Genomic DNA, 57,671 nt, shown 5'->3' with positions numbered 1-57,671 from the left:
CGCCGGTGTGCGCGTCCGGCTGACCGCGCTCGCGGTGCTGGTCGTGGGACTGGGCCTGGTCGCGGGCGGCGCGGCGGCGTTGACGCTGGTCCGCGACGAGCTCACCGGCAGGGCAGAGGAGGAGGCGAGCCGCCAGGCCGGGACGTTCGCCTCGATGATCGCCGACGACGTCCCCGCGGTGCTGCCCCCGCTGGTCCAGGTGGTCGGCAGCGACGGCACCGTGCTCGCCGCCGGCACCGACGTGGCGCACACCAGGCTGCTCGCGCTGTGGCCGGAAAACGGTGGGGTCACGGGAACTTCGCGGTTGCCGGACGGGGAGCACCACGCCGTCGCGGGTGTGCCGGCGACGTTGCGCGGGCAGCCCGTCGCGGTCTACGCGGCCGCGTCACTGGAACACGCCGACGAGGGAGTCGAGGCGGCCACGACGGCGTTGGCGATCATCGTGCCGGTCCTGCTGATCGCGGTCGGCGGCACGGCGTGGCTGGTGGTGGGACGCGCGTTGCGCCCGGTGGAGGCGATCCGGGAGCGGGTCACCGAGATCACCGCGAGCCAGCTCGACCGCCGGGTGCCGGAGCCGCCGTCCGACGACGAGGTCGGCAGGCTGGCCCGCACCATGAACGAGATGCTGTCCCGGCTGGAAGAGGTGCACGAACGACAGCGCCGGTTCGCCGCCGACGCCGCGCACGAGCTGCGCAGCCCGCTGGCGAGCCTGCGCACCCGGCTCGAGGTCGGGCTGGCGCACCCGTCGCGCACGGACTGGGTGCGCGTCGCGAGCGACCTGCACCGCGAGACGGTCCGGCTGGGCGACCTGACCGACGAGCTGATCGCGCTGGCACTGGCGGACGGCGCGACCGAGCCGGTGGAGTGGGTCGACCTGGACGAGGTGGTGCTGACCGAGGTCGACGTCGTCCGCGCCCGCGGTGCCGTTGACGTCGAGCTGTCCCCGTTCTCCGCGGCGCGGCTGCGCGGCCGGGCGGGCGAGCTGAGCCGCGTGGTGCGCAACCTGCTGGACAACGCCGAGCACCACGCCCGGCACCGCATCACGGTCGGCCTGTCGGCGCAGGACCGGTGCGCGGAGTTGGTCGTCGCCGACGACGGGCCCGGCATCCCGGACGCGGACCGCACCAAGGTGTTCGAGCGGTTCTTCCGCTCCCAGCGAGCCCGCGACCGCGACGCGGGCGGCGTCGGCCTGGGGCTCGCGATCGTGCGCGAGGTGACCGAGCGGCACGGCGGCGAGGTGTGGCTGGCCGACTCGGCCGAGGGCGCGTCCTTCCACGTCCGCCTTCCGCTGGCGGTGGACCCGGCTTGATCTTCACGATCCTCTAATCAGCCGGGCGCACCGTCGTGAGGTGAGGTTCTCCGCGTCGCCCGGTGCCAGGTTCGGACTGAGGTCCGTGCTGACGGTGGTGGCGCTGGCGATCGCGACCGTCCCGTTCGGACTGCTGTCGTTCCTGGTGCTGAGCCGATGGACACCGTTGCTGGCGATGGACATCGGCGCGCGTGACGACCTGCACCGCTACACCGTCACGCATCCGGCGTTCGCCACGGCGATGAAGACGATGAGCACGATCGGGTCCATACGCGTGTACCTGCCGGTGTTCGTGCTCGTCGTGCTGTGGCTGCTGCATCGGCACCGCCCGAGGACGGCGGTGTTCGTCGCGGTGACCGTGATGGGCAGCGCCGTGCTCAACGCGTTCGTGAAGGCGATCGTTCAGCGTGCGCGGCCGACCGTCGCCGCCCCCGTGGCCACGGCGACCGGCCTGAGCTTCCCCAGCGGCCACGCCCAGGCCGCCGTGGTCACGTACACGACGTTGCTGTTGCTGTTCTGGTCGGCGATGCGTCCGGTGTGGCGGCGGGTCGCGGTGACCGTCGCGGTGTTGGTCGTGCTGGGCATCGGTTTGTCTCGCGTGGCCCTTTCCGTGCACTACGTGTCCGACGTCCTCGCTGGGTACGTGCTGGGGGCGGCCTGGGTCGTGGCGACGACCGCGCTGTTCGACGCGTGGCGCCGGGAGCTCCGATCTCGATGACGGTCAGTGGCAGGAGGCGCTCCCGGAATCCGTGAAGGGAGTGCCCGGATCGGCGACGAACTCCCAGTTGTACCCGGTCGGGAGCAACGTCAGCTTCAGCGCACCGAAGACGTTCGTCCTGCGCACCAGACTGTTCGGCAGAGCGGTGGCGAACCCGGTGAAGAAGGAACCGCCGGTGCCGACGACGAACTCCTGGATGCCGGTGGCGGTGTCGGGCTCGCCCGACGGGGTCTGCGGCGCGAAGCGTTCGTAGCTGTGGGCGTGCCCGGCGAGCAGCAGGTCGACGCCGGCCGCGTACATCGTGTCGATGAGCGGTGCGGTGTCGGCGTAGCCGAAGCTGTTCGAGCTCCACCGGGGCCGGTGCACGAGCGCGGCGGTGCAGGAGGCCGGGTGCGCCGCGAGGTCCGCGGCGAGCCACTGCTGCTGCGGTGAGCCGACCGCGCACCCGGTGCCGCCGCTGACGCGCGCACACTCGGAGTTCAGCACGACGACGTGCCACGTGCCGATGTCGAAGCTGTACCAGCCTTCGCAGTTCGCCCGGCAGCCCGGTTGCCGTGGTGTGGCGGCGTCGCCGAAGTAGGTGAAGTACCCGCCCGCTCCGCTGGTGCCGTACTCGTGGTTGCCGATGACCGGCCGCGTGATGGACTTGAGCCTGCCCCACGTGGGGTCGTAGCTCGCCTGGAAGTTGGCGAGTTGGCCGCCGTTGTACTGGGCGTCGCCGAGCATGAACACCGCGGTGGGCGACGCGGCGAGGGCCAGGTCGGACACGACCTTCATGTGGCACTTGGTCGCGGTGCCGATGCCGCCGTTGTAGTTGGGGTCGTCGGGGGCGCAGGCGGCGTCACCGGCGGCGATCACGACCGGCGTGCCCGGCGGGACGGGCGGGGGCGCGTCCTCGAACACCAGCTCCGGAGGGTTCTCGCCCTCCCGGCTGTCGATGGTCCGCGAGGACGTGCTCGTCGTCGTGACGGCGAACGAGAACTTCCCGTTGCCGCGCACCGCTGTGGTGACGTCGAAGGACACCCACGTGTTCGCCGCGAGCGAGCCGGAGGACGCGAGCCAGTTGCCGGTCGGCGGCGCGTTGGCGTAGGTGATCGCGTTCTCGTACCAGTTGTTGTCGGGCACGAAGTACAGGTCGAGCCCGGTGGTGCCGGAGGTGCGGTTGAACACCCGCACCGTCGCCTTGAACGGTGGCTCGCTCAGGCCCGTCACGTCGAACCTCAGGTAGGAGCTGGTGACCGGTGACCCGTCGACCCGCAGGCTGGTCGCGGTGCCGAAGTTCGCGTTCGGCTGATCCGCCTGCACGTACGAGTCCGCCGGTCCCGGTGCGGGTGGCGGAGCGGTGTCCTCCACGACGAGCTGTGGGGCGTTGACGCCTTCCCTGCTGTCGATCATGCGGGAGGAAGGGCTCGTCGTGGTGAGTGCGAACGAGAACGAGCCGTTGCCGTTCACCCGCGTCGTCACGTCGTAGGACACCCAGGTGCCCGCGGTGAGCGCACCGGACGAGCCCAGCACGGCGCCGACCGCCGGCGCGTTCGCGTGCGTGATGCCGGTCTCCGTCCACTCACCGTCCACAGCGGACAGCGTGACGGGAGTGCTGCCGCTGGTGTTCACGAACACGCGCAGCTTCACGGTGAACGGTGGCGCGCTCAGGCCCGTGACGTCGAACCTGAGGTAGGCGGTGGACGTGGGCTTGTTGTCGACGCGCAACCCGGTCGCGGTGCCGTAGTTCGTGCCCGGCTGGTCGGCCTGCACGTGCGCGTCGGCGGCCGCGGTGATCGTCGTGGTCTCCGCGTGCGCCGGGGCGACGAGCAGGGAGAGTCCCAGCGCCGTCGTCGCGAGCAGGGGAAGTGGCCGTTTCATCATTCCTCCCCGTGCAGCAACTCGTCGATGTGGTGCTGTGCCTCGGCACGGGCGGTGGTGCCCTCGTCGATGAGACGCCGCATGGTGGCGTGGTCACCGGTGAGGCACGCCCGCCCCGCCCGCTGGAACTGGTCGATGCCCGCGTTCACCGGACCGTCGAGACTCGCCACCGGGATGCGCTCGTAGGTCTGCAGCTTCCGGGACACGACGGTCAGCCGGGTGCAGATCGCCGTCGCCTGCCGGGACGGTCCGGTGATGGCGCGGGCCGCCTGGAGCGCGTTGTTGAGCTCGATCTGCATGGCCTCCCGGTTCAGGAACCACCGCTGCACCGCGGGGTCCTCACCGGCCGTGATGGTCTGCGCGGCCGCGGGGGTCTGCCCTGCCGGCCGCGACGCCGTGGCGATCCCGGCGCAGCACAGGATCGTGAGCACCGCGACCGCGATCTTGGTCCTGGTCATCTCGCGGAACACCTCCCTGAGCCGGAATCCGCTGCCTGCGCACCGGGCTCGGCGACGAACCGCCAGTCGTAGCCGTCGGGTCGCAGTGTCATGCTGAGCACCCCGTACACGCCCTGGATGCGGCTCTCGCTGCCGTTCGCGGCGGGTGTGCGGATGCGGTAGTTGCTGTCGCCGCCGGTGCCGACGACGAACTGGCGCACGCCCCGTTCGTCGACAGAACCGCCGGGGGACAGCGGGGCGAAGCGCTCGTAGTCGTGGTCGTGCCCGGTGAGGACGACGTCGACGCCCGCGTCGTACAGCGCGCGCCAGAACGCGTCGTAGTCGGAGTTGCTGCCGTGCGTCCCGGACGAGAACCTCGGCCGGTGCAGGTACGCGAGCGTGCAGGTCGCCGGATGCGCCGCGAGGTCGGCGCGCAGCCAGATCTCCTGCGGTGACCCGCCGCCGCAGCCGCCGATCCGCTCGCACTCGGAGTTCAGGGCGACCACGTGCCACTCACCGAGCTCGTAGCTGTAGTAGCCCGCGTCGCGGTCGCCCGCGGCGGCACCGAAGTAGTCGAAGTACCCCTTGGCCCCGGACGTGCCGTACTCGTGGTTGCCCGGGACCGGGTAGGTGATGTCCTTGAACCTGCCCCAGGTGTGGTCGTAGCCGTTGCGGAAGCGTTCCAGGCTGCCGTTGGGGTACTGGAGGTCGCCCAGCGCGAGCACGGCGTCCGGTGCGAGCGAGGCGACGAGGTCGGCTGTGACGTGTTCGCGGCACGGCCTGGGCTGCTCGCGTTCCTCCTTGCTGAGCCCGTCCGCGTCCGGTGGGCACGCGATGTCGCCCGCGGCCGCGATGGTGACGGCGTCCGGCGAGCGCACCGGCTTGTTCCCCAGGTGGTACAGGGTCTGCTGGACGTTCTGCTGTCGTTCCTGGGTGTCCTGCCCGCCGGCCGAGTCGGAGGCGAGCGTGCCGGCCATGCACGACGCCGTCACCACGCCGGCGAGACCGACGACCGCGACCCGAGTGCTCTTGCGCACCAGGAGGAACACGGCCAGGGCGAGCAGCGCGCCGGCGGAGATGCCGAGGACGAGCATGCCGTCGTGGCCGCTCGTGCCGGCGGCGCTGGAGTCCTCGGCGAGCGGGCCGAGGTCCGGCACGGCGCTGGACCGCAGCTCGCGCAGCACGGTCAGGTACCGGTCGCCGTGGTTGACGCTCGGCTCGACGTGGGAGTTCTCGCTGAACTCGTTCCAGCTGATCAGGCCGAGAGCGTCGGGGGAGGAGCTGAGCGCGACGTCGTAGAGGCGCCGCAACGTCGCCCCGTCGTTGCGCTGGACCACGCGCTCGCCGCCGAGCAGCCGCGAGTCGAACCCCGGTGTGAACGGCGCGATCCACAACCCGTTGTGGCGGTGCACGGCCGCGCTCATCGCGGCGAGCTTGTCCGCGGCCTTCGGATCCCGCTGCGGGTCGAGCGACGACCAGTAGTAGGCGTTGCCGTCCACGGCCTTCGCGATGCGCTCGTAGTCCTCGGCGCTCTTCTCCGACCCCAGCACGAGCACCTTGTCGCGCACCGGTTGCGCCGCCTGCGCGATCTGCTCCGCGGAGAACTTCCAGCTGCCCGACCAGATCACCAGCGGCTTGCCGAACAGCGTGAACGCCGGATCGGTGCCGTGCCGGGTCCGGAACAACTTGAGGTCCGCCGCCACCTTCTCCAGCGGCAACGGGTTGCGGTAGAAGTCGAGTCCCTCGTAGATGATCGCCAGCCGGAAGTCCTCGGCCCGCGCGATGTTCGCGAGCGTCTCCAGCCGCCGGTCGAGCGCGGGCGTCGACTTCCAGCTCACGATGAACCCGGTGATGCCCGCGTTCTTCGCCTTGGTGATGTGCTCGCGCATGATCCGCGAGTCGTCGCTGGAGTAGTCGCCCAGCACCGGGTGGTCGGACTTGGCGCGGTTCCACGAGCTCTTCTCGTACCAGATGTAGTAGTACGCGAAGAGCGGATACGGTTCCTGCGCCTGTGCCTGTGGCGGCAGCACGAACAGCAGCAGCACCGCCGTCAGGAACGTTCCGAACGCCTTCGTCACGGCCGCACCACCCTCCGCCTGCCGAAGAGGAACAAACCTGCGAACACCAGCGCCGTCGCCACGACGATGATGAGCATGTCCACGTAGGACAGAATCCGGATGTCGACGTACTGCCCCCGCGACAGCGCGAGCTCCTGCGGCGCCGAGTACCCGGCCGCCGACACCGCGACGCGGTAGTTCCCCCGCGCCAGGTTCTCCACGGCGAGATCCCCGTCCGCACCCGCGTCCAGGTTCTCGGTGCGACCGTTTGGATACGTCAGCACGACCCCGGCCGGCATCGCCTTGCCGAACAACAGGTCGCGCACCTGGAACCGGACCGAACGCAGCAGCACCACGAACGTCGCCGCGGACGTGTGGTTCGGCACCAACCGCTGCTCCCCGGCGTTGACGACGTTGGCCCCGTCGATCACAACGCTCTGCAGGTAGTAGGTGACCTCCTTGCCGACCACCGTGCCGCCGTGCTGCACCGGCCGCAACGCGGTGAGCGTGACCTCCGCCGGACCGCGCAGGGTGTGCGTCTGCCCGGAGTCGCTGCGCAGGGTGAGCGAGGTGATCCTCTGCGCGGGCACGGGGTTGCGCGCCTGGTCGACGAAGTCGTAGCGCACCTTCTTCGTCGACTGGAACGCCGCCTGCAACTTCCGGTTGTGCCGCATCGCGAGGTCGGTGAGCACCGGCGTGAAACCCTGGTCGCTCTCCCCGTGCCCGAACCACCGCACGAAGTCGATCGACCCACCGGCCTGCTCGAGCTTCGGCGTGGTGAGCTCGAGCCGGTGCGTGTCGTTGTTGCGCGGCAGGGTGAACCGGACGACGCCGCGCTCGTCGGGCACGAGCTGCTGGCCGTCGAGGACGAAGCGCGCGTCGGGGAGGGCGGGGACGGTCGTGATCTCCAGCGTGCGGGTGGTGGGGGCGGCGGTGGCGGGTTGTGGGGCCAGGGCGAGGGCCGCCGTGGCGAGGATGGTGAGGGCTCTCATGGCTTCCACCGCCGCCGGACGCGCTCGGTGATGCCCTGGCAAACACGGGTGACCGTGTGCTTCGACTGCCGGCCCCGTTGCGCCGCCACCACCATTTTTTTTGGCGCGAAAAGCACGTTCGGGCCGATAGATGGCCCGAACGTGCTTTTCGCGCCAAACAGCAGGCGCTTGGTGGCGGCGGCCGGGCTCGACCTCCGGACGCGCCCAGCCCCCAAACACCCGGCCGCGATCACCACCGCGACCCCGTACGACACGTACACGACCCCCGACTTCGACCCGGCCGGCGCCGCCGACTCCAGCGTCCCCACCAGCTCCGGCGGCCGAGCCGGCGCGCTGAAGTCGAACGCGCTGAACAGGTTCGCCGCCCGCGCGTCCCGCGGCCCCAACGCCTCGAGCCCCCAGTTGTCCTCGATGAACCTCAGCACCGCCGTGTGATCGGCCTCGGTGTGGTCGACATGACCCCGCCGGGCGTAGGCGCTCATCAGCAGCGCGGGCACGCGGAACCCGTAGCCGCCGCGGTCGACCTGCGGCGGTGACACGTGGTCGTAGAAGCCTCCCGGGCCGTCCCAGGTGACCATGAACGCCGAGCTCGACCAGTACCGGCTGCGTGCCAGCGAGCTCGTCATGGACCGCACGAGTTCCTGGCCCGCCTGGATGCGGCTGGGCGGGTTCTCGCTCGACCCCGACGAGACGACGTAGGCGACCGAGGGCAACGTGCCGGCGGAAAGGTCGCGGTAGTACTCGCCGAGATCGACGATGTGGCTCGCCAGCCCGGGATCCTCGGAGAAACGCGGGAAGCTCAGCAGCGGGACGCGGGCCTTCTCGCCCTTCGCGTAGTTCTCGACGTAGAACCGCCACGACACGCCCTTCTCCTGGAGCCTGTCGAAGATGGTCGGGACGTCGCCGGACGGGCCCTGGCCGGTGACCCAGTAGAAGAGGTTGCCGCCGCGCGCGGAGCTGAAGAAGCGGTCGAACAGGGTGAAGCGGTCCGCGAAGTTCCAGTAGAACGGCAGTTCCGCGCGGTCGTAGTAGCCCATGGCGTTGGTGCCGTCGCGGCCGCGTTTGCGGTAGGCCTCGACGAAGCCGTCCATCCTGCCCTGGTTGTACTGCGCGCGCTGGGTCGAGGGGAGGTGGTCGAGGTCGGACGGGGACTGGGCGCCGAGGCGGAACGGTTTCACGCACCGGTCCGAGCTCGGGGCGTCGCTGTTGTGCGGCATGCACACGCCGGCCGGGATGCCGTCGGCGCCGAGGTAGGTGCCGAAGTAGTTGTCGAACGAGTGGTTCGACTGCATGAGCACGACGAAGTGGTCGATCGGCGTTGTCGGCGAAACGACCGGCTGCCCCAACAGCAGTCCCAGGACGAGCAGGAGCCTCATCATGGTCGCACCTCGTAGACCATGATCACTGGCGTGGTGCGGCCGGCGACGTCGAGCTCCTCGGTGTGCAGCAGGACGCCCCGATAGCGGTGGACGTAGGTCATCAGCTGCTGCGAGTAGAACGTCGTGCGGTTCGCGGAGTACGCGTCCCACACGACGTAGTTCAGCTCACCCTGGCGCAGCTGGCGGTCGGGGTTGTCGATCGGCACGTACGAAGGGTTGCGCCGCAACGGGTTCGTGCTCACCGACAGCGCGTAGGACTTGCGGTTGCCGTAGAACCGCACGAGGTTGGCCATCGACGGGCCGATCGTTATCACCGCCGCGCCCTCGGGCAGGTTGGCGCGAATCCACTCCCCGGCCTCGCGCCCCTTCGGCACACCACCGGATCCGGCGAGGAACGCGGCGCTGGGTGGCGCGGTGATCGCGAGCCAGCTCGGCACCGCCAGTGACAGCACCGCCGTCACGATCACGGCCGCGCGCACCGGCGGCCACACCGGGAAGGAGTGCACCACCGTGCGCGAAGCGAGAAGAGTCAGCGCCGGCGCGATCACGACGAGGTACTGGTAGCCCTTCACCGGCCACAGCTCGAAGAACGTCAGCGGCACCAGGATCCAGCAGAGCAGGAACGTCTCGCGCCAGGAGGCCCTGCGGCGCAACAACCACAGCCCAGCGGCCGCGAGCAGCAGCACTGCGGGGCCGATCGCGAGCGGCACCGTCTCGACGTAGAACGCCAGACCGTGGTTGGGCCTGCGGAAGAGCTGCCACCACAGGTAGTTCTGCCCGGTCCCGCTGCGGCCGGCGAACTGCAGGGACAGCGGGTACATGATCATGATCGCCGCCGCGACCGCCCCGCTGACCGCCGCGGTCCGCCACGGCACGTGGATGTCGCGCCGCAGCAGGAAGAAGACCAGGATCGCGACGCCGAGGATCACGGCGATCTCCTTGGTCAGCACCGCGAGCCCGAGCGCGGCGCCGGCGAAGTGCAGCCAGCGGCGCTCGCCGTCGAGGCAGAACCGCGTCACGCAGTAGGCCGTCAGCACCGCGAAGAACGTCAACGGCCCGTCGAGCAGCACCTGCCGCGTCACGACCACGTGGTAGGGCATGGCCGCGAGGAGTGCCGCGGCGACGAGCCCGGCCTGCTGCCCGTACATCCGCTTGCCCAGCAGGAACGTCAGCACCACCGTGCCCAGCCCGAACGCCACCGGCAGCAGCCGCGCGGCGACGTCCGACACACCTCCGAGGAACATCAGCGACAGCGTGGTCTGGAACAGCAGCGGATGCGCGCGGAAGACGGGGAACAACGGGGTGAGCACGTCGTCCCCGGCGATGCTCGCCGCCTGCCCGGCGTAGACGGCCTCGTCGCTGTTGAACCCGACCGCGCCGAGTGCCCAGAGCCGCAGCAGGGCACCGGCGGCGAGGATTCCGACGAGCGTGCGCACCGAGCGGCGCGCGGGCCGTTGTGAAGAAATCTGGTCCGTGGTGGTGGTCGCGACGGCGGCCGCCGCCGTCATGCCCAGCCCTTGGCGGTCGCGCCTTCGTCGACGAGCACCGGAATCCGATCGGCCCAGGAGAAGTCCGCTGTGGACAGCCAACGCGCCCGGATGCGGCTCAGCGCGGACTCCAGAATGGCCCGCTCTTTGTCCCGCAGCACCAGGTGGTCGTCCTCGCCGATCACGATGGACGGCGCGAGCTGGCGGAACGGCGGGAACTGGTAGGCGTCCTCGGTGTTCTCGAGCAGCGTCGCGGTGGCCTCGTCCTCGGCCAGCTCACCGCTGCCGAGCTCGCCACGCGCGATGACGAACAGGTCGCTGATCTTGCTCTCGGGCACGATCTCGCACGGCAGCAGCCGGTCGACCGCGTACTTCGGCGGCGGCACGATGCGCTGGGTGAACGCGTTCACGCCCATGATCGGCAGGTTCAGCTGGCTCAGCAGGAGCGCGAACTCCCTGCCCTCCTTGGAGTGCAGCCTGCTCTGCAGCCGCAGCCGCCGCCACTCCTTCGGCGACAGCTCGTGCGACCGCACGGCGCGCAGCGTGTGGTGGCTGATGGTCAACGGCTTCGGGAAGCAGCCGACGCGTCCGTCCGGGTAGAGGATCGTCATGTCGTCGGAGAGGAACTTGGCCTTGTGCTCGCGGACGAGACGCAGCACGGTGCCCGTCTTGCCGGTGTCGGTGCGGGCCGAGATGAGCACACCGACGCCGTGCAGCTCGACACACGCCGAGTGCAGCAGCATCGCGCCGCGGGAGACGGCGACGAAGCGCAGCAACGCTTCGAGGATGTTCGTGTACACCACGTGCGGTGACCGGGCGAGCGCCGCCGAGACGACCACGGTGATCGGGTCGCCGAGCCGCACCCGGAAGTTCGCGCCGAGCCTGCCGAGGTGCTCGCGGTAGCCGAGTCCCTGCGCGGACTGGGTGAACACCGCCCGCGGCAACGGCCTGCGGTCGCCGACCACGCCCACCCGCACCTGGATCTCGGTGTCGTGACCGAGCCACTGCGAGCGGAAGTAGTCGAGTTCGGGCAGCTCGACCTGGGATCCGATCGTCGCGAGCCCCGGCACCGCGTACCGGTAGGGCAGGTACCTGGCCGTCTCGGTGGGACGGTTTCCGTTGCGCGGCACGGGAATCTCGTGATCGAGGTCGACCAGCACCCTGATCGGTTCGCGCGGAGGCTCGTCGCAGGCGGGTTCGCCCTTGCCGTAGATCGCCGAGTCGGCCACGACGAACCTCACGAGGAAGAGCAGTGCGAGCGTCAGCGCGTTCGCGATGAGCACGTCGACGTGCATGCCGTCCACGAGCAACGCGAGCAACGGCAGGCGCACTGCCAGCGCGAAGTGGTTCAACAGGAAGAACCGCACGCCACGCGACCGCACCGTGCCCGGCTTGTCCTTGCGGTACAGCAGGGTCTCGGTCAGCACGAACAGCCAGGCCGTCGAGACCTCGGTCGCCAGTGTCGCGGCGATGAGGTAGTGCACCTGCAGTACTTCCAGGTGCAGCAACCACAGCACGGCGGTGTTCACGACGAGCCCGGACAGCCCGATGAGCCCGAAGGCGAACGCGCGCAGCAACCACCCGCGCACCGACGCCCGCGCCGACCGGGTCGCCTGCTGGGCGAGCAGCGAGGTCCGCAACCGCACCAGGTGACCGGCGAACACCAGTCCCCGGCGCACGACACCCAGCACGCCACCCCTCCGATCCGAGGACTTGTGGTAGGCCACCTCGGCCATGCGCAGCCGCGGATGCCGGACCAGCAGCTCCATCAGCACCCGGAAGCCACCGGGACGGATGCGGTCCAGATCGACCGCGTCCCGGCGAACGGCGAAGAACCCGCTCGTCGGATCGACCGGCTGGCCGAGTCTGCGGGGGAACACGAGCTTCGCGAGCGCGTTCTTGGCGTTGGTCTCGCCCGTCCGCGACGCGATCACGAGGTCGACGTCGCGGGACTCGCCGAGCCGGGCGAGCCGCACCGCCAGGTCGCCGGGCTGCGCGACACCGTCCACCACGACGATCCACCGCCCGGTCGCCTTCCTCATCGCCGCGAGTACGGCGGCGACACTGCGGTTGTCGGCGGGGACGACCTCGACGTCGCGATGGCTCAGGAGGGCGACCCCGCTGTCGAACTCGTCGCAGAGCGGAATCACCACGCTGATGGACCGGCCCATGGCAACTCCCTCGCCGACCGTCGGAGGTGAACGCACGGTGAACTTCACGGCGTAGCTTGCGGAATCGTGCGGGCCCGTCGCATCGTCAACGTTGATAGGGTCTATAGGCCCTAACCTGCGGCGTAACGCGACCGGCCGTCCTGTCGATTACTTCACCGCCAGATGAACTTCGGCGATGTATGAGCCGCCACATGCAACTGTCTGTGTTCAGCCGGACTCGCAACGCAGAGCGACACGTGACCCGCGCGTTCGCCGAGTCCGCCGTGGCCGTGATCGTGCTCGCAGTGCTGTGGTGGCAGGGAGATCGCCTGGACCACCTGTGGCCCGCGAGGCCCGCGGGCGACGTCTTCGTCCTGCTGACGCTGGCCGCCGCCGTCGTCGCCACGGCGTCCGCGATCGTCACGCGGATCATTCCCGACACCCTCGACCGCGCGATCCGCCGCCTGGCGGGCCCGCTCACGTTGTACGGCCTGGTGATCACTCCCGTCGGGATCTACCACCTGCCGGGGGAGTTCGAGCCCGCGTTGGCCGTCGGAGGACTCGTCGCGAGCACGGCGTTCCTCGTTCTGCTGGTGTGGGCGTTGCGGCCCCGGCTGCTGGCGTGGACGCACGTGCGCTGGCCGGCGGCGGTGGCGGTCTGCGCGGCGCTGAGCGTGGGGGCCGGGTTGATCGCACAACTCGTTGCGAGGACTTCGGATCCGCAGGTGCCGATGGTGGCGACGGTGGTCGTCGTGCTCGGCTGGTTCGTGGTCGCGTCGGCGTTCGTGGTGGCAGGCGCGCGCCGGCGGCAGCAGCTCACGTGGCGGGTGGGCTTCGGGCTGGCGGCGGTGGCACTCGCGCACCTCGACGAGCTCCTCCTGCGGCCGGAACTGGCGAGCCCCGACGTCGACTTCGCCGCACTCCGGCTGATCGGCCTGCTCGTCGTGTTCGACGCACTCGCGCGCCCCGCCGTGCGAGCCCTGCGCGAGCGGGGACAGCGCGACCGCGAGCTCACCGACCGGGCCCTGGCGGCTGAACGCGTGGCCGACGAGCTGGCAGCCGACGCGGCGGAACGCGAACACGAGATCCGCAACCTGGTGACCGGCCTGTCCGGGGTCACGTACCTGCTGGCCGACCGCGAGCCGCTGACGTCCGCGGTCCAGGCCGAGCTGGACCGCCTGCGCTACCTGCTGGGCCACGCCGCGTCCCACGACGACGAGGTCGTCCTGGCTCCGCTGCTCATCAGGCTCGTCGCGTTGCGCCGTGCGAGAGGCACGAAGATCGACCTCACCGTCGATCCGGGCGTGCGCACCACGATGCCCGCGGCCGAGCTCGCACAGGTGATCACCAACCTGCTGGTGAACTGCGAGAGGCACGCCCCCGGCTCGCCGGTGCAGGTGCAGGCGCACCAGCACGACGACACCATCTGGATCGAGGTTTCCGACCTCGGTCCGGGATTCCCGCACGGCACCCGGCGGGGGATAGGTCTCCAGGTGACCGCGCGACTGCTGACCGAGCACGGCGGCTCGTTCTGCATCGGGACCAACCAGCACCACGCGCGCGGCTGCTCGGCACTCGTGCTGGTGCCGGCGGCGACGCAGGCAGGTGACCGGGCAGCCGAGGAGGTCTGATGCGGGGCCGGACGGTGCTCGTGGTCGACGACCACGAGCTGGTGCGCACCATCCTCGTGCTCGCGTTGCGCACACGGGGTTTCGACGCGCACCACGTCTCGGCCACCCGCAAGGAGGACGTTCTGCGGGAGGCGGGGGAACACGCGCCTGGCCTGGTCCTGCTGGACCTCGACCTGGGCCGCGAGGTGGCGGGAGGCGAGCAGCTGGTGCGCCCACTGCGTGCCGCGGGCTGGTCCGTGCTGATCGTCACCGCGGGCCGCGACGGCCCGGCCGTCGCCCGCGCGGTGGCCGACGGCGCGCACGGCTGGGTGCACAAGACCGAGTCCTTCGAGCACCTGCTCCACGTCGTGGTCGCCGCCGCCGAAGGACGCGAGGTCCTGTCGCCCGCCGCCCGCGCCGAGCTGGTCCGGCTCCACCAGCGCGACGCGGCGAGGAAGAAGGACCTCACGACGAGACTGGACCGGCTGAGCGTGCGGGAACGCGAGGTGCTCGACCGGCTGGCGGAGGGCAGGCAGGCCGTCACGATCGCCGACGAGTTCGGTGTCTCGCTGGCGACCGTGCGTGCCCACATCCGCTCGGTGCTGATGAAGCTCCAGGTCGGCAGCCAGCTGGCCGCCGTCGCACTGGTGAACGAGGCCGACCGGCCGTGACCGGCGGCTACCCGTGCGCGGCCGGGACGGGGTGACCTTCCGACGCCTGCACGACGACGATGCCCTTGCCCGACAACGCGAGCTGGTACGCCTCACCCGAGCCGCGCCCGATGACGGCACCGAGCTTAGCCGTCTTGCGGATCGAGGACTGCAACGAGGTCGACCACAGCACGGCGGACTGCATGTCGACGTACGTCGGCACGTCCACGTTGAGCACCACCGGCGTCCCGTAGGCGGTGACGGCCAACGCGCCGGTGCCGGTGAACGTGGTGTTGAACAGGCCGCCGCTGAGCATCGACGCGCCCTCGGTCCGGTTGATGTCCCACTTCAGCGTGCTGTCGAAGGCGAGCACGTTCTTGCCGTTGACGGTGACGGCCTCGTCCTCCAGGTACAGCACGAAGATCTCGTCGGCGTCCTGGGCGAGGAACACGTCGCCGCTGCCCGAGACCTTCATCAGCGACATGCCTTCCCCGGTGAAGGCCTTCTTGAACAACTTGCCGAGTCCGCCGGCGCCTTCGTAGGCGAAGTCGACGTCACCCTGGTAGGCGACCATCGATCCCTGCTTGGCGAAGAAGAAACCGCCGCTGCCGGTGAGGTCCACCTTGAGCATGCGTTCGTTCTGCAGTTGGAAGCTTCCCGGCTCGACGGACCGTTCCTGGTGGTTGAACAGTGAGCTGCGCATGGGTGCAGATGATGCAGGTGATCACGAGAGCGCGCGCCTTGATCTGTCTGTTTTATAGCTTCAGTGCAGACCGAAATAAGATGTATCGGCGTCCTCGGGGGCATATCAGGTGCGGTTCAGGGAGAAACCCCGATGGCAGGGCGGCGGGGTGCGGGCATGCTGGAGATCGTCAAGGGGAGATCCGCAGTTCGAGGAGAGTCATGACCGAATCCAAGCCCGAGTACACCCGTACCGCCGTCGACTCGGTGGTCGACGCCGTTCGCGGGCTGGTCAGCGAGGGCATCAACCGTCACGTGGTCGTGCGTGACAGCAAGGACGACGTGGTGCTCGAGGTGCCCGTGGCTCTCGGGTTGGTCGCGGCGCTGGCCGCGCCGGTGGCCACGACGATCGGTGCCGGTGTCGCGCTGGTGGGCAAGTGCGAGATCAAGCTGGAGGACCGCCGGAAGCCGGGCAGCGAGCCCGCGACGACGGTCGAGTCCGACCAGGCGTAGTGAGCCTGCGGGGGATCGGGTGAAGGACACCGGTGGGTTCGCCTTGCGAGGCGAACCCACCGGTGTCGTTGGACTTCAGTAGCTGAAGGTGGTCGCGGGCTCGTCGCCGATCCACTTCCACAACGGGATCGTGCCGTTGATCTCCGCGCCGGGAATGAGGTTGCCGGCGTCGAGTTGCTTGGCGTTGAAGCAGAGCGGGCAGACGTAGTACCGGCCGCCCGCCGCCTCGTAGCGCTGGAAGAGGTCTGCCAGCGGCGGACAGCCGTCGCACGCGACGCCCGCGGCGGTGCCGGTCAGCGCGAGGCGCACCGCCTCCTTGGACAAGAACATCATGGTTTCGCGTCCGGTCTCCGCGGCGCCGATCGCGACCAGGAACGCGACGGTCACCTTCTCGGAGTCCTCGAGTCCCGTCGCGAGGCTGATGACTGCTTTGTTCGACATGTTCTGCTCCCTTCGTCTGAACAGGACGTTAGGAGCGGGGAGGTCCCGTGTCGTCGGGCGTTCTCCCTACGGCACTAGCGGATCGAGCAGGCCGTTGCGCAGTGCGAACAACGTCGCCGTCGAGCGTGACGACGCCCCGGTCTTGGTGTAGATCCGCTCGATGTGCGTCCCGGCCGTCTTGCGGGAGATCCCCAGCTGCTCGGCGACCTCGCCGGTCTGCGCGCCGCGGGAGATCAGGATCAGCACCTCGACCTCGCGCGGGGTGAGGCCGGCGGGTCCGGACACGCGCCGCCGGGTGCCGTTGCCCGCGGCGGCGAGGACGGCCTCGGCCGCGTCGCCGTCGAGGCCGCCGGTGCGGATCGCGTCCCGCACTGCGCTGACGGCCTGCTTGTCCGTCAACGCCGGCCGGTGCGCCCTGGGTTCGAGCATCGCCCGATACGCGCAGGCCGCGGCGAGCAGACGACCGGTCATCGGCACGGCCGCGCCGGACAGGCCGCGGTGGTAGCCGCTGCCGTCCACGCGTTCGTGGGCCGTTGCGGCGATCGAGCCCAGCTTGGCCAACGCGGCCGGGCGCGACAGGACGCGTTCGGTGTAGTACGAGCTGAGCCGCACGCGTTCCCAGTCGGTGGCCGACAGCGGTCCGGGCTGGTCCAGGACCGTCACCGGGACGCCGTGCAACCCGATGTCGTGCAACAGGCCCGCGCGCCGGGTGGCCACGACGTCGCGGACGGGCAGCCCCACGGACCGGGCCGCCGCACCGGCGAGCTCGGCAACGCCGCGGGAGTGCCCGGCGCGCGAGGCGCAGCGCAGATCGGTGAAGTCCGCCAAGGCTTCCAGCGCCGTGTCCAGTTCGTTCTCGGTCAGCGGGCGGTCGGCGGTGAGTGGGCCGATTTCGGTGCCGGACAACACTTCTGGCGCGTGCGCGAGGAACGCGTCGACGACGTCGGGTGCGAACTGGCTGCCGCGCCGTGCTTTCGCGACTTCGAGCGCGGCGTCGATCCCGCCGGTCCGGTGCCGCACCTCGACGACGTCGGCCAGGTGCAGCAGGCGGATGGTCGGCGCGATGTCCGTGCCACCCACCCCGTGCGGGACCCCTCGGCCGTCCCAGCGGGTGAAGAACTGCCGCAACGCGGTGACGACGTCCTCGCCGAGCCCGAGCCGTTCCGCCAGCGTCGACGTGGTCGTGCAGTGCGACTGCATGCCCTGCACGACGTTCTGGCCGCCGGTCGTCAGCATCGTCGTCGCGACCCGGAGCCGGTGCCACATCGGTCCACCCCGGCCGGCCCGCCGCAGGAAGAAGCCGATCCCCGCCATCCCGGCGAGATCGACCTCGTAGCTGTCCGCGCGGAAGGCGATGTCGTCACCGAACGACGCGGCCACCTCGGGTGAGTCCGCGACGCAGCCGACCCAGCCGAGCATGGAGACGTAGAACAGCGACCGCTGCTGGTCCTCCGGCAGGCCCACGTGCTGGGCGAGGCGCTCGGCGATCCGCCACGACCGGAGCACGTGCTCCATCGGCTGACCCAGCCCGAGGTCCGTGGCGAGCGAGAACGCCGCCAGCAGTTCGGCCAGGTCGATCCCGGCGTCGCGATCACCAAGCTCCACCCGCGAAGGGTAGCTCCGCGAGCTGGTTCGGCTGTGGTTTCACGTTGTCCGCCCGCGCGGCGCGAGTGCGAAAGTAAGCTGCTCGCGGCGAACGGACAAGGCTCTCGGGACACGGGGGACGATGACGCAGGAGACGTTCGGGCCGTACCGGATAGAGCAGCTGCTCGGCCGGGGTGGGATGGGCGAGGTGCACCGGGCCTACGACACGGTGCACGACCGGTTCGTCGCGCTGAAGAGGCTGTCGCCCGCCCACCACGGCGACCACGAGTACCGCGCCCGCTTCCGCCGCGAGGCCCAGATCGTGGCGCGGCTGCGGGAGCCGCACGTCATCCCCATCCACGCCTACGGCGAGATCGACGACCGGCTCTACCTGGACATGCGGCTGGTCGAGGGCGCCGACCTGTCGGACGTGATCCGTGAGAGGGCGATCGAACCGTCGCGGGCCGTGCGCATCGTCGAGCAGGTGGCGAGCGCCCTGGACGCCGCACACGCCGACGGGCTCGTGCACCGCGACGTGAAGCCGTCGAACGTGCTCGTGACCTCCGGTGACTTCGTGTACCTGGTGGACTTCGGCATCGCCCGCAGCGTCTCGCCGACGGCGACGGCGCTGACGGCGTCCGGCTTGGTGGTCGGCACGCTGGACTACATGGCTCCCGAGCGCTTCGAGAGCGGACCGGTGGACGGCCGTGCGGACGTGTACGCCCTGGCCGGGGTGCTGTTCGCGTGCGTGGCGGGCCGGCGTCCGTTCATCGCGGACGGCACCGCGGCCCAGATCTGGGCGCATCTGAAGGAACCGCCGCCGAGGGCGTCCGCGGTGAACCCGGCCGTACCGCCGGCGTTGGACGACGTCATCGCGCGGGGCATGGCGAAGAACCCCGCCGACCGCTACGCCACCGCGGGTGAGCTCGCACGGGCGGCCGCGCAGGCCCTGGCGTCGGCACCTGCCAGTGCGATCCCACCGGCAGGGCCCGCCACCCCCACGACCCCGATGACCGCTCGGCAGGCGGACACCGCGGCCACCGAGGTCGTGCGACCACAGGCGAGCGGTGCCGAGCCCGGCGCCGCGTCACCAGCCCTCATCGCCGGAGCCCTGGCGGTCGTGGTGTTGCTGGTCGTGACGGCGATCGTCTTCTCGAACGGCGACAAGAAGCGCGGCTCCGCCACCACCTCGACCACCACCACGACGAGCACGTCCAGCTCGCCCGCGACCACCACCACGACGCGGTCGCCACAGGACGACGTGCTGCTGTCCACCCTGCCGACCGTCTACCGGGGTGCCGGCTCGTGTGCACCGGTCACTCCCGACGGCGGCGCGGTCGCCACGGTCCGCTGCGCCAAGCCGAACTCGTCGTCCGATCCCGCCCACCTCCCCCCGACCGAGGCCGAGTTCCGGCTGTTCGGCGACCGCCACACCCAGGACGCGTACTTCCAGACGCTGGTGACCAGCAAGGGCATCCCGCGGATCGACGACGCCGGCAGGTGCCGGCCCAACATCGACCCGATCCACTACAAGCTCTACCGCCGCGTCGTCAGTGACGGCGAGCTCCCCGGCGAGTTCACCACGTGCTTCGTCGGCGACGGCAACGCCCAGGTCTGGTGGGTCGACACCCGCACCCTCACCATCGGCGCGGTGAAGAGGCCTGGTGACATCAACACCCTCGACAGGCTCGACCTGTGGTGGAGCACGACGGTCCTGGCGGAGCTCTGAGAGCTACACGCCGCAGCTCGGTGCGGACCAGAAGCGGGTGGAGCGGTGCGCGACGTGCACGTGGTCGTCGTGACCGGTGTAGCCCGGCCCGAGGATCTCGTTGAAGCCGTGGTTGCGGGCCTGCCGCGCCAACGCGCAGAAGCCCTGTGCGCCCGCGCCGAGGTCGACGGCGTCGCCGTACAGGTGACGGCTCGTGGGGGAGCCGCCGACGGCGTTGTTGCAGGAGACGCTGCGGAAGCCGCCGTTGACGTCGATCGGCCTGTCGCCCATGGCGTGCCGCATGGCCTGCAGCTTCCACATCGACACCAGGGCGTTGGCGCGCGCGGTGGCAGCGGAGACGTTGCCGCCGGACCAGTCGGAGTTGCAGTTGTTCAGCTCGTCGTAGGAGAAGTTGACCGGCGTGCAGTCGTTGTCCTGCAGCTCGTAGATCTTCGCGAACGTCGCCGGCCCCGCGATGCCGTCGGCGCCGAGACCGTAGGCCTGCTGGAACCGGGACACCGCCGCTTCGGTGGCTGGGCCGAACTGTCCGTCGAGGCCGAGAACGCCGCCGTAGCCCGGATATCCGGCCACCCGGATCTGCAGCTGACGGACGTCCTCGCCCGAGGTTCCTTCCGAGAGCGTGCGCCCCCAGGTGTAGCAGGCGTCGGCTGCGGAGGGACCGGTTTCTGCGGCTGCGGGAGCGACACCGGCGGTGAGGAGCAGGGCGAGCACCGGTAAGACGAAGCGGAGTTTCACGACAGCTACCTTTCGATCACAGGGAGGTGCAGCGTGTCGAGTTCGCACCGGGGCTGTCAATGAGCAACCAAGTGAACTCCTAGTTCGGCGGAGGTGAACCACCCGTCCAGCCGATGTGTGGGGTCAGGGCACGGGTGGAGACCGCGGTCGCGATGGCGTTGGCCGCGTCGTGGAAGCCGTTGGTGAAGGCGAACGCGAGCGCGAGCACGATCACGACCACCAGTCCGGCGGTCGGCATCACGCTTCCTTGACGGCGATCGAGTGCACGGCGTTCGCCACGTGTTCGAAGGCGTCGGCGGCGGCCTCCAGCTGGTCCACCACGTCCTTGAGCTTCATGACCTCGAGAGCGTCGCGCTCACCGTTGAACAGCTCCGACAGCAGTCTGCGGTAGACCTGGTCGGCCTCGTTCTCGATCTGGTTCACCTCGACCCAGTACGCGGTCAGCTCTTGCGGTTCGGCGAGCCGGGGCATGGCCGCGGCGGTGAGCTGAGCGGCCCGGCACAGCAGGTCGGCCTGCACCGCGACGCCGCCCGGCAGCTCGCCCACGCGGTAGAGGGTCGCCAGGTCGACCGCGGCGTCCATGTGGTCGACGACGTCGTCCAGCCTGGCCGCGAGGCGGTAGATGTCCTCCCGGTCGAACGGCGTGACGAACGACCGGTCGAGGTGCTCGATGATGGCGTGGGTGGCGTCGTCGGCGGCGTTCTCGAGGGCGTGCATCCGTGCCGCCAGCTCGACGCGGTCTGCCTCGGGCGCCTGGACGAACTCGCGCAGCAGCTCCACGCCGCCGCCGATGTTCGCGCCGATCTCGGTGAACAGCTCGAAGAACTTCGCGCCCGTGGGCTTGCGGCTGATGCGCATGCCGATGACCTCTCCTCAGGCGATCGAGACCGGGGTGGTCGTGGTCCTGGGCGGGCGGAGTTCGCCGGTGCTGACGGGGCAGGGCTACCCACTGGCGCGACGACCGAACACGGGCTCACGACCGATCTGCCGCGTCACGTTCACCCCTCCACGGACGATCAAGAGGTGTGAACACTGGAAGAGAGAAGCCGGCCTCATGAGCCGGACCAGCGCGGACGTGCACGGCGTCCCGGTCGTCGGGGACGTCGACCGGATCGCGGCGCACCCCGACCCCGTCGTCCGCAACCTTCAGATCACCCACTGCTACCACCAGCTGTCGCTGGCCCTGGCCGCCCGCACCGGCGGGTCCGCGAACTGGTGCACCTTCGCGGTGTGGGCCTCCAAGCAGATCGGGCAGACCATCCGGCAGGAGGACCTCGCGCGCACCGCGGAACGGCTGCTGACGTCCTCACCCGAGGCGGCCGCCGGAATCGACCTGGTGGCGCGCAGCCTGCGACGGGCCGTTCCGCAACAGGACCTGGAGCGCGTGCACGAGATCGTGCGCCGGACGATCGTGACGACCGCACGGCTCGACGACGTCAGCGCCGCGGGGGCACAGGGCAACCTCAAGGTCTTCGAGGAGATCGCGCGTGAGTTCGCGCGGTTCCTCGCCGAGTTCGGCCAGGGGCCCGGCGACGAGCGGATCGAGGAGTTCTGCGACGGGCTCCGGCCGGGCGAACCACCCGAGGGGCAGCGCTACCTGCGGCAGGCCTTCACCCGCTACCACCGCGCGATGACCACCAGCGACCCGAAACAGCGGGCCGAGCTCCTGCTCCTGGCGAACATCGAGGTGGGCCTGCACGAGCAGACCCGGTTGCAACCGGAGATCGCCGCCGCGACGGAGGCACCCGTCGTCGACCCCCGCGACCTCGAACGCCGCCTGTTCGAGGTGCTGCTGCCGGGCAACCGGGTGGTCAGGTGGTTCCGCGTGGCCCTGCTGACCGTGCTGGGCAGGCGGACCGCCGTCCGCATCGCCGGCGAGCAGCTGGCCGACCAGGTGCGCGCGCTGGTCCGGCGGGCGGTCACCGAACACCTGATGACCCTCGCGCTGCCCGGCGGTGAACTGCTCGACCTGAGCAGGGACCTGCCCGCGACGTTCCCGCCGGAGCTCGCGGAGCTGTCCGACCCGGACCTGCTCGCACTGCTGAAGACCGTCGACCCGACCCCCGACAGCATGCGCGGCACCGCCGCCCGCGACTGGGCCGACCTGCCGGACCGCATGCACTACATCGCCGACATGTTCCGCTGCCACGCCCTGCGCGGGGACCTGCTCGGGCCGCCGTTCACCGCCGAGCAGGTCGAGGCGCTGACCGGTGGACGGCGGCCGGGCGGCGCGCTGTGAGCACTTGTGCGCGCTAACAAGACGCTCCGCCGCTGTTTGTTCGAGAAATAGCTGAACCTGGACATTGTCATCGGACATGTAGCCGGTCATAGTGTTAGCGCTCACTACCGGATTCATCAACGACGATGAGAGGAGCCGGGTACATGCGCCTGCGCAACCACCGATGGCGTCCGCTGCTCGCCGCGTTCGCCACCTTCGCCGGTGCGGTCACCGGCCTCGCCGTCACCGCACCGGCCGCCCAGGCGGCAGGCCCGGTTCCGCACTACCTCATGACGGCGTTCACCAACAGCAGCGAGTCGAACATGTACGTCTACGACTCGGCGAACGCGACGAACTTCTCGCTGCTGCGGGCGAACGCCTACACGCCGCCTTCGGGGCTGATCCGCGACCCGAGCGTCATGCGGCACACCGACGGCTACTACTACGTCGTCTACACGACCGGCTGGACCGGCGACACCATCGGCTTCGCCCGCAGCGCCGACCACACGACGTGGACGTTCCTGCGCAACGTCAAGGTCGGGCTCAACGGCTCGACCGGCAGCACGTGGGCTCCGGAGTGGTTCAAGGACACCGACGGCAGCGTGCACGTCATCTTCTCCGCCTCCACCACCGGCACGGCGGGACAGTTCCGGCCCTACCGCGTGTCCGCGACCAACGCCGACCTGTCGGCCTGGACGTCACCGGTCGCGCTGGGCATCGCGGCGAACTACATCGACAGCTTCGTGGTGAAGACCGGCGGCACCTACCACAACTTCCTCAAGAACGAGACGACGAAGTACATCGAGCACGCGACCGCGACCTCGCTGAACGGACCGTGGACGTTCCAGGGGACCGGCAACTGGGCGGGCTGGGGCTCCGGCCTGGAGGGGCCCGCCCTGGTGCAGCTCCCGGACAACCGCTGGCGCCTCTACTTCGACCAGTACGGCCAAAAACGGTACTTCTACGCCGACAGCGCCGACCTCTTCTCGTTCGGTGCGAAGACGGAGCTGCCGGGCCTGTCGGGCACAGCACGCCACTTCACCGTGCTGCGCGAGGACGCGGGCGACGGAACGGCGGTGCCGACCGGAAACCGTTCTCTGCGTTCGGTGAACTACCCCGACCGTCATGTGCGGCACCGCTCCAACCTCGCCTACGTCGAGCAGATCAACACGGCCACCGACCGGCAGGACGCCACCTTCACCGTCGTGCCCGGCCTGGCGAACGCGGCCTGCGTGTCGTTGCGTTCGGTGAACTTCCCGGACCGCTACCTGCGGCACTACAACTTCCGCGTGCGGCTGGACGTCAACAGCGGTGACGGGGCGTTCGCCAGTGATGCCACGTTCTGCGGCCGCGCGGGGCTCGCAGGCGGTCTGTCGCTGGAGTCCTACAGCCACCCCGGCCGGTACCTGCGGCACTACGCCTTCGAGCTGAGGGTCGACCAGTTCGCGTCCGGCTCGGGTTTCGCGGGCGACGCGTCCTTCACGGTCACCTCGCCGCTCGGCTGAACCAGTTCGGTGGACTCGCCGCCTGCGTGGAACCCCCACCAGGCGGCATCCACAGTGGACTGCTCAGTCGTCCTGCCCGGCCGGAGCGACGAGCTGGAGAATCCAGGCGCTCCAGGCGGTGTCGGCGCGCCGCTCTGAAAGTTCGAGCGCGGTCGAGACGGTCTGGATCAGGCCCGTCGCGAAGAACGTCCGCACCTGCAAGGCATCCGCGCCCGTCAACCGGGCGATCGCCTTCATCAGGTCCAGATGACGTCGCCGCACCGCCACCTGCACCTCGGCGTCGGCCGCCGCCGCGAAACCCTGCAGCATCACGAGACCAGTACTCGGCTCACGGCGCAGAAGCTTCACATAGGCGTCGCCCAGCGCGGTCAACGTCGGCTCCGCGCGCTCGAACACGGCCTCGATCTTGTCGAAGGTGACGTCGACGACCTCCAGGAACAACTTCTTCTTGGAGCCGAAGAGCTGCACGATGCGCGGGTGCGAGACACCGGCCTGCTCGGCGATGACCTCCAGGCGCCCGCCCGCCAGGCCGTTGCGGGCGAACTCGGTGGCGGCCGCTTCGAGGATCACCGCCCGGCGCGCCGCGGCGGGCATCCGGACGGGCGCGGTTCCGCTCACCCCCTGACGGCTTCGCCGCGGACCTGGCGCTCCACGAACTTGTTGTCGTAGAGGCAGCGGTAGGCGTGAACCAGTCCGTCCTCGCCCAGCTCCAGCCGGTCGTCGCCGTGGAACTCGACCCGCCGGCCGTTGCCGGAGTGGGTGCCGGTGAAGTGCCACGCCACCACGAGCGCGCGCCGCGTCACGTCGGCGTAGTAGCCGATGCGTGTGAACGAGTAGTCCGGGAAAGTCCTGCTCATGTGCGTGACGAAGGCGCGGAGGGCGTCCGGGCCGTACTCCGTCGAGCGCAGCGCCGGTTCGTCGTACACGAGGTCGTCCGCGCACAGGGCCGCGACGGCGTCCGCGTCGTGCCCGTTCCACGCCTTCTCCCACAGCCCGCAGAACTCCTCGACCGCGTCGATGTCGGTGGCGGCCACCTCAGCCAGGATCGTCATGCTTCTAACTTACAAGTAAGTAAGAAGTTGCACCAGGGTCACGCGCTCCTGACGTCACAGCGCCGATCGTTCAACGTGAAGGACTGCGGGACCGGGCTCTCCGGTCCCTGCGTGGCGTTGAACCGCAACCACTGCGTGCCACCCGCGGGAATCGTGGCGGAGGCGCCGGCCTTCACGGTCGCGCCGGACTGCTCGATCTTCGTGTTCCACGTGTCGGTCACCCTTTCCCCGCGCGCGAACGTCCACCGCAACGACCAGTCGGTGACGAGGGTGTTGCCGGTGTTGGCGATGGTCACCTCGGCGTGGAAGCCGTTCTGCCACCGGTGGGCGACCCGGTAGGTGACGGTGCAGCCGTACGTGGGAGCAGGAGTGGCGGAGCCGGAGGGCGGCGTCGCCTGGCCGAGGCACGGCGGGCCCCACAGGCCCAGCCCGGCCCTCTTGGCAGTGTCCTCGGCGGCACCGTAGGCGGGGTCGTGGGGCGCGTCGCCGCGCAGAACGCCCTGGCCCACGGTGAGAAGCGCGTACTCGGTGCCGTCCTGGAGCCACAGCGCCGCCTCCTCGTCCGACGGGAAGCGTTCGACCAGGACGGGCCTGTCCAGGAGGAAACTCTTGGCAAAGACAGCCGCGGCGGCAGCCCAGCACGGTTCGGGTGCGGCCAGGCCGTCGATGACGATCCTGGAGCCGTCCGACAGCAGGACCGTGCGGCCGTCGATCACACCGTGCACCGTCAGCCTCACCGTGTCCTGCAGGCTCGGCGGCGCGACGATCGAAGGCGTCCGGGACGGGGTGATGGTCCCGGTGGGCGTGGTCGTGTTGCCGGCGCAGCTCGCGCTCACCAGCACCATGGCGACGGCCACGGTGCGCCACCCTTCGCGCATCACAGTTCCCCCGTACAGCGGTGATGCGTTGGCCGGATCTGACCAACGACGGGTGAACGTAGGGCCGACTTCTCTGGTGGTCAATACGAGACTTATGGGTCTCGTTCGTGATGGATCGTCGAACGTCGTCGAACGACCTGGTAGGGCGATTCATGTGGCGTTGGACATGGTGGAGGGCTTTGGCAGTTCTGGGCAGCGGCGCTCAGCACGCCCGTCTGGCGCGGTGATGGGCAGTGCGCGAGAACTCGCAATGCTCGCTCAGCGCCGCACAGGTCACGGTCACCGACGCGGCCGGAGGCACGCGCACCCTCACCGTTCCGGCCTCCAGCGGCTGGACCAGGCGCGAACTCGCGAACATCTCGCTGGCGGCGGGCACAGCGACCGTGACGATCCGGGTGTCGAGCGGCAACGGCTACCTCCACGCCGACGCGCTCTCGCTCGTGCGGACCGGCTGAGACGTTCTCAGGTCAGCCGGTGGTGCAGGAGCGGCCGTTGAGGGAGAAGGCGCCGGGAGCGGGATTGCCGGCACCGTTCGTGGCGGTGAACCCGATCAGCAGCGAACCGCCGGGCGGGATGGTCGGGTTGTAGCCGACGTTCGTGGCGCCGACCCAGCCACCGGACTGGCGGTAGGTCGCGTTCCACATGTTGTTGACGGCCTGGCCCGCACCGAAGATCCAGCTCAGCGTCCAGCCGTTGACGGCGGCCGAGCCGGTGTTGGCGATGGTCACGTCGGTGCGGAAGCTGCCGTTCCACTGGTCCGTGACGCGGTAGGTCACCCGGCAGCCGTAGGTGGGAGCGGGAGGAGCGGGCGGTGGTGGCGCGGGAGTCGCGGCCGGCTTCTGGGACTTCGGCGGCGTCCTGGGCGGTGTCTTCGGTGCGGGGAGGGCCACCGCCGGCGCCGGCGTGGTGACCGTCGTCGTGGTCGTCGGTGGCGCCGCGGCGGGCTGGGCGTTGCAGGGCGGTCCCCACAGGCCGGCCGCGTTGTCCGCCGCGGCCTGCTCGGCCTGTTTGAAGGCCGGGTAGTCGCCGGAGTCGGTGCGCATCACGCCCACACCCACGGCGAGGAGTGCGTAGTCGGTGCCGTCGGACAGCCACAGCGGCGACGCGTCCGGCGCGGACTCGGTGACGCGGACCGTCTTGTCCAGCAGTGTGGTCCTGGCGAACGTCGCACCTGCCTCCGCCCAGCACGTGCCCGGCTCGGCGAGTCCGGTGATGCGGATCTGGGAACCGTTGGACAGCAACACGGTCCTGCCGTCCTTGACTTCCTTCACCGTCACCTCGACCGAGCCCTCCGGCACCGGCGGCCGCAGGCTCGCCGTGGTCGGCTCCGGCAGCGGACCGGAACTGCCGCCGGCACATCCGGCCGAGAGCGCGGAAACGGCCAGGGTGGCGATGGTCAAGTGCGGTGGCCTCATCGTTCAGAAGCTAGAGGGCGTGACACGGCACGGGCGGAACCTTCCGGAGTACCCGGAAAACTCTCGGCGTTCTTCGGCGGGACAACCACTCAGGGTTGCAGCCTGACCGACGTCCACCCGCCGTCGGTGAGGTCGTAGCGCAGTCGCCGGTGCAGCGCGTCCGGGCTGCTCTGCCAGAACTCCGCCTCGGTGATCACGAGGTGGAGCGCGACCCAGGTGCGTGGCCGGGGCAACGGCATCCGCTGCCTGCCCAGGGCACGCGCGAGCAACGACTTCTGGTCGGTCAGCGGTTCGCTCTGCGCCGTCGTGGCCGACATGGCCCTCACCAGGGCCGGCCGTTGCCGCCAAAGCACGTCCGCGAGCCCCGCGTCGGCGGGCTCGACGTGGCCGCTGAAGGTGATCTGCTGGTTCGTCTCCCGCCAGTACGTGACGCCGGACCACTGCCCGGTCTGCTCGATCTCCTGTCCCTTGCGGCTGGTCGCGTGGGTGGTGATGACGAGTCCGCGGTGGGTGATCCGGTGCACGTGCACGGTGCGGCTGGACGGGCGGCCGTTCGCGGCGACAGTGCTCAGCGCGATCGCGTCGGGCTCGTCGACGTCGCGTGCCACGGCCAGCGCGAACCAGTCGCGCAGCAGGGAAATCGGCTCGGCGGGCGGGACGGTGAACTCCGGCCCGATGTAGGTGTGCCGGACGTTCACTGTCATTCCGCTGCTCCTCTGCTCGCACGCGCGTCACATGGTCGGAAGATCGACACCGTTGCGCAATGCGTGCGCTGAGGAGGAACGTCCGAAAGTCGCGGAAGGCCAGTCCGGACTCGGCTCCGACAGAAGTCCGAATACTTAGGGGATTTCTTCGTGACGGACTGTCCAGGATGGATGGTCGGGCACACTCCGGTGCGCTCGTACGACGAAAGGTTGCTGAAGATGAATCGCATGTGGGCCGCGAGCGCAATCGCCGCGGTCGTGACGTCGGCCGGCATCGCGGTGCTGACCGCGGGCCCGGCCTCCGCCGCGACGTGCAACGCGCCGGAGTTCAAGTCCTGCGTCGGCCTCTCGTACCAGACGTCGCACGTCAAGAGCATCCGTGTGGACGGGCGGTGCCTGATCGGCGCGTCCGGAACGTACTCGAGCGTCCACGTCGACGACGTGGCCGACGCGTTCCCGGACGTCCAGACCTACGGCGGCAGCAGGTGTGAGAGCAACACGCACAACTCCGCGACCGTTCGCTGGGCGCTCACCGAGGACGACCGCGGCTACCGCTGGGTGACGATCTCCCGATAAGTGAAGGAAAAGGTGCAGATGATGAATCGCAAGAAGGCGTGGCTGGCGGGAGTGGCAGCGGTGGCCGCCGTGTCGGCGAGCACCGTGCTGGTACCGGGTTCGGCCGTCGCGGCGACCTGCCGGGCGCAGCCGTTCTCGTCGTGCGTGGCCGTTTCGTACCAGGTCTCCCACGTCAAGAGCATCCGCGTGAACGGCCGGTGCCTGATCGGCCCGTCGGGTCAGCACCCGGACGTGTTCATCGGCCACGACGAAACGCCGTTCGTGCAGACCTACGGCGGCGGCAGGTGCGAGGGCAACACCGAGAACCGCGCCCGGCTCAACATCGGTGGCGAGGACGCGCAGCGCTACCGCTGGATCTGGGTCTCCTGAGCTGAACACGAGTTCGTCTGTGCGGTTCCCCGAAATGGATCGCAAGACGACGGGCGGCCTGGCCATGCGAAAGCCCTGGACGAATGTCCAGGGCTTTCGAGGTCCGTCGGCTAGTTGCTGTAGCAACGCCACTTGATGAACCAGGCCCAGCTCCCGTCGCCGCGGTTGAAGCCGTTGATGCTCTCCGGCTTGTAGTCGCGAGTCCTGAACCCGTACACCCCGAAGCAGCGCCGGCTGGCCGCACCCTCCGTCGCCCTCACCGAGGGTTCCCAGGCGGGCTTCTGCGGCGATCGCGACGCGAGCTCGAAGTCGATCGTCGACGACTCGGCGCTTGCGGGCGCGGTACCGAGCACGACTCCGGCGCCCGCGGCGAGGACGAGCGCGACCGCGGTCGTCCGCACCGTCCTGCCGAACTTCGTGAGCACAGCAACCTCCCATGAGTAGATCTTGAACGTGCGGTCACCTAAGCCTGGCGGTGGTCGTTCCGACAACGCTCAGGCGAGGTGTTCCAAATTCTGCGGAATCTTTCCGAGATCCTCGCAAGCGTCTCCGCCGGGAGGAATCAGTTGCTGTAGCAGCGCCACGGCTGGACCCACCTGTTGGACCCGTCTGGCTGTTGCAGGCCGTACAGCATGCCGGGCTCGACCCCGCGTGCCCGGAATCCGTAGGTCTGCACGCACTTCCTGTCGGCGGCAGGTCGCGTCTCGTTGATCGCGGCGCTCTGCGAAGGGAACTTGTTGCCTCGGTAAGCGAGGTCGAACGTCATGAACGTGCTGGCGGCGCTCGCGGGCGTCACCCCGAGCACGGTCGCCGCGGCCGAGGCGAGCACGAGCGCGACCCCCGTCGTTCGCACAGCCCTGCTGAATCTTGCGCGCACAGTCACCTCCGGTGAGTACCTGACGAATGTGAGGAACCCTCCTTTGTGGACCGCGTTGATCGCAAGGCGGTCGGAGCATGTTCCGCGTGATTCGGAAGGAACCGCTCACACGCCGATGAGCTCGCGGCTGCCGGGCATCGGCAGGGCGAGCGTCGAGTCCAGAACGGACCTCAGCGCCGCGCGGGGTTCGGCCGCCGAGTCCAGCTCGTCGAGAAGGCCACAGGCCTTGCCGTGCAACCGGCGCAGGTCTCGCGCGTAGGCCGACACGGTCCGCGGTGAGCGCAGGAGGTCGCGCAGCACGGCCTGGCAGCCCGGGTCGCCGGAGGGCACGGACCGCAGCAGGCGGGTGAGCTCCCGTCCCGCGCTGCCCTGCCGGGAGGCGTGTGCGAGCAGCAGCGGAGGCACGACGAGCCGCGGGTGCGCATCCAGGTCCACTGTGGATCGGAGGTGGTCGGCGTGCAGTTGCCGCATCACTCCGTAGAGCGCGCCGAACCCGCGCCACCCGTCGTCGGCCTGGCGGTCGGTGAGCAGGGTCGCCATCGCCGCGTCCCTCGCGTAGGCCGCCCCGGCGAACCCCAGGTTCCGCGCCAGCACCGTCTTGCGGCTGATGTCGCTGCGCGGGCGGCTGTGCTCGGCGAGTCCGGTCTCGAGGGCCGAGGTGGTCGAGCGGGCGATCTCCGAGAACCACGCGAGCTTGCGGCTGTCCGGCGCTCGGACCGCCTGCAGGTGCCGCATCGCGAGCACCGCGCCGCACTGCGCGCCGGGGGTGTCCGACTCGGCCGAGATCCACCACAGCGCGGAGGCGACGCACAACGGCAACGCCTTCTTCGGGTTCTCACCCCTCGCCGCCACGACGAGCGCGGCGAACACCCGCTCGGAGATCGTGGCCCGGCAGCGCGTCGCCTGCGTCGTGATCTTGGCCGCCAGGTGGGGCAGGTCGGTGATGATCGAACGGAGGGCCGTCGTCAACGCCTCGCGCAGCACGTGCGTCTGCTCTTCGACCAACCGCGTCGCTGGGGTGACCATCCGGCCAGCCTGGCACGGGACGTGCGGGCGAACCCGTGGTCGTGAAGGATTCCCGAAGGCGTCGGAGTCACTGCGCGGAACACCGAAGGAAGTGCGAAATCCGCGTATTGCGTTCGAAATGCTGAACGGGGTTCCATGGACCGAACGAGAGGTGGGTGATGTGCCGGTGCGGGAGGCGCTGGAGGTCCTCGTGGAGGATCCCGGGTTCACCGAGCTGATCGATTCGCGGTACGGGCTCGAACGGCTCGGCGGCGGGGCGACGTGGAGCGAAGGGCCCCTGTGGCTGCCGGGCGAGGACGCCGTCATCTGGTCCGACATCCCCGGAAACCGGATCCTGCGCTGGTCGGCCGCGACCGCAGAGGTGACGGTGGACCGCACGGACGTCGAGTTCACCAACGGCCGGACACTCGACCGTCAGGGACGCGTCGTGACGTGCTCGCACGGCAGGCGCGCGGTCGAGCGCACCGAACCGGACGGCACGACGACGGTCCTGGTCGACCGCTTCGGGTCCGCGAGGTTCAACTCTCCCAACGACGTAGTGGTCGCGTCCGACGACGCGATCTGGTTCACCGATCCGCCGTACGGGATCATCCTGCCGCAGGAGGGGCATCCCGGTGAGCGGGAGTACGGCGCCCACCACGTGTTCCGGTTCGTTCCGGGCACCGGCGAGCTGACCGCGGTGGTCGTCGACGTGGAGGAGCCGAACGGGCTGGCGTTCTCGCCGGACGAACGGCGGCTCTACGTCTCGGACACCTCGGCCGCGTTGCGCACCGACGGCGGCGGGCAGCACTGCATCCGCGTCTACGACGTCAGCAGCGACTGGGAGTGCCGAGACGGCCGGGTGTTCGCGGAGGTCGAACCCGGTGTGGCGGACGGCTTCCGCGTCGACGAGCACGGCAACGTCTGGACCTCCAGTGGCGACTCGGTGCAGGTCTACGCGCCGGACGGCACGCGGCTCGGCAAGATTCCGGTGCCGGAGAAGGTCGGCAACGTGTGCTTCGGCGGACCGGATGGTGACGAGCTGTTCATCGCCGCCTCCACGAGCCTCTACCGCGTTCGCACCAGGACCAGAGGTGCAACCGCGACGCGCTGATCGTTTTGCGGAAATCACGTGCGCGAAATGCGGAAATGGTTCCAGGCGAAGCGCATTGTTCACGATGTGGACGCGTGGTCGAATGATGTGAACGAAGATCATCGCGGACTTCCCGTTCGCTGCAACGCGTGGTGGTGATGGACGAATGACAGGTCAGGACCTGATGGCCGGAGTGCACGGCCGCAACATCGCTTTCCTCGACGGCGCCTTTCAGCTGCGCGAGGTGAGCGCGGGTTTCGCGAGGCAGTTCGCCTGCCGGCCGGAGGACCTGGCCGGGGCGGATTTCACCTGCCTGTTCGGGCCCGGCCACGAGATGGCGCTGCTCGGGCTCTGCCTTTCGTTGCAGGGCAAGGGTGAAGGCGTGTTCCGCGAGCACGTCGACGTGCGCCGGACGCGGGCGCGTCAGGTGCTCAGCGTGGTGGTGCGGGCCGCTCAGGGCGTGCTCCTTGCCTCCGTCCACCCGACCACGCGGCCGGACGCAGGGTTCACGCTGAGCGCTCCGCACGCGCGCGTCCTGGAACGCGTGGCCGAGGGGTGGACCGTCGACCAGATCGCCGCCGACCTCGGCATCGGCACGCAGGCGGCGCGCAAGCGGATCGACGCGGTGGTGGAGCAGTTCGGTGTCGCCAGCAGGATGTCGGCGGTGTCGAAGGCCTACGGCTGGGGCGTGCTCGACCCCAGCATGTGGCCGCCGCGCGTCGTGGTGGCGCGGGGTGCTCAGTCGCTGCCGGTGCGAACCAAGGCCGGGTGAGTGCTTGCGCGGGAAGAACCTCGGCGGAGTCCTCGCCGCGGCGGTGGTGCCGTACGTGCTGGACGCGCGGGCACCCGCGGGCCTGCGCGTCGACGTGGACCGGTTCGAACGTCACTGCGCCTGGCTGGTCCGCAACGGGTGCAGCGGAGTGCTGGTGAACTCCTTCGCCCTCGGCGAGTCCGGCTCGCTCACGTGCGCGGAACAGCGCGAGGTCACGAGGGCCGCGGTCCGCGCGGTCGGTTCGCGCGCGACGATCGTGGCCGCGGTTCACGACGCCGGTGCGCATCAGGTCGTCGACCGGATCGGGCAGGCGGCCGAAGACGGTGTGGACGCGGTGTTGTGCATGCCGCCGTTGTCCTACGAGCCCAGCCACGCGGAAACCGTGCTGCACTACGAGGCGGTGGCGGCCGCCGGAGTGCCGGTGCTGGTGAGCAACAACCCGTCCGGCTGCCGGGTCGATCTCAGCCCCGCGGCCCTGGCCGAACTGTCGTCTTTGGACAACGTTGTCGGCGTCTGCGACTTCTCCGGCGACGTGACGAAGATCTGGAAGACACTGGCACTCGCGCCGGGCACGGCGGTGATGACCGGCGGCGACGCGATCGTGGTGGACAGCCTGCTCTCCGGTGCCTCCGGGTGGATCGGGGCGCTGCCCAACGTGTTCCCGGGACAGGCGGTGCAGCTGGCCGACCTGCTCGCGTCGGGCATGCTGGTGGAGGCGGAGGCACTGCGGTGCGCGCTGGACGGTCCGCTGCGGTGGTTCGGACGGCCGGCGGTGGTGCAGATGATCAAGTTCGCGATGGACTACTGCGGCCTGTACGGAGGTCCGTACCGGCCGCCCCGGCACAGGCTCGCCGGGAAGGTGCTGTCCCAGGTGCGGCACGACGTGCGGTCCGCGGTGAAACGACTGACGCCGGGGTGACCCGCGCGAAATGCGGAAAACACTGCGGAAAATCGGCATTGATCCGGCTGTCCCGCGGTGCCTAGGCTCGTTCCAGCCGCACTGACGGTGTGGCGGGAATCGTTGTCCTGCAGGGGGACCACGCTTTCCGCGCTCAATGCGGCGGCGTCCTGTGAAGGACGACAGGTGCGCACGGTTCGCCACCACTCCCCGACACCCCGGCGGACCGTGCCGCCCTCTCCCGCTGAACGCCCGCCGACCGGTCAGGACTCCCGGACGGCGGGCGTTCGGTCTTCACCGGACGTTCACCGCCCGAGTGAGGGATATCCCCGGCAGTCGGGCCGGGGGCCACCGGAGCCGTCCCGCGACGGCGCGTTCCGGTGATATCGATTGCCGTGTCGGGGAAGTACGAACAGGAGGTCGCATCGTGTCTGCACCCGCGACCAGTGCACGGTCGGCGCACCCATCATCGCCCGCGGCAGGCGTTCTGCTCGCCGAGCAGTGCGGCCCGCACGTGTTGCTCCGCCGCCGCGACGAGACACCGCGGGAAACCGCCGTGCTCTCCACCATTCCGGCCGTGCCGGGCAACGTGCTCTTCCTCGCCTCGTCCGGCGCCCACCGCCACCCGGCGTTGTACGACACGATCAAGGACCGTCTCGCGACCCTGCGTTCGTCCTCCGAGGGCGCGACGCTGGAAGCCGCGTGGCTCGGCGTGTCCGACCTGGGGCACGCGCAGGGCACGTGCGGCCCGTGGCTGAAGGGCGTCGCCGACGACTGCGGCCTCGACGTGCTCGCCCCCGACGGTCCGCTGACGGCGGGCCGCGGCATCGGCCTGTACGTCAACCGCACGACCGGCGGCACCGGCTGGCGCCGCTTCGGCCCCGGCTGCAGCGGCGCCGTGGTGGTGAGCTCGAGGTTCCCCGTGCCCGCGTGGGAGTACGAACTGCCGCACTCGCCCGTCGTGGCGCAGGGAGCGGTGGCCGAGTGCGTCCCGGCGGGCCTCGCGATCCGTCCGGAGGGATCGAGCCCCGCGGGCCTGGGCGATCCCGCGTTCGGGGTGCCGCTGAACCCGCGCATCCCCAAGCTGATCGTCGGCGCCGTGACGCCGGCCGCGGTGGCGGAGATCATCAGCCGCCTGTCCGCCGAGGTGCGCGCCGACCTCCTCGTGGTGCCCGCCGCGCTGCCGGTGACGGCACCGGAGTGGTCACGCACCCTGGCCCGCCTGCTGGGCCGCCCGGTCACGATCACCACGGGCCTTCAGGTGCTGGGCAAGGGCGGCCTGCACACCGTCGTGCCGGACGCCTCGGTGACCGAACCGCTCACTCCGCTGGCGACCATGCTGCGCCAGTCACCCGGCGGCGAACCGCCGCAGGTGATCGACGTGGCCCCCGCACCCGCCGGCTGGCAGCCCGACGGCGCACACCGCTACCGCCTGCTGTCCTCGCTCGACGTGGTCGCGGAGGTCGTGCCGGGCGGCGTGCACGTGCTGCTGGACGGCGAACAGTCGGCCGTCGCCACCCGCTTCGACCCGAAGTGGTGGACCCTGGCGATCGGCGCCCACGGCCGCGAGGTGACCGAACGGGAACTCGACGCGGCCCGGCTGCTGATCGACCAGTTCGGCCCCGCACACCGGCGCGCCTCCCGCCTCCGTCCACTGGGGACGTTCGACCCGGCCGCGATCGCCGCGCTGGAGTCGCGGGCGTGGTCGTTGCGGGGGCAGGAGACCGCCGCGCCGCCGCCGCGGTTCGTGCACGGTGTTGATTCGCGGCCTGAGGTGGAGAGGACGGCGGGGCTCGCGGCGGTGACGCCCGCGCCGGTGAAGGCCATCTCAGTGTCCGCATCGGTTGCCCCACCCGCACCGATGGCTCCGCCCGTGTCCGCACCCGTGGTCCCGCCTGCGTCGGTAGCTCCACCCATGCCCGCGTCAGCGGCCCCCACGCCGACCCCGGTCGCGCCGATGCCCGTGGCGCCTCCACCTGTGCTGACTCCGCCCGTGCCGGTGAGCACTTCAACCGGGCCCGCGCAGCAACCCGTTGCCCCGCAACGCCCAGAGACGATTGCCGCTCCCGTGACCACCGACCAGGTCGTCCACGAACCACTCGCCACCGCTCAGACCACTGCGGCTCACACCACCTCCGAACCCGCCGCGGCCCCGCTCGCGATCACGCCACCACTTCCGATCGTGACCGTGTCCGGCCCAGCTACACCCGCGGCCCCAGAGCCCGCGTCCACCGAACCACCCCAGGAACCTCTCGAAGCCCCCGCCACCCCACGCCGAGCCGTCGTGATCGAGTTCGCCGACCGCTCCAGCACCACCGCCGAGCAGTCCCGGCTGGCGGTGAGCGCCGGCGCCCAGTACACCGAGGCGCTGGCGGCCGTGAACGTAGGCCTGTCGGCGTGGCCGATGCTGCGCCCCGAGGCCAAGGCCGACTACGTCGCGGTCTGCCTGTTGCTGGGCAAGGGCGCGGCGGGCGCGGTGGCGTTGAACGAAGCGCTGGCCGACGGGGCACCGGAACCGTTCGACGGCTATCTGGCCTGCCTGACCTCAGGCCTCAGGCGCCTGCCAACGCACCGGAAAGTCGTGCTGCGCCAGCACGAGCTGCACGGCGGACAGCCCCACCCGGTGGGGAGCGTGCTGATGGAGCCCGGCTTCCTCAGCGCGAGCGCCCAGCTCGACGTCACCACTCCCGGTGCGGACCTGGACGTGCTGATCTGGCCCGCCACCGCGCGGCGCACGTCGGAGCTGTTCATGGGCCGGGCGTTCGAGGAGACGGTGTTCCGCGGCGGCTGCCGGCTCAAGGTGCTGGGCCTGCGCGTCGACGAGTCCGAACAGGACGGTGACGTGCGGCGGCCGGAGCAGGCCCTGTTGGCGCGGGAGTTGCTGCCCGGTGAGGATCCCGCGGACGCCCTGGCACGGGACGAGGTGGCGCTGGCCAAGCTCGACCAGGCCTGGCGGACCCGCCGGGCCGTGGTGGCGCGGCTGGTCGACGACGAGGACCACGTGGCACGGCTGACCACGCCGATGGCGGAGGTCACGTCGTGAACCGCAAGGTGCTGCCGGTGCTGGGCGCCGCGCTCGTGTTCGCCGCGACTTCGTTGCCGGGCAACGCCCAGCCAGGAGTCCTGCGCCCCGGCCAGGAATGCCTCGGTGCACCGCCACAGAAGGTCACCGACGTGCCGTGGGCGCAGCGACAGCTGGCGCCGCAACGGGTCTGGCCGCTCACCCGAGGCGGGGGAGTGACGGTCGGCGTGGTGGACACCGGCGTCGACGCGGGCAGTCCGCAACTGGCCGGCCGCGTGCAGCAAGGTCTGGACGTCCGCAACCCCGGCGGGAAACCCGCCAGCAACGACTGCTTCGGCCACGGCACGTTCGTCGCGGGCATCATCGCCGCCGCGACCGCCGGGGACACGTTGTTCGCCGGCATGGCACCGGAGGCGACAGTTCTGCCCATCCGCGTGGCGAACGAGGCGAAGGACGCGTCAGCCGCGTCGCTCGCGCAGGGCATCCGCGCGGCGGTGGACGGTGGCGCGCGGGTGATCAACGTGTCGGCCAGTGCCGGTGGACCCACGCCTGAGCTCACCGCCGCCGTCGCCCACGCCGCCGAACGGGACGTGCTGATCGTGGCGGCTTCCGGCAACAACGACAACGACGGCAGCCCCACGCCGTACCCCGCGACCGACAAGTCGGTGCTCGCGGTCGGTGCGGTGGACCAGGAGGGCAAGCGCGCGTCGTTCTCGGTGACCGGCCCTCACGTCGGGCTGGTGGCTCCCGGCGTGAACGTGTGCAGCATCGGCCCCGGCGGACCTGGCCAGTGGGAGGCCAGCGGCACCAGCTACGCCGCGCCGTTCGTGACCGGAGTGGCGGCGCTCGTCCGCGCCTACCGCCCGAAGCTCACGGCCGCGCAGGTGCTGCACCGACTGCACGCCACCGCGGACCGTCCTCCCGCGAACGCGCCGTCCCCGGAGTACGGGTGGGGAACGGTGAACCCGCTGGCGGCCGTGACGGCCGTCCTGCCGGAAGAAGGCGAGGCCGGCGCTGTGGTGGCGCCGGTGCCCGCGGCCGCGAGCTTCCCGGTGCCGCCGTGGCAGGACCGCGCGAGCACGCTGCTGGTGACGCTGGGGCTCATCGGCGCTGCGGTGATCGTGATGGCTGTCGGGTTCGCGGTGGTCGTGCTTCCGGCCGCACGGCGTCGCCGCTGGGCGCCTGCCCGCCGCCTGGACACGAAGAGCTGAGCAACGCGAAGAACGGCCCGTCGCCACTTGGCGACGGGCCGTTTTGGCTCATGGGGGTGGAGGCCCGGCGACCTCCACCCCGTCCCGTTACTCGACGATCGGCGTCTGCACCAGGTTGACCACCCGGCGCCGGTTGACGTACTGGGCGCGGCCCTGGATCAGCGTCTTCGGCTTGACGTTGCCGACGAACGTGCCCTCCTCCCTCGGACAGGAGAACATCACCACCGGCGTGCCCAGCTCCCACAACCGCCGCATCAGCGGGTTCATCATCGTGCGGCTCGCGTTGGTCGTGCTCCTGGCGACGATCACGTGCAGACCGATGTCCGCGCCCTGCTGCAACAACGGCATCAGCGGCGCCATCGGGTCGTTGAAGGCGCCGGACTCCATCAACTCGAAGTCGTCGACCAGCACGAACAACCGGCCACCGGTCCACCAGTCGCGCTGACGCAACCTGCTCGGCGGGATCTCCGGCCCCGGCACCCTGCTCTGCAACAGCTCGGCGACCTGCTTGATCGACGACTCCAGACCGTCCGTGCTGACCGTGTAGTTCACCTGGTTGTCCTGCGGGACGGCGTCGTGCAGCTCCCGGCGGAAGTCGACGAACATCACCCGTCCGTCGGCAGGGGCGTAGTGCCGTGCCACGGAACCCGCGATGTGCCGCAACAGGTTCGTCTTGCCCGTCTCGGCGTCACCGAAGATCATCAGGTGCGGGTTGGCGTCGAAGTCGTGCCACTGCGGCCCGAGCGCGCCGTCCTCGATGCCGAGCGCCATCGTCAGGTCGACCTGCGGCGCTTCCGCGGTGGGCGGCGGGAGCTCCGCGACCGTCAGCTGGTTGGGCAGCAGCCGGACCTTCGGCGCCCGCGGTGCCGACGGCAGGTCGAGGGCTTCCGCGATCTCCGCGGTGGCCTCGGCGATGTCGTCGGTGCGGCTGGTGCCGTCGATGCGCGGCAGTGCCGTGAGGAAGTGCATCTTGGTGGTCGTGATGCCGCGGCCGGGCAGTGCGGGAACGGTGGCCGCCAGCCTGCTGTTGACCTCGGACTCGAGCGGGTCGCCCAGACGCAGCTCGAACCGGGTGCCCAGCACGTCGCGCAGCCACGGCCGCATGTCCGACCACCGGCTCGCGGCCACGACCAGGTGGATGCCGAACCCGAGACCGCGCGAGGCGAGCTCGGTGAAGCGGGGTTCCAGCTCCTCGTAGTCCTGCCGGATCGTGAACCAGCCGTCGACGACCAGGAACACGTCACCGTACGGATCTACGTCGAGGAACTGTCCCCGTGCGCGGGCCCGGCGGTAGCTGGTCATCGAGTCGATGTTGTTCTGCGCGAACAGCTGCTCGCGCTGGGACAGCAGGTTGTACATCTCCATGACGGTCCGCGTCACGCGATCGCGGTCGAGCCTGCCCGCGATGCTGCCGACGTGCGGCAACCGGGCGAGCGGGCTGAGCGTGCCGCCGAAGTCCAGGCAGTAGAACTGGATCTCGGCCGCGGTGTGGGACAACGCCAGAGCGCTGATCAGCGTGCGCAGCAGCGTGCTCTTGCCGCTCTGCGGACCACCGGCGATGCCGATGTTGCCCTTGGCGCCCGCGAGTTGTGCGGTGAGCAGCTCGCGCTTCTGCTGAGCCGGCAGGTCGACCAGACCGACCGGGACGGACAGGGTCGAGGCGTCGTACTCGCCGACCGGACGCGGGCCGAGCTCCGGGTGGTCGACGAGCGGCGGCAGCAGCTGGTCGAGCGTCGGCGCCTGCTTGAGCGGCGGCAGCCACACCTGGTGCGCCACCGGTCCGATACCGCGCAGCCGGGAGATCATCACCTCCAGCATCGTCGTGGTGTTCTGCTCGGTCCTGTCCGGTTCCTGCTCCACATCGGACGGTGTGACCTTCGGCGCGACGTACTCCGTGCCGAACGCGACGAGCTGCTGCTCGACCTCGGAACGCCGCAGCCGCTTGCTGACCGGCGGACGGTACGGGCCGGAGCAGTACGCGCCCTTGAACCTGATCAACGACGTCGTGTCCGGACGCAGATAACCGTTGCCAGGGTTGTTGGGCAGCTCGTAGGCGTCCGGGACACCGAGCACGCTGCGGCTCTCCATGGCCGAGAACGTCCGCAGGCTGATCCGGTACGACAGGTGGCTCTCGATCTTGTGGATCCGGCCCTCGTCGAGCCGCTGGCTCGCGAGGAGCAGGTGCACGCCGAGGCTGCGGCCCAGCCGGCCGATCATCGCGAACACGTCGACGAACTCGGGTTTGCTCGCCAGCATCTCGCTGAACTCGTCGACCACGATGAACAACGCGGGCAACGGTTCCAGCGGCACGCCCTGCCCGCGAGCGGCCTCGTAGTCGCGGCGTGAGGCATAGTTCCCCGCCGCGCGCAGGAGCTCCTGGCGCCGGTTCAGCTCGCCGGTCAGCGCGTCCTGCATGCGGTCGACCAGCTCCAGCTCGTCCGCGAGGTTCGTGATGACCGCGGAGGTGTGCGGCAGCTCGTCGAAACCGAGGAACGCCGCGCCGCCCTTGAAGTCGACCAGGACGAGGTTCAGCTCCTCCGACGAGTGCGTGGCCGCCATGGCGAGCACCAGCGTGCGCAGCAGCTCGCTCTTGCCGGAACCGGTGGCGCCGATCAGCAGGCCGTGCGGGCCCATGCCGTCCTCGGCCGCTTCCTTGATGTCCAGCTCGATCGGTGTTCCGGTCGACGTCATGCCGATCGGCACGCGCAGCCGTTTCCGGGCGCCCGCACGGGTCTGCCGGTACGGCACCGGGTCGAACGTCCTCAGGTCGCCCAGCCCGAGCAGGCTCGGCAGCTCGTAGTCGCTCGCCAGCGGTTCCTCGTTGTCCTGCACCTCGCCGATGCGGTGGCGCGCGATCAGCCTCGCCAGCGCGGCGGTCGCCTGCGGGCTCAGCGCGTCCGGCCGGCACAGCGGGCTGGTCGACGGCTTGCCGAGCCGGTCGAACGAGACGGTGCCGAGGCTGGTGGCGGTCACCTCGACGTGCAGGGTGTGCGGCCTGGCCTGCCAGGAGAGCGTGCCGGCGAGGTCGAGCACGACGACGTTGCGGTACCCCTCCTCGGCGATGCGGTGGTCGGCGGGCAGGGAGACGCCGTCGAGCACGATCACCACGAACGGCTCGCTCGCCGTGATCGGGCTGTCCGGCTCGAACGAGGGCCTGCCGGTGAACTCGACGCCGCCGAGGAGCTGTTCGAGCTCGCTGATGCTGTCGGTGACCACGCGGCGCGTGCCGCTGGCGTCGCGCGAGCCGGGATCCTGGTTGTGCGGCAACCACTTCACCCAGTCCCAGTGCTCCCGCGCCTCGTCGCTCACGCACAGCGCGACGAGGGCGTCGCCGGGACCGTGGGCGGTGGCGAGCTGTCCGAGCATCGCGCGCACCAGCCCGCGCACGTCCTGAGGCGCGCCCTGGAACTGCAACCGCGCGAACCCGCGCAGGTACACGGCGATCGGCGCGTTGTCCAAAGTGGAGTAGGCGCGGATGAACCGGCGCAGCGCGTGCGCGGACAACGGTTCGAGGTCTTCCAGCGGCTTGGTCTCCGGTGGCAGCAGTTTCGTCGAGCCGCGCTGCTTGCCGAGCCCGATCCTGACCTCGCCGAAGTCGTCGTGCGCGGGACGGCGTTCCCACAACCGGTAGCCCATCGCCATGGACCACAGCGCACCGGGGTGCGGGTGCACCCACAGGGCCGCCTTGCGCTGCTGGGTCAGCGCGCCGCGCATCTTCTCCCGCACCTGGCCGAGATAACGCACGTAGTCACGCCGATCGCCGTGCAGCTTCTGCTTGTGCTCCACACCGGCGCGGAGCAGCTGCGCCAGCAGCATGCCGATCGCGGCGACGAGCATGAGTCCCGCGCCGACCCAGGCCAGCGGGCCGGAGCCGGGCCGGACGAACATCAGGACCATGGCCAGCGAGCTCAGCGCCATGGGTGCGTAGAGCAGGACCGAGCTGATCGCCCCACCCGTGTTTTCCGGCACCGCCGGTGGTGGTTGCAGCTCGATCTCGTCGCTGGGCGCCGTCGGGCCGGGTCGACGCGCCTTTCTGGTGAATGCCTCGGTGCCCACCGTGACTCTCCTTGGTGAAGGGTTTCCCTCGACGTGGCGTGACGCGGGCCTCGTGCCGGCTGACCGGGGAGGTCGGGAACTAGGTTCCGCGCCAGGATTTCGCTACTCGAGAGTTGTCGTTCGCCAGGAAGAATCCGGGGCTCGATATGGAAGAACGCACGCAGTCTCGCACAAATGCACCGACCCGGCTACGGTTCGTTCTCGGCGATCACGCGGTGGACGTGGCCCTGCCGGGCGACGTGCAGCTGGTCGACCTGCTGCCGTCCGTGCTGGCCCAGTTCGGGAAGGAGTGGGTCGAGCAGAGCGTCGACCACGAGGGCTGGGTCGCCCAACGACTGGGCGAGTCCCCTCTGGACGAGGACCGCTCCGCCGCAGAGCTGAACCTGCTGGACGGCGACACCGTCTACTTGAGACCGCGTGAGGACGCGCTCCCACCACTCGACTACGACGACCTCGTCGACGGCGTGGCCGAGCGGGTGCGGGCCGACGCCGGTCAGTGGACTCCGCAGCGCACCAGGTGGATGCTGCGGATCGGCGGGCTGGTCGCGCTGCTCGGCGGGCTCGTCGCGTTGCTGGTGGGCGGGAAACCCCAGACGCTGTGGCTGGTTCCCCTGATCACCGGAGTCGTGCTGATCGCGGTGGCGGGAGCGCTGGCCCGTGCCAAGGGCAAGGTCGTCGATGGAACGGCGCTGGCCTGCGCCGGTGTGATCTGGGCTGTCGCCGGTGGATGGCTCGCGGCGGTGCAGATCGCCCCGCTGGGAGGCGTCCCGGTGCGGCTCGTGACGGCGGTCGCCACCGGAGTCGTCGCGGTCGTGCTCGCGCTGGTGGCCGTCGCCGACGCTGTGCTGATCTTCACCACCGCGCTGACCGCGTTGCTCACACTGCTGGCGCCGGTGGTGATCTGGGTGGCGAGCGACCTGACCGCTGCTCAGTCGGCGGGCATCGGCATCGTCGTGAACTTCATCGCGATCCTCTTCGCGCCAGGTGGCGCGTTCCGGCTCGGCGGGCTGAAGCTGCCCATGCTGCCCACGGACGCACCGGAGGTGAAGGAGGACATCGACCCGGTGCCGCACCGGGTCGTGGTGGAACGCAGCACCGTCGTTTTCGGTTACCTCAAAGCGTTCTACATCGGGTACGGCATCGTCCAGACGGTGCTGCTGCTCGTGCTCGTCCGGCCGGGCGAGATGTGGGCGATGATCACGGCGTCGGTGTGCGCGTTGCTGTTGCTGCTGCGGTCCCGTCACCTCACCGGCGTGGTGCCCCGCTGGTCGCTGCTCGTGCCGGCCGGGTTGACGGCAGTGGCGCTGGCGGTGCGCCTCGGGATGCCGGAGGAGCCGTTCCTCCGCGCGGTGGCGGTGCTCGCACCGCTCGTGGCCGTCGGCCTCGGGCTGGGTGTGCTGAGCCACTACCTGCCCGGTAAACGACTGCGCCCGTACTGGGGCCGCGCGGTCGACATCTTCGAGTACGCGACGGCGATCGCCGTCATCCCGCTGCTGCTCGCGGTGCTGGACGTGTACTCCTGGATCCGGGGGCTGAGCGGCTGATGCAGTCACGCAGAGATCAGGTCCAGGCTTACTTCTTCGTCGTCGGCCGGTTGGTCGCGGGGCTCGCGCAGGGCAGGCCCGACGTGCTGGAGCACCCGAACCGGCGGTTCAACAACGGCACGGTCTTCGGGGTGCTGCTCGCGTGCGTGATCATGGCGATCTTCGGCATCGTCGGGCTGTTCTCGCCGCGCGGCAACAACTCCTGGCGCACCGACGGCGCGATCGTGCTGGCCGAGGAGACCGGGGCGCGGTACGTGTACCTCGGCGGCGAGCTCCGCCCGGTGCTGAACATGGCGTCGGCGATGCTGGCGGCCGGGCAGTCCGGGTCGAAGTTCTCCGTCAGCCAGAACTCGCTGACCGGTGTCTCGGTCGGTGCGCCGATCGGGATTCCCGGTGCGCCGGACGGCATTCCCACCGCGGACCGGGTGAACAAGGCGCAGTGGACGGTGTGCGCGCGGCCGCCGGACAGGCAGGCGGTGGTGAGCGCACCGACCGTGACGCTGCGTCTCGACCAGGAACCGGGACAACCCGTGCCGGACGACCAGTCGTTCCTGGTGTCCACACCGGACGGTGTCGTGCAGCTGGTGTGGCGGGGAGTGCGGCATCGCATCGTGGACGCGCCCACGCTGGAGGCGTTGGGCTACAGCCAGGAACGGGTGCTGCCGGTCTCGCCCGCGTGGCTGAACGTCATCCCCTCGGGCGTGGACCTGAAGGCGCCGGCGATCGATCGCGCCGGCACACCCGGACAGGCCGTGGGAGGACGCCCGAGCCTGGTCGGCCAGGTGTTCCAGGTGCGCAACCCGGCGATCTCGTCCGAGGAGTACTACGTCCTGCGCGCCGACGGGCTGATGCCGATCAGCCGGACGATCGCGGCGATGCTGCTGGCCTCTCCCGACATCCGCAACGCCTACCCGAACACGCGGGTCGTGCCGATCATCACGGGACCGGACGCGCTCGCGGGCCTGAAACTGCTTTCCCCGGCCCAGGACGGCCTTCCACCGCAGCCTCCCGCCCTGGCGGACCTCGGAGTGGGCATGTCCGCGTGCGCCAGGTTCGACCTCGCCGCGGACGAGGGCCGCGTGCCGCGGCTGGTGCTGGTGCCCATCGCGGCGGACAAAGCAGCGGTGGCCCCTGCCGGCAAGCACGTCGTCGGATCCACAGCGGACCGTGTCGTGATCCCGGCGGGCACCGGGGCACTCGTGCACACGATGCCCGCTCCCGGTGCGTTGCCGGGCACCGGGTTCCTCGTGACCGACCTCGGGGTGCGCTATCCGCTTTCCGATGAATCCGTTGCCGCGTCGCTGAACCTGGGTGGAGCGCGCCCCGTCGCCGTGCCGTCGGCGTTGCTCGCGCTGCTGCCCGTCGGACCCGCGCTCGACCCTCAGCGCGCGGTCCTCAGCCAGGTCACCGAGCTCGCCAGAACGGGCTCATGAGGGATCTTCCCCCGTCGACGCCCAGGCGGGTGGATTCCGAAGAAATCGGATGTACGACGGGCATCTAATCCAGTTCAGGCGCCCTTGCGAATGGGTGGCCATTCTCCAGCAGGGACGATCAAGGAGATACACGATGAGCAAGACCAGGCTTACTCCGCAGCAGGTCATCGAGATCGCGAACAAGCACTCGCAGGAGGCTGAGCGCATCACGAGCGAGCAGCGGACCCTCCAGAACAACATCAACACGCTGACCTCGATCAACTCGGGCGCCATGATCCAGAAGCTGATCACGGTCCACCAGGAGTGGGACGCCAAGACCAAGGAGATCGTCTCGACCCTCAACGAGATGGCCACCACGCTCAGCCGTGCCGCCAACACCCTGCAGTCCACGGACGAGGCCGGCTCGTTCTGATCTCCCTCCAAGCCCGTTCTTCTTTCCGTTCGTAACAAATTCTTCAGGAGTGAACCGTGACCGGAGCGATCGTTTACGACTACCAGGCGCTTGCCGACGGCGTGCGTCAGATGCAGACCGCCAACGCGAACATCGAGGCGAACGTCAAGGCGCTGACCCAGCAGGTGCAGAACCTGATGGAGTCGTTCGACGGTGAAACCGCGAAGCAGTACAACACGTGCGCCGACCGGATCACCCAAAAGCTGACTGAGAGCAACGAGGTGCTCAACCAGATCTCGGTCAACCTGAACAAGAACTCGAACAACATGCACGACAGCGACCGCTCGACGGCTTCCACGTTCAACTTCTGAGGTGCGCCGGTGGTGCCGGTCCGCTCTCCGGCCGGCACCACCAGCCCCGCTTCGACGAAAGGCGAGCGACATGGCCAACGGTGGCACCAAGACGACCATCGACCCGGAAGCCGTGCGGGCGATCGCCGCTCGCATGGGCGTGTTGATGGACGATCTCGGCCCTTTCCAGCAGCTCCTCTCACTGCCCGCACACGCGGGCAACTTCTCCACGGCGACGTGGCTGGAGACGCTGCTGGGAGATCGCAAGAAGAAGCTGTCGCTGCACGCGGAAGAGCTGAAGAAGCTCATGCACGACGTGCAGGGGAGCCTGGAGAAGGCCTGCTCGAACCTGGAGCAGACCGACAAGTGCAACGCCGACAGGCTCTAGCACCCGGTGGCAGTTGACCGTCAGCGCCCCTGGTGCTGGCGGTCGCTCGTTTGTGGACGGTCGTGGTGCGGGAACTCGACTTGGTGAGGGCGGTTCGGCGTGACAAGTCCTGAAGGCACTGACCCGGCGGCGGCTGGCGGTGGCCTCGACGCCGACAGCATCCAGTCGCTGGCCCAGTTCAAGGCGATGGCGGGAGACGCGCTCAACCCCGGCGCGCCTGCCTCGTTCGACGCCCTGGCCGTCGGGTTCAACGTGGCGAGCGATCGGTTGTTGCAGTTCCGCCGGTCCTTCTGGGACGAGACGACCCAGATGGGCGAGGCGTTCACGGGGTTCACCGGCGACCAGTTCCAGAGCTTCGCCGACGACGTGGTCATGAAGCGGAGCCAGCTCGTCCAGGAAGCGGTGGAGCTTTACTCGAACGCGCTGCGAGGCGCCTCCAAGGCCCTCGTCTTCTTCCAGGCGAAGGTGGCCGAGATCGAGGCCCAGTTCGCCAACCGGGTCAAGGAGTACGGCAAGCAGGTCGTCAAGCTGGCCGACGCGATGGCGACGCTGGAGCAGGAGTTCGACGCCGGCGCGTATCTCAGCGCGGTGATCCAGCGCGACGAGCAGAACAACCTGTTGCCGGAGCTGCGCAGGGCGCTGCTCGATCTGTCGTCGAGCTACCAGAGCACCGGTAACAGTCTCACCGATTTCCAGAGCAACATCGTTTCGCCCGGCGCCGGATCCGGTGGGACTGGTACCGGTGGTGGCAGCAGCACCGTCGACGTCGATGGCGACGGCGTCGTCGACATCTCGAACGGCATGCCGCCGTTCTTCGGTCCTCCCACGGGGGGACCGGGGAAGAGCGGCGGTCAGGGCACAGATGCCGCCGCGGGTGGCGGTGGCACGGGCTCCGGTGCGAACTCCAGCGAGCGGGAGACCGATCCGGTCGCGAAGAAGGCCGTGGAGGACGCCAAGAAGGCCGCTCACGACGCCATCCAGAAACTGATCGACGAGACGAAGGGCGACTCGCCGGAGGCGCAGGCGCGCCGCGAGGCGTTGCGGCAAGCCCAGGAGGCGCTGGACAACGGGCTCGGCCTCGGAGGCGGCAGCGGTACCGGCGGAACGGGCTCGGCCGTCACGGATCCGGTGCGACGACAGGCGATGGAGGACGCGAGGCGGGCCGCCACCGATGCGATCAACGACCTCGAACGCCAGTCCGGCACCGGTGATCCGACACGGCAGGAGGCGTTGACGCGGGCGAACCAGATCGCCAACGACGCGATCACCCAGCTGCAGAACGGTGGGACCGGTGGTGGCGCCGGCGCGGGTGCCGGTGGGACGGGTGGTGGTTCCGGCGCGGGTGCCGGTGGTGGCGTGGGCACGGCCGGCGCCGCGGGCGGCGGTGGTGGCGTGGGCTCCGGTACGAACTCCAGTGAGCGGGGGAACGATCCGGCCAGGCAGAAGGCCATGGACGACGCCAGGAAGGCCGCGAACGACGCCATCCAGGCGCTGACCGACCAAACGACGGGCAACTCGCCGGACGCACAGGCGCGCCGTGAGGCGCTGGAGGAAGCGCGGCGGGCGATCAACGACTCCTTCGGGGGCGCCGGCGGGGGCGGTGTCGGCGGAGGTGGCGCCGGTGGGAGCGGTGTCGGTGGGGGCGGCGGGAAGACGCCGTCGTCGACGGATCCGGTGCGGCAACGAGCGTTGGAGGACGCAAGGAGGGCTGCGGGCGAGGCGATCAACGCGCTCTCCAACGAGTCCGGTGGGGGAGGAGGCTCCGACCCGTCGCGTCAGCAGGCCTTGGCCGATGCCAACCGGATCGCCAACGAGGCCATCAACCAGTTGCAGAATCCCTCGCTCGGCGGCGGCGGCGGGGCGTCTCCGGCGACCTCGTCGAACGGTCCCGGCGGCACCGGCACCGGCACCGGTGGCGGCAGCGGCAGCGGCACTGGTGGCGGTGGAAACGAGGCGGCGCGGCAGGCGGCGGCACGTGCGGCGGAGGAAGCCAAGAACGCGCTGAACGGCCTGTCCGCCGGCGGCGGCAGTGGTGGCGGCGGGACGAGCCTGATGTCGGACGGGCCTACCGGCGGTGGCGGCGGCACCGGCGGCGGCGGTGCCGGTAGTGGAGCGGGCGGCGGTGCCGGTGGTGGAACCGGTGGAGCCGGTGCCGCGGGCGCGGAACGGGCGCGGCAAGCGGCTGCGGCTGCGGGCGCGGCGCGTGAGGCGATGTCCGCGATCGATGGTCTGGCCGCTGGTGCCGGTGGGGGCACGGGTGGTGGCGCCGGTGGCGGCATGGGTGGTGGCGCTGGTGCCGGCCTTGGTGCCAGCGGTCTCGGCGCCGGTGCCGGCAGCGGCGCTGGTGGTGGTGGTGCTGGTGGCGGCGCCGGTGGTGCGGGTGGCGGTTCCGGTGCTGGTGGTGGGACTGACAGTGCGAGTGCGGAGCGGTCGCGGCAGGCGGCTGCGGCTGCGGGTGCCGCGCGTGAGGCGATGTCCGCGATCGATGGTCTGGCCGCTGGTGCCGGTGGCGGCACGGGCGGTGGAGGTGCTGGCGGCGGCGCTGGTGCCGGCCTTGGTACCAGCGGTCTCGGCGGTGGCGCTGGTGGTACGGGCAGCGGTGCTGGTGCCGGCGGCGGTCCCGGTGGTGGTGCTGGCGGTGGGACTGACAGTGCGGGCGCGGAGCGGTCGCGGCAGGCGGCTGCGGCTGCGGGTGCCGCGCGTGAGGCGATCTCCGCGATCGACGGTCTGGCCGGTGGTGCCGGCGGTAGTTCCGGCAGTGGTTCCGGCAGTGGTGCTGGTGTCAGCCTCGGTGACAGTCGTCTGGGTGGCGGTACTGGCGGTTCCGGTAGCGGAACCGGGCACTCCGGTTCGCCTTCCGGTTCCGGGGACGGCGGAGCCTTGGAACGGGCGAGGCAGGCGGCCAACCAGAGCGCGAGCGACGCGATCGAGCGGATCCGTCAGATCGGCAGCGACTCCGGTCTCGGCGGTGGGTTGCCGCTGGACGGCAAGTCGCCGCTGGCGAGCTTCCTGTCCGGCGATGCCGCCAGTGGCGGCGGGTACGGCACCGGTCTCGGTGGCGGTACGCCGCGGTTCGGTGCCGACGGCAGAGTCGCGGCGACGGCCGCGGAGATCACTGCCGCCGCGCAGCAGAAGGGCTACCAGGTCCCCACTCGCAGCGGCGTGGTCGGCGTGCCCACGACCATCTCGCGTGGCCCCGTCGGGCTCGACGCCGGCGCGGGAATGATGCCGCCGCCGATGGGTGGCGCGGGCGCCGGAATGGGTGCCGGGCAGGAGAAGAAGGACCGGGAACGGACGGTCTGGCTCACCAGCGACGGCAAGGACTGGGAAGAAGACGACGAGAACTGCGCGGGGCCATCGACCCTGGGACGGAGCTGAGCAATGGCGACGCGGAACCCCGACCTCGCGATCGCGGGCGAGATCAGGAACATGAACTTCGACCAGGTGCGCGCACGGGTGGCGGCGGCGGACCCGCACACCTTCTACCGCAAGGCGGCCGCGTTCGAGCAGGCGGCGGAACGACTCGAACTGTTCGGTGACCTGCTGCGCCGGTACCGGGCAGAGCTCGAGTCGGTGTGGCACAACGGCGACCCGCGGCAGTTCGAGTGGGTGGACCGGATGCTCCGGCACGTCGACGCGCTGACCGCGGGCCTGCGGGAGCCGAGCTACCCGGCGGCGTTGCGTCACATGGGCGATGCCGTCGCGCACAGCCAGCAACGTCTGCGCGGGCTCGAGAACCAAGGCGCCACCGTGCCCGACGAGAGCACGGTGCTCGCACGGGACGAACACGCGCGACAGGTCCTCGTGGATCTGTCCAGTTCGTACGTCCATTTCGGACAGGCGTTGACCGAGCTGCCCGAGCGCAGTGTGACCGGTGCACCGATCCAGCTTTCGGCCGCACAGGCCGAGGGGGCGGCGACTCACCACCTGATGGCGTCAGCGGGTGTGGGGCGTGGCAACGGTACGGGTACGACCGCGACGAAGAGCTCGCGCTCGGGAATCTCTGCGTCCCCTGTGGACGGTGGTGTGCCGCGCTCGGTCGCCGCGGAACCGTTCGGCAGGTTGTCCCACTTCGCCACGTCGCAGCCCGCTCCGATCAAGGCTGATCAGCCCGTGCAGTTCGGCGGGTTCGCGACCATGGCACTGCCGGCGGAAGGAGCCGTGCCTCTCCTCGCGTCACCCGCGCCCGCCGGTGACAACGCCAGGAAGGGCAGCTCCAGCAAGGCGGAGAAACCCGCCACCCTCCCGGTGTCGCCGCTCGCCGGCGCGACCGCCGCACCGCCGGCCACGGTCTCCGCGGAACCGGCGAGGGCGGCCGGTGCCGCACACCCCGTGACGGTTGCCGGGCAACCGGTGGCGACCGCCGCGCAGCCGGTTGCGACCGCAGGACAGCCGGTGGTTCCCGCGGTGACCTCTGGTGCCCCGGCGGCTCTCCAGTCCACGGGGGTTTCCCCTGTCATAACGGCCGCAGCGGCTCCCGCACCCGCCGCCGCGCCCTCCGCGCCCCCAAACTTGGCGTCCAGGCCGCCGCTCCCCGGTGAGTTCCCCGCGATGTCCACGTCAGTCGGTGGGTCCGCAGCCCCGCTGGGCGACGTGCACGCGGGAACGAGCTCCACCGCGGCGGCAGCTTCGACGGGCGCGGTTCCGCCACCTGCGGCCGTCGGCGCGGGCTCGATGGCCGGAGCGCCCGTGTCGCGTGTGGACAGCACGTGGCTGCGGGCCGATCCGGGCACGTGGTCCGCGAGCAACGCCCAGGGCGTGGCCGCACGGCCGGGCCACGGGACAGGCGGTGGTGGCTGTGCGCTGACCGGCGTGATCGGTCATTCGGAGAACGGGAAGGGCGAGGTGCGATGACGGACTTCGCGGACTGGATGGCCGAGTACCAGCAGCTCCAGCAGAGCAATGCGGCCATCACGGACGACTGGGTTCGGCTGCGTCGTGAGCTCGCGGATCTCCTGGAGGAGATCGAGCGGGAGGCCGCGGCGAACTCCGTCCAGATCCACAACGGGGAAGGTGAGACGCGATGACCGACTGGTTCTCCCAGTACCGGACTCTCGACGAGGCCAACGAGGCCGCGATGGCGTCGGTGGAACGCGAGCAGCGCAAGATCTCCGAGCTGACCCGCCAGATGGACGAGAACACGACGACGGTGCGGTCCAAGGACCGCTCGTTCACGATCGACTTCGACGGCCGCGGCGAGATCACCGGGTTCAACTTCCAGGGCACCAGGTACCGCACCATGGCGCCGGCCGAGTTCAGCCACCTGCTGGTGCAGACGATCAAGGCCGGCAAGGCCCTGTGCATGCAGAAGCTGGTGGACTCCATGGGGGACGAAGTCCTGCCCGGCGTCACCTTCACCGACCTCGCGAGCGGAAACCTGAGCGTCGAGGAGGTCTTCGAGAAGGTCGTCTCGCCGTTCCTCGGCGAGGAGTACAGCGACGGCATCCTCGGCCGCCCGGCCGCGGGCGAAAAGGAAGAAAAGCGCAATGGTTGACCGGACCTCCATCGACATCGAGGGCACGCGCGCGGTGATCGCGCGGCTCCAGGAGCTCGGCCTGAACTTCGAACAGGCGGCAGCGACCTTGAAGGACGCGGCGTCCCGATACGACGGCTGCTGGGGCAGCGACGAGTTCGGCGAGGCGTTCGCCAAGGCCTACGCGCCCAACGCCGCCAAGTCGATCGAGTACGTCTCCACGCTCGCCAAGAACCTCGGGCTCACGGGCGATGCCGTCACGAAGGCGATCGACAGGCTGGTCCAGACCGACACCGACAACGCCAGCCGCACCTGACGAGCTCCGTCGCGAGCCATCTGAGGAAGAGCTCCCGTGACCACCCACCTGCCTCCCGCGCTTCAGAGCTTGCTGAAGTTCACGGTCGGCATGCCCTGGCCGGAGGGCAGCGAGGGTGATCTCCGGGAGCTCTCGTGGCAGTGGGAGGTGATGGCGGGAGAGCTCGACGCGCTCAGCGCGCAGCTGCTGACCGTCTCGGGCGAGTTCTCCACCGTGATGGAGGGCGCCACGAGCGACGAGATCCAGAAGATGCTCTCCGGGACGTTCCGCGAGGGCGCCGGCCAGCTGGAGGAGCAGGCCAGGGCCTACGCCAAGATGCTGAAGAACGCGGCAGCGGACATCCAGAAGACCAAGATCATGATCGTCGGGATGCTGGCAATCCTGGCTGCGACGATCGCGTCGCTCATTGCTTCGCTGTTCGGTTCGTTCCTCGTCCCGGGAGTGATCGCGGCCGCTCGCGTCGGCATTGGTTTCGCGCTGCGGATGCTCGTCACCAGACTGATGCAGTACGGGCTCATGAACATCGCCAAAACCCTCGTCATCAGGACGCTGACGGGAGCGGCGTTCGGCACGGCGTTCATGGTGGGCCTCGACGGTGGCATCCAGGCCGGCCAGATCATCGCGGGCAAACGCGACGGCTGGGACCTGAACTCCCTGAAGGGCAGCGCGATCGGCGGCGCGATCGGCGGCGCCCTCGGCGGCCTGGGCGAAGGCGCCGTCGGCATCGTCGGCAAGTTCGGCCGCGACATCTTCCGGATGCTGCCCCGCAGCATCCGGGGCCTGAGTCCTCTGGCCAACACCATCGTCCAGATCCCGCTCGCGGCCCTGAGCAACCCGCTCACCAACAAGGCAACCGGCACCCCCGGCGGCGTGACGGACGGAATCTTCGGCTCCCTGGAACCAGGCGGCGGCAGCAAGGGCGCCAAGGTCCCCAGCGTCGACCCCGCAGTCGTCAAGCCGATCACCGTCCCGAACTTCACCGTGCCCAGCCTCGACCTCCCCACCACGTCGCCGTCGCCCGCCATCGACAACGGCACGCCGGTCGGCACCAGCTTCACGGCGCCGAGCGACACGTCTCCCGTCACCTCTACGCCGGTGCCCACTCAGAGCAGCCCGGTCACGACGGGTGGGGTGACTGGTGGCACGACGGGCGGCACGACGGGTGGGGTGACCGCTGACGTGACGACGGGTGGCGTGACGACCAGTGGTGGCACGACCGGCGCCGTTCGTGATCCCTCCAGCAGCACTCCCAGCACGGCCCGCGGCGGCATGTCCACGAGCGGCTCCGGCGCCACCACTCCCGTCGATGCAGGCGGCCGCCCGGTCACGACGAGCACGGCTCCGGCGACGAACACGGCACCGAGCACGGGCACGGCTCCCGTGGCGGGTGCGATTCCGGCAACGGGCGCCGCACCGAGCACGGGCACGGCTCCCGTGGCGGGTGCGATTCCGGCAACGGGCGCCGCACCGAGCACGGGCACGGCTCCCGTGGCGGGTGCGAATCCTGCGACGAGCGCTGCACCGAGCACGGGCACGGCTCCGGCGACGAGCACCGGCACGGCTCCCGCGACAGGCGCGACTCCGGCAACGAGCACCGCACCGAGCACCGGCACGGCTCCGGCGGCGGGCACGACTCCGGTGAGGAACACGGCACCGACCGCTGGCACGGCTCCTGCGGCGGGCACGACTCCGGCCACCGGCACCGCTCCCACCGCAGGCACCGCGCCGACGACGGCTACAGCTCCGTCCACGGGTACCGCGCCGACCACAGGTTCGACGCCGGCGACGGGTGCCTCTCCGATCACGGGCACCGTTCCGACCACGGGTATGGCGCCGGCGACGGGCGCGACCCCGGCGACGGTAACCGCACCGACCAGCGGCGCCGCTCCCGCGACGGGCACCGCTCCGACCGTGGGCAGCGCGCCGGCGACGAGCACCACGCCGTCCACGGGCACGGTTCCGACGACGAGCACGGGGCCCGCGACGGGCACCGCTCCGATCACGGGCACCGCACCGGCAACGGGTGCGACGCCGACGACGGGTACTGCTCCATCCACGGGCACCACGCCGACTGCGGGTGCTACGCCGATCGCGGGTGCAACGCCGTCCACGGGTGCGTCACCGATGACGGGCACTAGTCCGACGACAGGCACCGTGCCGACGACCGGCACCATGCCGTCTGCGGGTACGACGCCGACGGCAGGTACTGCTCCGGCGACAGGTGCCGCGCCGACCACGGGCACCACGCCGGCGACCGCTACCACGCCGTCCGCAGGCATCGTTCCGACGGCCGGTACGTCGCCAGCGACGGGTACCGCAACGACGGCGGGTATGACGCCGGCGGCAGGCGCCTCTCCGATCACGGGCACCGCACCGGCGACGAGTACGAATCCAGTGACGGGCACTGGTCCGGCGACAGGCACGACACCGATCACAAGCACCTCTCCGACGGCGGGTACGTCGCCGATCACCGGCGCGACGCCAGCCACGGGTGCGACGCCAGCCACGGGTGCGACGCCAGCCACGGGTGCGGCGCCAGCCGCGACCACGACGCCGGCCGCGACCACGACGCCGACCGCGGGCAATTCCCCGGCCACGGGTGCGGTTCCGCCGGGCGGTTCCGTGGCGGGCGATCGGTTGGGCGTGGGGCCGGTCGAGGGGGCGACTGGTGGCAGGCCGGCCGACGGTGTGGCGGCGCCCGGTTCGGATGCGTCGCGGCTCGGTTCGGAGGCGGGGCCGGTCACGTCGAACTCGGTTGACGGGGCTGCGCCGCGTGGGTTGGACGACCCGCCGGTTCCGTCGGGTGGGGGCGATCGCCAGCCGCTCGGCTTCCGGGAGGGTGGCGACCCGGCGGTCGAGGGCGAGGAGGGGCGCGCGCCCGACGGTGGAGAGCGGGTTGTTCCGCAGGTGCCGGGTCGCGTGGTCGAGGCGCCGGCGCTCGAGCAGCACGCCCACGACGGCTCGCAGGTTCCGGTGGGCGGCAAGCTGGGCGTGGAGAACGTTGGTGCTGATCAGCGTGGCGACGGTGCGGGCGGATTCACGCCGGTGGCCGGTGGCAGGGTGGACGGGCAGGACGTTGGTGCGCGGCCCGATCAGCGTGGGGCTCGTCCCGAAGTGGGCGGGCGGCCGGATGCGCAGTTCGGTGGGGCTCGGCCGGATCAGCAGGTGCCCACCACGGGGGTGCGGACGGAGGCCCAGGCGGTTCGTCCGGACGTTCCCGTCGCCGGTGCTCGGCCGGAGACGCAGGCGGGGCCCGGTCAGTCGACGGGTGGTGCTCGTCCCGCGGACGGTGGGCGGGCAGGCAACGTCACGGATTCGGTGCGCGACGGGCAGCAACCCGGCACGCGCTCGTCCGGGCCGGGTGCGGCGCCGCAGGATCGGGTTGTCACGACGTCCGACGGCGCACCGGTGGCCGAGCGCACTCCGGATCCCGGCCGTCAGCAGTCCGGTGTGGACGGACCCGAGGCGAGTGGCCGCACGGACGAGGCGGCCACGCGCCTGGACGAGCCGTCGACCACGCACGAGCCCGAGATCACCCCAGCGCGAGAAACACCCCCGGACCCGGCCACCCCGGACCCGGCGGATCTCGTCCAGCGGACGCGGTCGGAGCGGCCCGTCGTCGACGGCGACATCGACGGCACGGCGGTGCGGAAGGCGATCATCGACCAGCTCGGCCTCAAGGACACCGACCGGGTGTTGCGCGAGGCGATCGAGACGCACTTCTCCGACGAGAACCTCAAGGCACACTTCCACCGCGCCGCCGACGGTGGTGTGGTCGTGGATCTCGGGGTGAAGACGCGGCAGGCGCCCCAGGTCAAGATCGAGGTCGTCGGTGTCGGCAGCGGGCGCGACGTCCAGCCGAAGGCGACCGACTTCGCGAACAAGCGCACGCGCACGCCGTCGGAGCAGTCGGTGACCAGCGAGCGGTCGCCGATCATGGCCGACGCGCGCAACTTCCGGGTGCCTACGCCGTTCGTCAACGTCACGCTCAGGCTCGCGGGTCTGTTCAACCAGCCGTCGACGTCGATGGCGGCGAAGCTCTCACGCGGCCTGAAGACCGAGGTGACCGAGACGGGCCTGCGTGCCGAACGGTCCGTGCACGACGTCACCTTCAAGCTGACCGTGCGCGAGCCGCGGAAGTGGCCGTGGCTGAAGGGGCAGACGAAGACCGACGCGGTGTCGGTGGACGTGCCGCTGGTGTGGCCGCGCCGGGAGGTGGCCGAGCCGCCGTCACAGCCCATCAGGCCCGAGCTGCGGCCGAGGGACATCGCGCAGGTCGAGATCAACGGCCTGCACAAGATCTACAACGAGGTCGAGCGGGCGCTGGCGAAAACGGAGCACTTCCCGGTCGGGCATCCCGGTGCGCGCAGGTTCCGCGACTGGCTCGCCACCCTGCCGGACCGCGGCACCGAGCTGCTCACCGGCGAGCCGGTGCGCGAGACGTTCAAGCTGCCCGGCAGTCGTGAGCGGGTCGAGGTGTCGATCGCGGTCGTGGACACGCAGGCCGTCCGTCCAAAAGAGACGGTCGACGGCAGGATCGTGCGAACGCACGACACCAGTTACGAGGCGACGTCCGGGCAGTCGGTGAGTCTGCGCTGGGGCGGCGGTCTCTTCGTCCAGGCCGGTGACATCACAGGTGCGCTGGGCGGCGGCGCCGGACCGCTGCTGTACAAGTACGCCACCACGACGACGGGGAGCAAGACCACCGCCAAGGGACGGCAGGAGGTGACCAGCACCTACACCGGACCCGTCGAGACCCAGCAGGTGCGGTTCTCCTACGTGGTGCAGGCCGGCTCCCACCGCTTCAAGATCGACGCGGACGGCACCGTGTGGAGCAGGCCGGAGGGGGCCGTCGAGGAACCGGTCCGGCACACCGCCGAACCGGAAACGCACGCCGTGCCCGAGACGGTGGACCTCGACCGCGCGCTCCACCAGCTGGACGTGATCCACACCCTGCCGGAGGAGACGGTCGCGGGCATCGTCGGCCCCACCCTGCACCGGTTGTGGGTCGAGGGTGTCGTGCGCTCGAAGGACCTGGGGCCGTTCGAGCAGCGGCTGCGGCAGTTCGTGCACGACCACGCCAGGGAGATCGGCAGGGGCGAGCCGGTCCGGCTGCCCGTCAGCTCGTGGGCTCCCGACGCGCCCGACGTGTTCGTGACGACCCGGCCCGTCACGGCCGAGGCCCGGTACGGCGGCGTGGTGCCCGGCGAGACGGCGAAGACGGTGACTTCGGTGTCGCGCAAGGAAAGCGTCGACCTCACCAAGTCGTGGGACACGACCGGCGGCGTCTCCGGCTACGTCTTCGACGGCCGGGTGAAGAACTACAAGGCGGGCAACGCCTACATCTACGGCAAGCACAGCACCAAGAACGTCGAGAGCCTCACCCACGAGATCGGTGTCGAGCGCAGGTTCGACGGCGAGAAGCCGCTGCACCGCACCAGCTACCCGATCGAGATCGAGGTCGCGCTCGGTGACCGCTGGGCGGCCAACGGCGAGAAGGTGCACACGTTCCGCGGCGAGGCCGACGTTCTCGTTCCCGAGCGCCCTGCACCCGTGCCCGACGACACGACGAGGCACCGCCGCGACAGCGTCGACGAGGAGACGGCGCCGCGCTGGGAGAAGATCGACGACACCGCCGGCTGGCGGGCGGCGTCGAGGATGGGCACGCACCGCGCCGCCTACCTGCCACCGGTGTTCCAGCTCGACTCGCTCAAGCCCGTGCCCGACCTCGTGCCCACGGTGGCGCGCATGGTCGACGAGGAGCCGGGGAACAAGGTCGCGGGCTGGGGC

General features: G+C 70.4%; 48 protein-coding genes and 1 pseudogene (2 of these 49 cut by a window edge). 27 read left to right on the top strand and 22 right to left on the bottom strand.

The genetic code is table 11. From position 1 onward, the window contains the following. On the top strand, nt 1–1,309 hold the 3' portion of the coding sequence (locus ACFOWZ_RS27865) for a sensor histidine kinase (protein WP_382376861.1). Its footprint begins 17 nt before the window's first position; the window shows 1,309 of its 1,326 coding nt (coding positions 18–1,326); its start codon lies off the left edge, out of view; its stop codon occupies nt 1,307–1,309. Nucleotides 1,310–1,349: 40 nt separating this feature from the next. After that, entirely contained in the window at nt 1,350–2,027 is a 678-nt protein-coding gene (locus tag ACFOWZ_RS27860; RefSeq protein WP_382376860.1) for a phosphatase PAP2 family protein, read from the top strand. Between the two features lie 3 nt (nt 2,028–2,030). Here the strand turns inward: ACFOWZ_RS27860 and ACFOWZ_RS27855 are convergent, their stop codons facing one another. The 7 genes from ACFOWZ_RS27855 to ACFOWZ_RS27825 are packed head-to-tail and all read right to left on the bottom strand — an operon-like array spanning nt 2,031 to nt 12,413. Further along, nucleotides 2,031–3,890, bottom strand: a complete 1,860-nt coding sequence (locus ACFOWZ_RS27855) for a CBM96 family carbohydrate-binding protein (protein ID WP_382376859.1) — start codon at nt 3,888–3,890, stop codon at nt 2,031–2,033. After that, on the bottom strand, nt 3,890–4,348 hold the full coding sequence (locus tag ACFOWZ_RS27850) for a hypothetical protein (RefSeq protein ID WP_382376858.1): 459 nt from the start codon (nt 4,346–4,348) through the stop codon (nt 3,890–3,892). The genes ACFOWZ_RS27855 and ACFOWZ_RS27850 overlap by 1 nt, the downstream gene beginning before the upstream one ends. Then, nucleotides 4,345–6,405, bottom strand: a complete 2,061-nt coding sequence (locus ACFOWZ_RS27845) for an endo-1,3-alpha-glucanase family glycosylhydrolase (protein WP_382376857.1) — start codon at nt 6,403–6,405, stop codon at nt 4,345–4,347. Before ACFOWZ_RS27845 ends, ACFOWZ_RS27850 begins: the two co-directional genes overlap by 4 nt. Continuing rightward, entirely contained in the window at nt 6,402–7,376 is a 975-nt protein-coding gene (locus tag ACFOWZ_RS27840; RefSeq protein WP_382376856.1) for a hypothetical protein, read from the bottom strand. Before ACFOWZ_RS27840 ends, ACFOWZ_RS27845 begins: the two co-directional genes overlap by 4 nt. Further along, a complete protein-coding gene (locus tag ACFOWZ_RS27835) occupies nt 7,373–8,755 on the bottom strand; it encodes an alkaline phosphatase family protein (RefSeq protein ID WP_382376855.1) in 1,383 nt (460 codons plus the stop codon). Before ACFOWZ_RS27835 ends, ACFOWZ_RS27840 begins: the two co-directional genes overlap by 4 nt. Continuing rightward, on the bottom strand, nt 8,752–10,263 hold the full coding sequence (locus tag ACFOWZ_RS27830; RefSeq protein WP_382376854.1) for an ArnT family glycosyltransferase: 1,512 nt from the start codon (nt 10,261–10,263) through the stop codon (nt 8,752–8,754). Before ACFOWZ_RS27830 ends, ACFOWZ_RS27835 begins: the two co-directional genes overlap by 4 nt. Next, entirely contained in the window at nt 10,260–12,413 is a 2,154-nt protein-coding gene (locus ACFOWZ_RS27825) for a GtrA family protein (protein WP_382376853.1), read from the bottom strand. Before ACFOWZ_RS27825 ends, ACFOWZ_RS27830 begins: the two co-directional genes overlap by 4 nt. Nucleotides 12,414–12,649: 236 nt before the next feature. Between ACFOWZ_RS27825 and ACFOWZ_RS27820 the strand changes: the two genes are divergently transcribed. Beyond that, nucleotides 12,650–14,023 (top strand): sensor histidine kinase, encoded by a 1,374-nt coding sequence (locus ACFOWZ_RS27820; protein WP_382376852.1) that lies wholly within the window; start codon nt 12,650–12,652, stop codon nt 14,021–14,023. Continuing rightward, nucleotides 14,023–14,673 carry a response regulator gene (locus ACFOWZ_RS27815; RefSeq protein WP_382376851.1) on the top strand — a complete coding sequence of 217 codons (651 nt, stop codon included), beginning with the start codon at nt 14,023–14,025 and terminating at the stop codon, nt 14,671–14,673. The genes ACFOWZ_RS27820 and ACFOWZ_RS27815 overlap by 1 nt, the downstream gene beginning before the upstream one ends. 7 nt (nt 14,674–14,680) lie before the next feature. On the opposite strand, the gene ACFOWZ_RS27810 is transcribed toward ACFOWZ_RS27815, so the two are convergent. Beyond that, nucleotides 14,681–15,355, bottom strand: coding sequence for an AIM24 family protein (locus ACFOWZ_RS27810; RefSeq protein ID WP_382376850.1), 675 nt, complete (start codon nt 15,353–15,355; stop codon nt 14,681–14,683). 200 nt (nt 15,356–15,555) lie between these two features. Here ACFOWZ_RS27810 and ACFOWZ_RS27805 point away from each other — a divergent pair, with 200 nt between their 5' ends. Further along, the gene (locus ACFOWZ_RS27805; RefSeq protein ID WP_382376849.1) at nt 15,556–15,846 is read left to right on the top strand and encodes a DUF4342 domain-containing protein; all 291 of its coding nucleotides are present in this window, start codon (nt 15,556–15,558) and stop codon (nt 15,844–15,846) included. A gap of 75 nt (nt 15,847–15,921) precedes the next feature. On the opposite strand, the gene ACFOWZ_RS27800 is transcribed toward ACFOWZ_RS27805, so the two are convergent. Further along, nucleotides 15,922–16,287 carry a DsrE family protein gene (locus ACFOWZ_RS27800; RefSeq protein WP_382376848.1) on the bottom strand — a complete coding sequence of 122 codons (366 nt, stop codon included), beginning with the start codon at nt 16,285–16,287 and terminating at the stop codon, nt 15,922–15,924. A gap of 66 nt (nt 16,288–16,353) precedes the next feature. After that, nucleotides 16,354–17,892 (bottom strand): HD domain-containing phosphohydrolase, encoded by a 1,539-nt coding sequence (locus tag ACFOWZ_RS27795; RefSeq protein ID WP_382376847.1) that lies wholly within the window; start codon nt 17,890–17,892, stop codon nt 16,354–16,356. 121 nt (nt 17,893–18,013) lie between these two features. Here ACFOWZ_RS27795 and ACFOWZ_RS27790 point away from each other — a divergent pair, with 121 nt between their 5' ends. Next, the gene (locus ACFOWZ_RS27790; protein ID WP_382376846.1) at nt 18,014–19,600 is read left to right on the top strand and encodes a serine/threonine-protein kinase; all 1,587 of its coding nucleotides are present in this window, start codon (nt 18,014–18,016) and stop codon (nt 19,598–19,600) included. Nucleotides 19,601–19,603: 3 nt separating this feature from the next. Here ACFOWZ_RS27790 and ACFOWZ_RS27785 read toward each other — a convergent pair whose 3' ends face one another. The 3 genes and pseudogenes from ACFOWZ_RS27785 to ACFOWZ_RS27775 all read right to left on the bottom strand — a co-directional run bounded on the left by ACFOWZ_RS27785 (nt 19,604) and on the right by ACFOWZ_RS27775 (nt 21,193). Then, complete coding sequence (locus tag ACFOWZ_RS27785) at nt 19,604–20,335, bottom strand: D-Ala-D-Ala carboxypeptidase family metallohydrolase (protein ID WP_382376845.1); 732 nt, start codon at nt 20,333–20,335, stop codon at nt 19,604–19,606. A 118-nt stretch (nt 20,336–20,453) separates the two neighbouring features. Next, nucleotides 20,454–20,573 (bottom strand): annotated as a pseudogene (locus tag ACFOWZ_RS27780) (inorganic phosphate transporter); the annotation flags it as partial. After that, nucleotides 20,573–21,193, bottom strand: a complete 621-nt coding sequence (locus tag ACFOWZ_RS27775) for a DUF47 domain-containing protein (protein WP_382376844.1) — start codon at nt 21,191–21,193, stop codon at nt 20,573–20,575. The pseudogene ACFOWZ_RS27780 and the gene ACFOWZ_RS27775, both read right to left, overlap by 1 nt. 196 nt (nt 21,194–21,389) lie before the next feature. On the opposite strand from ACFOWZ_RS27775, the gene ACFOWZ_RS27770 reads away from it, so the two are divergent. Together ACFOWZ_RS27770 and ACFOWZ_RS27765 are read left to right on the top strand one after the other, a co-directional pair. Beyond that, nucleotides 21,390–22,574 (top strand): hypothetical protein, encoded by a 1,185-nt coding sequence (locus tag ACFOWZ_RS27770; RefSeq protein WP_382376843.1) that lies wholly within the window; start codon nt 21,390–21,392, stop codon nt 22,572–22,574. Between the two features lie 143 nt (nt 22,575–22,717). Further along, nucleotides 22,718–24,058, top strand: a complete 1,341-nt coding sequence (locus ACFOWZ_RS27765) for an AbfB domain-containing protein (protein ID WP_382376842.1) — start codon at nt 22,718–22,720, stop codon at nt 24,056–24,058. A gap of 63 nt (nt 24,059–24,121) precedes the next feature. Here the strand turns inward: ACFOWZ_RS27765 and ACFOWZ_RS27760 are convergent, their stop codons facing one another. From ACFOWZ_RS27760 to ACFOWZ_RS27750, 3 genes are read right to left on the bottom strand one after another with little or no spacing between them, the layout of a single operon-like run. Further along, nucleotides 24,122–24,676 carry a TetR/AcrR family transcriptional regulator gene (locus ACFOWZ_RS27760; protein ID WP_382376841.1) on the bottom strand — a complete coding sequence of 185 codons (555 nt, stop codon included), beginning with the start codon at nt 24,674–24,676 and terminating at the stop codon, nt 24,122–24,124. Further along, on the bottom strand, nt 24,673–25,110 hold the full coding sequence (locus tag ACFOWZ_RS27755; protein ID WP_382376840.1) for a nuclear transport factor 2 family protein: 438 nt from the start codon (nt 25,108–25,110) through the stop codon (nt 24,673–24,675). The genes ACFOWZ_RS27760 and ACFOWZ_RS27755 overlap by 4 nt, the downstream gene beginning before the upstream one ends. A gap of 38 nt (nt 25,111–25,148) precedes the next feature. Continuing rightward, nucleotides 25,149–25,988, bottom strand: coding sequence for a cellulose binding domain-containing protein (locus ACFOWZ_RS27750; RefSeq protein WP_382376839.1), 840 nt, complete (start codon nt 25,986–25,988; stop codon nt 25,149–25,151). A gap of 233 nt (nt 25,989–26,221) precedes the next feature. Between ACFOWZ_RS27750 and ACFOWZ_RS27745 the strand changes: the two genes are divergently transcribed. Further along, nucleotides 26,222–26,443, top strand: coding sequence for a hypothetical protein (locus ACFOWZ_RS27745; protein ID WP_382376838.1), 222 nt, complete (start codon nt 26,222–26,224; stop codon nt 26,441–26,443). Between the two features lie 12 nt (nt 26,444–26,455). Here ACFOWZ_RS27745 and ACFOWZ_RS27740 read toward each other — a convergent pair whose 3' ends face one another. Together ACFOWZ_RS27740 and ACFOWZ_RS27735 are read right to left on the bottom strand one after the other, a co-directional pair. Continuing rightward, complete coding sequence (locus ACFOWZ_RS27740; RefSeq protein WP_382376836.1) at nt 26,456–27,403, bottom strand: cellulose-binding domain-containing protein; 948 nt, start codon at nt 27,401–27,403, stop codon at nt 26,456–26,458. A gap of 89 nt (nt 27,404–27,492) precedes the next feature. Beyond that, nucleotides 27,493–28,107, bottom strand: a complete 615-nt coding sequence (locus ACFOWZ_RS27735) for a pyridoxal 5'-phosphate synthase (RefSeq protein WP_382376835.1) — start codon at nt 28,105–28,107, stop codon at nt 27,493–27,495. 219 nt (nt 28,108–28,326) lie between these two features. Here ACFOWZ_RS27735 and ACFOWZ_RS27730 point away from each other — a divergent pair, with 219 nt between their 5' ends. Continuing rightward, nucleotides 28,327–28,683, top strand: a complete 357-nt coding sequence (locus ACFOWZ_RS27730; protein ID WP_382376834.1) for a hypothetical protein — start codon at nt 28,327–28,329, stop codon at nt 28,681–28,683. A 21-nt stretch (nt 28,684–28,704) separates the two neighbouring features. Further along, nucleotides 28,705–29,052: a hypothetical protein gene (locus ACFOWZ_RS27725; RefSeq protein WP_382376833.1), complete on the top strand. Its 348-nt coding sequence runs from the start codon at nt 28,705–28,707 to the stop codon at nt 29,050–29,052. Between the two features lie 110 nt (nt 29,053–29,162). On the opposite strand, the gene ACFOWZ_RS27720 is transcribed toward ACFOWZ_RS27725, so the two are convergent. The 3 genes from ACFOWZ_RS27720 to ACFOWZ_RS27710 all read right to left on the bottom strand — a co-directional run bounded on the left by ACFOWZ_RS27720 (nt 29,163) and on the right by ACFOWZ_RS27710 (nt 30,955). Further along, the gene (locus tag ACFOWZ_RS27720; protein WP_382376832.1) at nt 29,163–29,477 is read right to left on the bottom strand and encodes a hypothetical protein; all 315 of its coding nucleotides are present in this window, start codon (nt 29,475–29,477) and stop codon (nt 29,163–29,165) included. A gap of 137 nt (nt 29,478–29,614) precedes the next feature. Further along, nucleotides 29,615–29,905 (bottom strand): hypothetical protein, encoded by a 291-nt coding sequence (locus ACFOWZ_RS27715; RefSeq protein ID WP_382376831.1) that lies wholly within the window; start codon nt 29,903–29,905, stop codon nt 29,615–29,617. Nucleotides 29,906–30,034: 129 nt separating this feature from the next. After that, a complete protein-coding gene (locus ACFOWZ_RS27710) occupies nt 30,035–30,955 on the bottom strand; it encodes a hypothetical protein (protein WP_382376830.1) in 921 nt (306 codons plus the stop codon). Between the two features lie 151 nt (nt 30,956–31,106). Here ACFOWZ_RS27710 and ACFOWZ_RS27705 point away from each other — a divergent pair, with 151 nt between their 5' ends. From ACFOWZ_RS27705 to mycP, 5 genes are all read left to right on the top strand, one after another. Then, nucleotides 31,107–32,048, top strand: coding sequence for an SMP-30/gluconolactonase/LRE family protein (locus tag ACFOWZ_RS27705; protein ID WP_382376829.1), 942 nt, complete (start codon nt 31,107–31,109; stop codon nt 32,046–32,048). Nucleotides 32,049–32,193: 145 nt separating this feature from the next. Further along, entirely contained in the window at nt 32,194–32,799 is a 606-nt protein-coding gene (locus ACFOWZ_RS27700) for a helix-turn-helix transcriptional regulator (protein ID WP_382376828.1), read from the top strand. Between the two features lie 4 nt (nt 32,800–32,803). Further along, nucleotides 32,804–33,718, top strand: coding sequence for a dihydrodipicolinate synthase family protein (locus ACFOWZ_RS27695; protein WP_382376827.1), 915 nt, complete (start codon nt 32,804–32,806; stop codon nt 33,716–33,718). 406 nt (nt 33,719–34,124) lie between these two features. Further along, the gene (locus tag ACFOWZ_RS27690) at nt 34,125–36,740 is read left to right on the top strand and encodes a hypothetical protein (RefSeq protein WP_382376826.1); all 2,616 of its coding nucleotides are present in this window, start codon (nt 34,125–34,127) and stop codon (nt 36,738–36,740) included. Further along, a complete protein-coding gene (gene mycP, locus ACFOWZ_RS27685) occupies nt 36,737–37,930 on the top strand; it encodes a type VII secretion-associated serine protease mycosin (RefSeq protein ID WP_382376825.1) in 1,194 nt (397 codons plus the stop codon). The genes ACFOWZ_RS27690 and mycP overlap by 4 nt, the downstream gene beginning before the upstream one ends. Before the next feature lie 87 nt (nt 37,931–38,017). Here the strand turns inward: mycP and eccCa are convergent, their stop codons facing one another. Continuing rightward, nucleotides 38,018–41,986: a type VII secretion protein EccCa gene (gene eccCa / locus ACFOWZ_RS27680; RefSeq protein ID WP_382376824.1), complete on the bottom strand. Its 3,969-nt coding sequence runs from the start codon at nt 41,984–41,986 to the stop codon at nt 38,018–38,020. Nucleotides 41,987–42,132: 146 nt separating this feature from the next. Between eccCa and eccD the strand changes: the two genes are divergently transcribed. From eccD to ACFOWZ_RS27625, 11 genes are all read left to right on the top strand, one after another. Further along, nucleotides 42,133–43,530: a type VII secretion integral membrane protein EccD gene (eccD, locus tag ACFOWZ_RS27675; protein ID WP_382376823.1), complete on the top strand. Its 1,398-nt coding sequence runs from the start codon at nt 42,133–42,135 to the stop codon at nt 43,528–43,530. Next, on the top strand, nt 43,530–44,963 hold the full coding sequence (gene eccB / locus ACFOWZ_RS27670) for a type VII secretion protein EccB (RefSeq protein ID WP_382376821.1): 1,434 nt from the start codon (nt 43,530–43,532) through the stop codon (nt 44,961–44,963). Before eccD ends, eccB begins: the two co-directional genes overlap by 1 nt. A gap of 133 nt (nt 44,964–45,096) precedes the next feature. Continuing rightward, on the top strand, nt 45,097–45,375 hold the full coding sequence (locus tag ACFOWZ_RS27665) for a WXG100 family type VII secretion target (protein ID WP_382376820.1): 279 nt from the start codon (nt 45,097–45,099) through the stop codon (nt 45,373–45,375). A gap of 56 nt (nt 45,376–45,431) precedes the next feature. Beyond that, a complete protein-coding gene (locus ACFOWZ_RS27660; protein ID WP_382376819.1) occupies nt 45,432–45,725 on the top strand; it encodes a WXG100 family type VII secretion target in 294 nt (97 codons plus the stop codon). Nucleotides 45,726–45,795: 70 nt separating this feature from the next. Next, nucleotides 45,796–46,092: a hypothetical protein gene (locus tag ACFOWZ_RS27655; RefSeq protein WP_382376818.1), complete on the top strand. Its 297-nt coding sequence runs from the start codon at nt 45,796–45,798 to the stop codon at nt 46,090–46,092. 99 nt (nt 46,093–46,191) lie between these two features. After that, nucleotides 46,192–49,470 carry a hypothetical protein gene (locus ACFOWZ_RS27650; protein ID WP_382376817.1) on the top strand — a complete coding sequence of 1,093 codons (3,279 nt, stop codon included), beginning with the start codon at nt 46,192–46,194 and terminating at the stop codon, nt 49,468–49,470. A gap of 3 nt (nt 49,471–49,473) precedes the next feature. Further along, complete coding sequence (locus ACFOWZ_RS27645) at nt 49,474–50,946, top strand: hypothetical protein (RefSeq protein WP_382376816.1); 1,473 nt, start codon at nt 49,474–49,476, stop codon at nt 50,944–50,946. After that, nucleotides 50,943–51,119, top strand: coding sequence for a hypothetical protein (locus tag ACFOWZ_RS27640; protein ID WP_382376815.1), 177 nt, complete (start codon nt 50,943–50,945; stop codon nt 51,117–51,119). Before ACFOWZ_RS27645 ends, ACFOWZ_RS27640 begins: the two co-directional genes overlap by 4 nt. Beyond that, a complete protein-coding gene (locus ACFOWZ_RS27635; protein ID WP_382376814.1) occupies nt 51,116–51,586 on the top strand; it encodes a hypothetical protein in 471 nt (156 codons plus the stop codon). The genes ACFOWZ_RS27640 and ACFOWZ_RS27635 overlap by 4 nt, the downstream gene beginning before the upstream one ends. Beyond that, nucleotides 51,579–51,881, top strand: coding sequence for a hypothetical protein (locus ACFOWZ_RS27630; protein WP_382376813.1), 303 nt, complete (start codon nt 51,579–51,581; stop codon nt 51,879–51,881). The genes ACFOWZ_RS27635 and ACFOWZ_RS27630 overlap by 8 nt, the downstream gene beginning before the upstream one ends. Nucleotides 51,882–51,917: 36 nt before the next feature. Then, nucleotides 51,918–57,671, top strand: the start of a protein-coding gene (locus ACFOWZ_RS27625) for a WXG100-like domain-containing protein (protein ID WP_382376812.1). Its footprint extends 21,870 nt past the window's final position; only the first 5,754 of its 27,624 coding nucleotides appear in the window; it begins with the start codon at nt 51,918–51,920; the stop codon falls past the right edge of the window.

The organism is Lentzea rhizosphaerae (assembly GCF_042649515.1).
GTDB classification, from domain to species: domain Bacteria; phylum Actinomycetota; class Actinomycetes; order Mycobacteriales; family Pseudonocardiaceae; genus Lentzea; species Lentzea aerocolonigenes.
Note: the sequence above shows the minus strand (reverse complement) of the source record. Positions and strands in the feature narration are given on the sequence as shown.

Bases quoted from the DNA above. Each gene is read 5' to 3' on its own strand.
- ACFOWZ_RS27835 (WP_382376855.1), bottom strand. From the start codon at position 8,755: ATGATGAGGCTCCTGCTCGTCCTGGGACTGCTGTTGGGGCAGCCGGTC.
- eccD (WP_382376823.1), top strand. From the start codon at position 42,133: ATGGAAGAACGCACGCAGTCTCGCACAAATGCACCGACCCGGCTACGG.
- ACFOWZ_RS27700 (WP_382376828.1), top strand. From the start codon at position 32,194: ATGACAGGTCAGGACCTGATGGCCGGAGTGCACGGCCGCAACATCGCT.
- ACFOWZ_RS27855 (WP_382376859.1), bottom strand. From the start codon at position 3,890: ATGAAACGGCCACTTCCCCTGCTCGCGACGACGGCGCTGGGACTCTCC.
- ACFOWZ_RS27810 (WP_382376850.1), bottom strand. From the start codon at position 15,355: ATGCGCAGCTCACTGTTCAACCACCAGGAACGGTCCGTCGAGCCGGGA.
- ACFOWZ_RS27755 (WP_382376840.1), bottom strand. From the start codon at position 25,110: ATGACGATCCTGGCTGAGGTGGCCGCCACCGACATCGACGCGGTCGAG.
- ACFOWZ_RS27770 (WP_382376843.1), top strand. From the start codon at position 21,390: ATGAGCCGGACCAGCGCGGACGTGCACGGCGTCCCGGTCGTCGGGGAC.
- ACFOWZ_RS27655 (WP_382376818.1), top strand. From the start codon at position 45,796: ATGGCCAACGGTGGCACCAAGACGACCATCGACCCGGAAGCCGTGCGG.
- ACFOWZ_RS27730 (WP_382376834.1), top strand. From the start codon at position 28,327: ATGAATCGCATGTGGGCCGCGAGCGCAATCGCCGCGGTCGTGACGTCG.
- ACFOWZ_RS27840 (WP_382376856.1), bottom strand. From the start codon at position 7,376: ATGAGAGCCCTCACCATCCTCGCCACGGCGGCCCTCGCCCTGGCCCCA.
- ACFOWZ_RS27790 (WP_382376846.1), top strand. From the start codon at position 18,014: ATGACGCAGGAGACGTTCGGGCCGTACCGGATAGAGCAGCTGCTCGGC.
- ACFOWZ_RS27815 (WP_382376851.1), top strand. From the start codon at position 14,023: ATGCGGGGCCGGACGGTGCTCGTGGTCGACGACCACGAGCTGGTGCGC.
- eccB (WP_382376821.1), top strand. From the start codon at position 43,530: ATGCAGTCACGCAGAGATCAGGTCCAGGCTTACTTCTTCGTCGTCGGC.
- ACFOWZ_RS27635 (WP_382376814.1), top strand. From the start codon at position 51,116: ATGACCGACTGGTTCTCCCAGTACCGGACTCTCGACGAGGCCAACGAG.
- ACFOWZ_RS27765 (WP_382376842.1), top strand. From the start codon at position 22,718: ATGCGCCTGCGCAACCACCGATGGCGTCCGCTGCTCGCCGCGTTCGCC.
- ACFOWZ_RS27645 (WP_382376816.1), top strand. From the start codon at position 49,474: ATGGCGACGCGGAACCCCGACCTCGCGATCGCGGGCGAGATCAGGAAC.
- ACFOWZ_RS27800 (WP_382376848.1), bottom strand. From the start codon at position 16,287: ATGTCGAACAAAGCAGTCATCAGCCTCGCGACGGGACTCGAGGACTCC.
- ACFOWZ_RS27665 (WP_382376820.1), top strand. From the start codon at position 45,097: ATGAGCAAGACCAGGCTTACTCCGCAGCAGGTCATCGAGATCGCGAAC.
- ACFOWZ_RS27640 (WP_382376815.1), top strand. From the start codon at position 50,943: ATGACGGACTTCGCGGACTGGATGGCCGAGTACCAGCAGCTCCAGCAG.
- ACFOWZ_RS27750 (WP_382376839.1), bottom strand. From the start codon at position 25,988: ATGCGCGAAGGGTGGCGCACCGTGGCCGTCGCCATGGTGCTGGTGAGC.
- ACFOWZ_RS27805 (WP_382376849.1), top strand. From the start codon at position 15,556: ATGACCGAATCCAAGCCCGAGTACACCCGTACCGCCGTCGACTCGGTG.
- ACFOWZ_RS27735 (WP_382376835.1), bottom strand. From the start codon at position 28,107: ATGACAGTGAACGTCCGGCACACCTACATCGGGCCGGAGTTCACCGTC.
- ACFOWZ_RS27830 (WP_382376854.1), bottom strand. From the start codon at position 10,263: ATGACGGCGGCGGCCGCCGTCGCGACCACCACCACGGACCAGATTTCT.
- ACFOWZ_RS27725 (WP_382376833.1), top strand. From the start codon at position 28,705: ATGAATCGCAAGAAGGCGTGGCTGGCGGGAGTGGCAGCGGTGGCCGCC.
- ACFOWZ_RS27825 (WP_382376853.1), bottom strand. From the start codon at position 12,413: ATGGGCCGGTCCATCAGCGTGGTGATTCCGCTCTGCGACGAGTTCGAC.
- ACFOWZ_RS27740 (WP_382376836.1), bottom strand. From the start codon at position 27,403: ATGAGGCCACCGCACTTGACCATCGCCACCCTGGCCGTTTCCGCGCTC.
- ACFOWZ_RS27850 (WP_382376858.1), bottom strand. From the start codon at position 4,348: ATGACCAGGACCAAGATCGCGGTCGCGGTGCTCACGATCCTGTGCTGC.
- ACFOWZ_RS27630 (WP_382376813.1), top strand. From the start codon at position 51,579: ATGGTTGACCGGACCTCCATCGACATCGAGGGCACGCGCGCGGTGATC.
- ACFOWZ_RS27775 (WP_382376844.1), bottom strand. From the start codon at position 21,193: ATGCGCATCAGCCGCAAGCCCACGGGCGCGAAGTTCTTCGAGCTGTTC.
- ACFOWZ_RS27710 (WP_382376830.1), bottom strand. From the start codon at position 30,955: ATGGTCACCCCAGCGACGCGGTTGGTCGAAGAGCAGACGCACGTGCTG.